The following is a 57,671-nucleotide window of genomic DNA, read 5'->3' on the forward strand; positions in this document are numbered from 1 at the left end:
TCCTGGCTCGCCGGATGCCGACGCCTGCACCGTCGCTACGAGCGCAAGGCCGAACACTTCCTGGCCTTCGTCGGCATCGCCGCAGCCCTCATCAGCTACCGCCGACTCACCAACTGAAACGACGTCTAAGGAAACACCATGATCAGGATAGGCATCATTCTCGGCAGCACCCGTCCCAACCGCAACGGCGAGCAGGTCGCCAAGTGGGTCCACGACGCCGCCATCCAGCGCGGCGACGCCGAGTTCGAGCTCGTCGACCTGCGGGACTACCCGCTGCCGCACCTGGATGAGCCGCTGCCCCCGGCCATGGGCCAGTACCAGAACGAGCACACGAAGGAGTGGGCGGAGAAGATCGCCTCCTTCGACGGGTTCATCATGGTGACGCCCGAGTACAACCACTCCACCTCGGGCGTGCTGAAGAACGCCATCGACTACCTCTCCGCCGAGTGGGCCAACAAGGCGGTCGGCTTCGTCTCGTACGGCGGGGTCGGCGGTGCCCGGGCCGTGGAGCACCTGCGGCTGGTCGTCGGCGAGCTGCAGATGGCCGACGTGCGTCAGCAGGTGGCCCTGTCGCTGATGACGGAGTTCGAGAACTTCAGTGTCCTCAAGCCGGGCGAGTACAACGTTCAGGCGCTCGGCGTCCTGTTCGACCAGGTCATCGCCTGGAGCACCGCTCTCGCACCGCTGCGCGACGCCGCCTGACCCACCAGGCACGCCCAGGCCGGATGTCGGGCCCGACCGCAGAGGGCCCGGCTACGGGTTGCCCAGCCCCGGCAGGAGGCCGCGCAGGGTCGCTCCGATGACGGCGATGCCCTCGTCGATCTCGTGGGCCGGGCCCGCCGCGTAGCCGAGGACCAGGCCCGGAGGGCCGGGCGTGATGCGGTGCCAGGACAGTGGGTGCACCTTGACGCCTCCTGCGAGAGCGGCCGCGGCGAGGTCGGTGTCGCGGAAGCCGCTGTCGCGAGCGCCGCTCCGTGGGTCGCTGAAGGTGACCATCAGGTGCAGGCCGGCTGCCGCCCCGTGGACGCGGGCGCCGGGCAGATGCCTGTCGATCGCTCGCAGCATCACGTCCCGGCGTCTGCGGTGGCGCTGCCGGACATGGCGCAGGTGCCGTTCCAGCTCGCCCGAGTCCATCAGGCGAGCGAGGACGAGCTGGGTGAGGACGCCGTTTCCGAGGTCGGCGTACCGCTTGGCCGTCACCAGGGCGTCGCGTCGGTCCGGCGGTACGAGGAGCCAGCCCACTCGGAGCGCGGGCGCGAGCAGTTTGGAGACGCTGCCCGCGTAGCAGACGCCGTCCGGCAGCAGCGAGCGCAGCGCCGACACCGGCGGCCGGTCGTAGCGGTGCTCGGCGTCGTAGTCGTCCTCGATGACCACGCCGCCCTCGGCCGCCCAGCTCAGCAGCTCGCGACGGCGTTCCCCGTCGAGGACGACTCCGGTGGGGAACTGGTGTGCCGGGGTCAGCAACACCGCCCGGGCACCGCTGGCACGCAGCGCTCCCACGTCGAGGCCGCCCGCGTCCACGGGAACGGGCACGATCTCGTGGCCGCCGTACTCCAGTTGCTGGCGCGCTCCGAGCGAACCGGGATCTTCGACGGCTATGCGGCGGATCCCGTCCGCCCACAGGATCTGCCCGAGCAGGCCGAGAGCCTGCGCCACACCCGCGACGACCACCACCTCCTCCGGGTCGGCCCGAATGCCGCGGTTGCGGGCCAGCCAGCCGACCACGGCCCGGCGAAGTGCGGGAGCACCCCGGGGGTCTCCGTAGCCGAAGTCGGCCGGGCCGACGCCCGCGAGGACGGCGCGTTCGGCGCGCAGCCAGCCGGTGCGGGGGAAGGCGGCGAGGTCGGGGACGCCCGGGGAGAGGTCGATGCGGCAGGGCAGGGCGCGCAGGGCGTCGATGAGGCCGTCGCGGTCGCCCGAGCCGAAGAGCGCGGGTCCGGCCCCCGCCGCAGATCCGGCCCCCGCCCCGGATCCGGCCCCGGTCCCAGGTGGTCCGGCCGCGTCGCGGTCGCGGTCGCGGGGCGCGGCGGGAGCCGCCACGACCACCGTGCCGAGCCGGCCGCGCCCGGCGATCTGGCCGGACTCGGCGAGGCGCCGATAGGCCTCGGTGACCACGCCGCGGGTGACACGCAGCTCTTCGGCGAGAACGCGACTGGTGGGCAGTCGTGCGCCGATGGGCAGCCGGCCGTCGGCGATGGCCGACCGCAGCCGGTCGGCGAGCCAGGCGGTACGCCCGCCGGGCGGCGCCTCGCCGATGTCCAGCTGGAGGAAGTCCGAGCCGACGACCGCGCCGGGGGCCGCCGTGCCGTCCACCGGCGCGTCCGCTGCCGCCGCCGTCGGGCGTGGGCTTTTGGACCCCCGTGCCGATGGGTTTGTGGACCTGTCCATGGCGTCCATTGTCACGGCAGCGTGAGCGGTATGGACACACCTTCCGCTTCGTTCACCAAACTCGTGCCCGGCATGGTCGGGATGACGCTGGTCGGCAGCAGCGTCACCGTCTCGCGCACGCTCGTCGACGCCCCGCTGTTCACCACTCAGGCGGTCCGGTACGCGGCCGCCACCGTGATCCTTCTGCTCATGGCCCGGCTCACCGGTGCTCGACTGCTGTGGCCCCGTGGACGGGAGTGGCTGTGGCTGGTGGGGATCGCGGTCACCGGTCTGGTGCTGTTCAACGTGGCCGTGGTCCGGGGCGTCGGCCATGCGGAGCCCGCGGTGGTCGCCGTAGCGGTCGCGTGCGTACCGGTGGTGCTCGGCGTGGTGGGCCCGGCGCTGGAGCGGCGCAGGCCGAGCCGGCAGGTCCTGTTGGCGGCGCCGGTCGTCATGGCGGGCGCTGTGCTGGTGGAGGGGACGGGTCGCACGGATGCCGTGGGGGTGGGCTGGGCGATGGTGGCCCTGGTGTGCGAGGCCGGGTTCACACTCCTCGCGGTGCCGGTGCTGCGGCGGCACTCGCCGTGGGGGGTGTCCGTGCACGCGATGTGGCTGGCCGGTGTGCTGCTGGCCGTTCTGGGCGTGACCTCGGAAGGTCCGTCGGCGGTCCGGGAGTTGTCCGGCTCGCAGTGGGCTGCCGTCGGTTATCTGGCGCTGATGGTGACGGCGGTCGCCTTCGTGGTGTGGTACTCGACGGTCCGCGCCGTCGGGGCCGGACGTGCCGGGCTGCTCACCGGCATCGCACCGCTCTCCACGGCGGTCGTCGGCGCCGTCTCGGGCAGCGGCGCGCCGGGACCGTCCGTATGGCTGGGCATCGCCGTGCTGATACTCGGCCTGGTCGGTGGCCTGCGCCCACACGGCGGTACCGCCCGGGGCGCCACAGCCAGGGATCAGTCGGCCACGGCGGACTCCGCACCCGCCTCGGCGCGCTCCACGTAGCGGACGCCCGCAGGGGCAGAGTTCCGGCAAGCCCTGCAACGGCGTAGGCGGTGCAGCGTCTGAGCCGAATGCGCTCATCTCCCGCTCAAGGAGGAACACCGTTCAGTGCGCGGGCATACGCGGGGCCGCTCAGTCCCTCGGGTCGACGCGGAGAACGAGGTCGAGCAGCCCGGGGAAGCGCGCGTCGAACTCCTCGCGGCGCAGGCGATTGACCCGCCGGGGCCCCTCGTCGCGCTGTTCCACCAGGCCGGCGCCGCGCAGGACCGAGAAGTGGTGGCTGAGCGCGGCTTTACCGACCGGCACGTCGAAACTGCCGCAGCTGCGTGTCCAGTCGGCGGAGCCCGCCAGCTCGCGGATCAGCTGGATGCGCACCGGGTCGGCGACCGCGGACAGCGCGGTCAGGACGGACACGTCCTCGGGATCCGTGTGCACCGGCGCCGCACGGTGACTACCGCCCGCAGCCTGGTTCGACATGCCCCTCTCCTCACTTCTGCGCCCTGCGGAGCGCGCTCCGCCGCTTGCTGAGTGTTCGATGAATATCTTACAGTGCGAGTGTTCGCTTTCCATTGAACACTTTGCAGAAGGGTGCGTTCCGGTCATGCGCGCAGTGGAGTTCCAGGAGTACGGCGGCCCCGAGGTGCTGGAGGTCGTGCAGGCGCGCATCCCCGAGCCGGGGCCGGGCCAGGTGACCATCGACACCACCTATGTCGGTGTGAACTTCGCGGACCTCAAGGCACGCGCCGAGGGCTACCGGGTGCAGTCGCTGCCCTTCCGCCCCGGCCTGGAGGTCTCCGGACGGATCCGGGCCGTCGGCAACGGCGTCGAGGGACTGCGTCCGGGACAGGAGGTCGTCGCACTCGTCGACGGCGGCGCTTACGCCGAGGTCGTGGTCGCCGAGAGTGCCACGGTCTTCCCGCTTCCGGAGGGCCTGGACATGAGGACCGCGGCCGCCCTGCCCACCGTGCTGCCGACGGCGCATGCTCTGCTCCACGAGGTGGGGCGACTGCGCGCCGGGGAGAGCGTGCTGGTGCACGGCGCGGCAGGCGGCATCGGCACGGTGGCCGGACAGCTGGCACGGGCGGCCGGCGCCGGCGCGGTCTACGGCGTGGTCTCCTCCCCGGACAAGGCCGAGCACGCCGTCAAGCACGGCTACGACGAGGTGTTCACCACTGGCACCTTCGCCGACGACGTCCGCCGCGCCACCGGCGGCAGGGGCGTCGACCTGGTACTCGATCCGGTGGGCGGTGACACGCTGCGCCGTGGTCTCGACGTGCTGGCCGTCTTCGGACGCCTGGTGTCCTTCGGCAACGCGAGCGGGGCGGAGCCGTGGCACGTCGGCCAGCCCGAGCTGTACGCGCAGGGCCGCTCCGTCGCAGGCTTCTCCATCCTGGCGCTCGCGCAGTCGGCGCCCGACGCATTGCGCTCGCTGGCCGGGCGCGCCTTCCGCAAGGTCACCGACGGGACCGTGCACCTGCCCGTCACCGCGGAGTTCGCGCTGTCGGACGCGGCCGAGGCCCATCGGCTGATGGGCGGGCGCACCTCGACGGGCAAGCTGCTGCTGCGGACGGCCGACTGAGCACGCCCCGACGGAGACCGGGGGCGGTCGGTCAGTCGCCGCCTCGGCGGGTGTGCGCTTCGGCGAGGAGGAGGTAGCTGCTGGCCGTCCAGGTGTAGGCACGGTCGCGCAGACCGGTCCCGGTGAGGGCGTCGAAGTTCTCGGCGAAGCCGTGGGTCTCGCACAGGACGCGGAAGCGGGCGCTGATGTCGTCCGCCAGTCGGAGGTGGCCGGCCCTGCGCAGGCCGTCCTCGATGAGGACGGTGGCCGGGGCCCAGATGGGGCCGCGCCAGTAGCCGTCGGCGAGGTAGTGCGGTGAGGTGGTGAGTTCGGTGGCCAGGCCGTACGGCGTCAGGTGGGTCTTGATCCGGTCCGCCAGTGCGCTGCCGACGTGTCCGGGCAGGTGCTCGCCCAGCACGATGGGCATCAGGTCGAGGAGGCTGGTGCTGCTCCAGGTGTCCCCGCTGTCGACGCCGCGGGCGACGAACCTGTCTTGCGTCCAGAGCTGGTCGAGCAGCGCCGACTGGGCGGCATCCGCTGCCCGCGTCCACCGGAGCGTCTCATCAGTCCTCCCCAACTCGGCCGCCAGACCGGCGAGTTCCCGCATCTGGAGGATGAGGAAGGCGGCCAGATCCGCGGTCACGACCACCCGCTCGGGATCGAAGGTGGTGGCGTTGTCCCAGCCGCTGTCGTTTCCGTGCTGGTAGTGGGCCAGTTCGCTGCCGGGGGCTCGCCGTGCGGTGAGCCAGAAGTCCGTCCACCGTTCCAGCCGGTCATAGGTCTGGGCGAGTTCGGTGTGGCTGGGAGGTGTCGGCAGACGGCGGCGCAGGTGACCGTGGGCCCATCCGTGGATGGGCGGTTTGACGAAGTTGTACAGGACCTCGGAGTGGGTGACCGAGTCGGGCAGGGCGCCGCCGGGTTCCTGGTGGTCGAAGGGCAGGGCGAACTGGTCCAGGGCGAGTTCGGGGCATCCGGGGGCCAGGGCGAGCGCGTTGAAGCAGTGGTCCCAGCTCCACACCTTGTCCATCCAGTGCTTGGACATGAGCACGGCAGGCCGGGTGACCAGGCCCGTCGGGCGTACCGTGGCCGACCAGAGGACGTAGGCGGCGAGTTCGGCGGCCGGGGTGGCGGATGAGCGCCAGGGCGCCACCGCCTCGGCGAAGTTCGCGAACGAGCTCCGCGCGGACGCCGCGATCTCGCCGAAGGTCGCCGAGGACGCGTACGGCGGGCGGGACGCGTCGAGTTCCTCGATCGCGATCTCCCAGGTGCCGTTCACTCCGCCGGTCGTGACGAGGCCGCGGTCGCTGCTGCCGAGCGCCTGGCCTCCGGCCGTACGGGCCGCGGTGCCGGAGAGCACGGTGACGCGGTAGCGGCGTCCGGTCTCGTACGACGTGAACACGTGCGCGTCCGCCGCCGGGTCGCGGAAGAAGTACGTGCCGCTGAACGGGGTCAAGGTCTCGGCGGCTGCGGACACCTCGATGTCCAGACCGGTCCCCCACAGGCGTACGGTGTCCGGCGACTCGAAGGCGAGGTCGACGCGCCCGCCCTCTCCGATCCAGCTGAGCAGGCTTGGTGTCGCCTCGACGCGGGTCTCGGCACGGTCGCCGGTCCCCGTGTGCAGGGGGACCAGGCGCAGGACGGCGTGCATGCCGTTCTGGTGGGAGACGAGGTGGAGGTCCTCGGCGTACGTCTTCTCCGCCACCACGGGCGAGATGTCGAACCAGGATCCGTGTGTGCTGAACGGGATGTCGTGGACGGAGAAGGCCGGACCGGGGCGGGCGGCGGTCATAGGGTGAGACTCGTTTCTCGAGCAGGGGAGATCGGCGGTCCGACGGGCGGACGCTGGAGCCGTGACGAGGTGTGAGGCGGTCAGTCCTTGACGGCTCCGGCGGTCACACCGGCGGCGACATAGCGCTGGGCGAGGACGAGGATGACCGCGGCCGGCAGCGAGGCCACGACGGCGGTGGCCATGATGGCGTTCCACTCCTGGTTGTTGTTGCCGATGTAGTGGTAGATGCCGAGGGTGATCGGCTCGTGGGCGCCGCCGCCCGCCAGCGTGCTGGCGAAGACGAAGTCCGACCAGGACCACAGGAAGCCGAACAGCGACACCGTGACGACGGCGTTGCGGCTCATCGGCAGGACGATCGACCAGAAGGTGCGCAACGGCCCGGCACCGTCGGTCTTCGCGGCCTGGAGCAGTTCGCCGGGGATGCCGGACATGAACGCGGTGAAGATGAGGACCGCGAAGGGGACGGCCAGGGTGGAGTCGGCGACGATCAGGCCGGGGACCGTCTGGAGCAGGCCGAGCTGGAGGTAGATGGCGTAGAAGCCCATTGCCATGATGATGCCGGGGATCATCTGCGCGGCCAGCAGGACGAAGCTCAGGATGCCGCCGCCGCGCGGGCGCAGCTTGGCGAGGGCGTAGCCGGCCGGTGCGGAGAGGACGACGGTCAGGACGACGGTGCCCAGGCCGATGACGAGGCTGGTGCCGAGGTAGGGCAACTGCTCGTCGAGGACGGTGCGGTAGCCGGCCAGCGTGCCGTGGACGGGAAGCAGGTCCGGTGGGCTCTTGCGCATGTCCTGGTCGCGGGTCAGGGAGACGTTGATCATCCAGTAGACCGGGAAGAGCATGATCGCGGTCAGCAGCAGACCGACGGCCGTCTTGATCCACGTACGGCTGGTGCTTCGGTTCATGACAGCGCCTGCTTTCGCTGGGCCCGGACGTAGACCAGCCCGAACACCAGGGCGGCGACCACAAGGAGGTTTCCGACGGCCGCGCCCGGGCCGAAGGCGGGCAGGAGATTGCCGAAGCCGAGCCGGTAGGACCACGTGGCGAAGGTGGTGGACGAGTCCGCCGGGCCGCCCTTGGTCATGATCCAGATGATGTCGAAGACCTTGAGCGTGTAGACCAGGCCCAGGAGCAGCGTGATCGCCGAGACCGGACGGAGCAGCGGGAAGGTGATGCTCCAGAACCGGCGCCAGGCACCCGCCCCGTCGAGGGCGGCGGCCTCGTACAGGCCGGCCGGGATCGACTGCAGCCCGCTGTGGAGGATCACCAGGTTGAAGGGGACGCCGATCCAGATGTTGGCGATGATCACCGAAGTCAGCGACCACGACGGCGAGGTCAGCCAGCTCACCGGTCCGATGCCCATGACATGCAGGGCGGCGTTGACGATCCCGGAGTCGCTGTTGAGCATCCACGACCAGGTGGACGCCGACACGATCAGCGGCAGCAGCCAGGGCACCAGGAACAGGGCACGCAGGGTCGCCGACAGCCGGAAGTGCTGGTTGAAGAAGACCGCGAGGGCCAGACCGATGGCGTACTGGAAGGCCAGGCACACGGCGGTGAACACCATGGTGTGCAGCAGGGCCGGGGCGAAGGTCGGGTCGTCGAAGACGGTCCGGTAGTTCTTCAGGCCCGTGAAGGGCGCGTTGCCCTGTACGAAGGAGCGGACCGTGTAGTTGCGGAGGCTGAGATCGATGTTGCGGTAGAGCGGATAGGCGTAGAAGAGAGCGAGATAGAGGGTCACCGGGGTGAGGAAGCCCCAGGCGGCCCATTGCGTCGAGGTGGGCCGACGCCGTGTCCTGGTGCGGGCCGGGGCCGGGGCGGCGGTGACCGCCCCGTTCCGGGCGCGCTCGGACCGGTGGTCCGGCAGCTGTGTCGTGTGGTTCATCCGAGGTCCGGCGGATCGTGGCTACTTGGCGGCGGACTGCGCCGCGGCCAGCGCGTCCTTGGGCGACTTGGACCCGCTGAGGGCCGACTGGACGGCCTTCCACAACTGCTCGGAGATCTTCGGGTACTTGGTGCCGAGGTCGTCGCTGGTGCGTCCCTTGGCCGACTTGACCGCGTCGACCCACGGCTTCAGCTTCGCGTTCGCCGCCACTTGTTTTGCCTGCACGTCGCTGGTGGGCGCCACGTAGGACAGCGTGGTGTCGGTGTCGTACAGGTTCTGGGTGCTGGTCAGGCAGGCCGCCAGCTTCTCGGAGGTGGCGTAGCGGCCGGTGTCGCTCTGGACCGGGATGGTGACGAACTCGCCGCCGGTCGGGGCCGCGGCGGTGCCTCCCGAGGCGGCGGGAATGGGCAGCACCCCGTAGTCGAAGCCGGCCTTCTCGGCGTTCGCGAGCTGCCAGGTGCCGTTCTCCGCGAACGCGTAGTCACCGGTGGCGAACTCCTGCCAGCTGGTCGTCTGCGTGTTGTTGAGCACCGAGTTGGGTGCGTAGCCCTTCCGCAGCCAGTCCTTCCAGAGCGACAGGGCGGAACCGCCCTGGGCGGAGTCGAGTTCGGTCAGCTTGGCGCCCGCGCCCCAGAACCACGGCAGGAACTGGAAGCTGCCCTCCTCCGTGCCGATCGCCGAGAAGGTGACGCCCTTCTTGCCCGCCTTCTTGACCTTCTCCAGTGCCGCCGTCAGCGACGTCCAGTCCTTGACCGAGGCTACGTCGACCCCGGCCTCCTTCAGCACCTTCTTGTTGTAGTAGAGCGCGAGCGTGTTGGCGCCGATCGGTGTGCCGTACGTCTTCCCGCCCGACTGGCCGGCCGCGAGCAGGTTGGGGTCCGCCTTCGAGGTGTCGAGCTTGTTGTCGTCGGTCGTGGTGAGCACGCCCGCCTCGGCCAGGGTCGACACCACCGGGTTGTCCACGATGAGGACGTCCGGTGAGTTGCCCTGCTGTGCCGCCAGCAGCGTCTTGTTCGCCAGGTCACTGGTGTCGAACCCGGTCCGCTTGATCTTCACGCCGGCCTGGGTGCCGCACTTGTCGAGCAGCTTGGTCCACGCCGAGCCGCCCGCGAACTGCGGATACGGATCCCAGACGGTGTACGTGCCGCTGTCCGCGCCCTTGGTGCTGGTGCTGCCCGAGCCGGAGGAACAGGCGGTGCCGACGAGGGCGACGACTGTCGACAGGGCGGCGGCGGCAAGGAGCCGTCGGGAGGAGCTCTGCATGGCGGGTCCTTCGTTTTGGGCACAGGGATGCCGTGGGAGGGGCGACGTGGGGGAAGCGGGCACGCCGAACGGCGGTGGGAGACGGATGCCCGGTGTCGGGAGGAGGGAGGGAGAGAAGGAGGGAAGGAGGGTTGCCGGTGCGGTGGGCGTGAACGTGCGGTCAGGAGTGCGGGGCCCCGGCGGAGGGCGGAGCAGCGACCACGGGCCCGGTGCTGGCCCGCAAGGAGATCGGCGGCGTGAGCAGGTGGTGCCGGGCGGGGGCGTCAGGATGGTCGAGCCGTTCGACGAGCAGGTCGACGGCCAGGCGGCCCATCTCCGCCGCCGGTACGTCGGCCGCGGTGAGCTGCGGGGTCACCGTCTCCGCCCACCGGCCGGCCACGACCCCGGTGACGGAGAAGTCGCGCGGCACATGGCGGCCCGCCTGGGCGAGCCCCCGGTACAGGCCGCCCAGCGCGGCCTCGTTCAGTGTGACCAGGGCCGTGGTGGCCGGCTCGTCGTACAGGATCTGCTCCAGGCATGCCTGGCCCGATGCGGCATCGTCCCCACAGCAGTAGGTCCGCACCGTCAGCCCGCGCTCGGCCGCGGCCTTGGTGAACCCGTCCAGTCCCCGGTGTGCCGACTCGTACCCCGCCCGCAGGAGCTGCTCGGGACGGTTGACGAAGGCGACCCGGCGGTGGCCGAGGTCCGCCAGGTGGTGGACGCACGCTTCCGCCAGCGCGGTGTGGTCCAGGCCCACCCACCAGCCGCCCTGCGGGCGGGCGGTACGGCCGATGGTGACGGAGGGGAAGTCCAGGGCGGCCAGGTGATCGACCCGGTCGTCCTCCAGCCTGATCTCCATCAGGATCGCCCCGTCGACCCGCCGCTCCCCCAGCAGCCGCTGGAACGAGCGGTCACTGTCCACGCCGCTCGGGGACAGCAGCACGTCGTAGTCGTAAGCCGCCGCGGCCTCCACCACACTGCCGATGAAATCCAGCTGCATCCCCGTGTAGTGGTTCCCGGCCGGCGGGAAGACCAGACCGATCGTGCTGGTCCGGCCGTTCGCCAGGGCGCGTGCGCTGGCGTTGGGCCGGTACCCCAGCTCGTCGATCACCTGCTGGATCCTGCGGCGGGTGTCGTCCGACACGGGGCGCTTGCCGCTCAGCGCGTAGGACACGGTGCTCCGCGAGACACCGGCCCGCCGGGCGATCTCACCGATGTTCACGGCGACTCCTTGCTCGAACCGGTTCAACACCCGTCGGAGTGAGTGGCTTCCGGTCGCCAGGGGACGGAATGAGGTACGAGGCGAGGACCGGTAGTCGAACCGGTTCGCGTGAAGTGAAGGTAGGAAGGCGACGCACATCTGTCAACACTTCGGACTCGCACCTTCGCAGCCCCGCACGACTCCCGGAGATCTCCGTCGGAGGGATTGCTGGTCGTCTGTCCCGGTGCTAGCTTCGCCGAACCGGTTCGATGAAGTGATCAACCCGGCAACCGCGAGTCCGCCTGCTCCATGGCCGTGAAGCACGGGCCCGGCGTTCCGGGCTCCCTCACGAAGTTCCCCCGCTCCTTGACGCACGTGACGAACCAGTTCGACAGCCTGCTCGCTCAAGGGATTGAGGACGCGATCGATGTCATCCGCTGACAGACCAGTCCGGCCACGCCGGGCCCCGGCCGCCGTCGCCGTGGCCCGCGGCGCGGGCCTGCTGACCGCGCCGGCCGCCGCCGCACAGGCGGGGGACCCGCCCCAGCCCACTGTCCATTACAGCTTCGACCAGGACGACCTCGCCTCCGGCAAGATCACCGACAGCTCCGGCAACGGGCTCACGGCGAGCCTGGTGAACGGCTCCACCGCCCACTCCGTCACGGGCGCGGACGGTGGCAGCGCTCTGGCCTTGCCCGGCGGCGCGCCCGATTCCCAGGGCGCGTACGTCCGTCTGCCCCGCGAAGTGCTCGGGGACGCGGCCGACCTGACGGTCTCCGCCCGCGTGAAGTGGAGCGGAGACGACTCGTCCTGGCAAAGGATCTTCGACCTGGGCACCGACACCACGAAGTACCTCTTCACCACCCCGTCCCACAACGGCGGCGTCCTGCGCACCGCCGTGACCACCGGGGGCGGTGGCGCGGAGGCCCAGGTGAGCGGCTACGCGGCGCTTCCCGCGGACCAGTGGCGAACCGTCACCGTCACCCTCGACAGCTCCGCCCAGCGCGTCACCACCTACCTCGACGGTGTCGCGGTCTCCTCCGCCGCGACCGGCCTCAAGGCCAAGGATCTACTGGACGGTTCCGCCACGGCCGCCGGTTACATCGGCAAGTCCTTCTACCCCGACCCGCTGTTCAAGGGCGCGATCGACGACTTCACCGTGTGGCACACCGCGCTCACCCCCGAGCAGGTGGCCGGCACGGTCGGGCACGTGCCCACCCTCCAGGAGCTCTCGCAGACGTCGTTCGAAGTCCGTACGACGACGGGGACCGCCCCGTCTCTCCCGGCCGCCGTCCGGTCCTCCTTCTCCGACGGGTACGACCGTGACACGCCGCTCGCCTGGGACGCCATCCCGTCCGAGAAGTACGCCCGGCCGGGGACCTTCACGGTTGCGGGAACGGCGTCCGGGCGCGCGGTGAAGGCAACCGTCACCGTCGTCCGCGAGGGACAGCTGGATGTCGACCTCGGCTCGGACACCGGCGCCTTCCACGGCGGCGCCTCCGGCACCCTCTACGGCGTGTACGGGCCGGACGTCCCCACCCACAACCTCATCGAGGGGATGGGCCTGCGTACGGTCTCCACGAAGGCGCAGGACGGCCCGCAGCATCCCGGCGCCGACGCGTTGGAGGTGGTCGGGCCGCTGGCCGACTCCACCGATGGTGACGTGTACATCTACATGACCGACATCCACCGCGGCTTCCCCTACGAGTGGCCGGGCAACACGCCCGAGGAGAAGCTCAAACTCTACGAGGAGAAGATCGCGAAGCAGGTCGACCAGGTCCTGCGGCTGCCGGCGAAGTACCAGGACAACATCGTCTTCGTGCCGTTCAACGAACCCGAGGGCAACATGTTCGGCACCGGCCAGTGGAGCTACGACAAGGTCAGCTGGCTCAACGACCCGCACGACTACTTCGCCGCCTGGGACGGGGTCTACAGGCTCATCAAGGGGAAGATGCCGAAGGCCCGCGTCGCCGGCCCCAACACCAGCGTTCTCTACGACCAGGTGAAGGGCTTCCTCACCCATACCCTGGCCGCCGGCACCCTCCCCGACGTCATCACCTGGCATGAGCTGAGCCACCCCGAGGCGGTGCGCGCCAATGTCGCCAAGTACCGGGCGTGGGAGAAGGAACTGTTCAAGGGCACCAGTCGTGAGGGCACCCGACTCCCCGTCAACATCAACGAGTACGCCTTCAACTACCACACCTCCGTACCGGGCGAGATGGTGCAGTGGGTCTCCGCGATCGAGGAGTCCAAGGTGGACGCCGACATCGCGTACTGGAACATCGACGGCAACCTCTCCGACTCCGCGGTGCAGTCGGGTCGCGGCAACGGCCAGTGGTGGCTGCTGCACTCGTACGCCTCGATGAGCGGACACACCGTGAAGGTGACACCACCGTTCCCCGGCGAGAACTACACCATGCAGGGCGTCGCCACACTCGACGAGGACAAGCGGCAGGCGCGGCTGCTCTTCGGCGGATCCGCCGGCAACGGCCACATCACCTTCGGCAATGTCCCGAAGACAGTCTTCGGGGACCGCGTGCACGCCTGGGTCCGGGAGATCGAGTGGAGCGGGCAGATCGGCGACTCCTCAGGGCCGAAGCTGCTCACGGAGACGAACCTGAAGGTCGGTGACGACGGCAGGGTCGTCGTCGACTTCGGCGACGGCGCGCTGCCGAAGCTGAAGGAGTCCTCGGCGTACGAGATCGTGCTCAGCCCGGCCGGCGAGGCCAAGGGCACACAGACTCCGCCCGTGCGCTGGCAGGCGTCGTACGAGGCGGAGGACGCCGCCCACACCGGGTCCGGCTACTCCAGGAACGGCCCGGAGGGGTCACCGCGCGACGTGTCGAAGTTCTACACCTCCGGTGGCTACGACGTGGGCGGCCTGCGCACGGGCTCCGACGTCACGCTCGGTTTCACCGTGGACGTGCCCGAGGACGGCACCTACGACCTGAGTGTCTTCGCCAACTCCCTCAACACCTTCGACAAGGTGAAGGAGCAGGGCCCCACCAACGTCTTCCTGCGCGTGGACGGCAAGGCGGACGGCGAGCAGGAGCTGTACCTGCCGCTCGGCTACAAGTGGGTGGTCTGGGACCACACCGACACCAAGATCCACCTCACCGAGGGCAAGCACACCCTCACGCTCGCCGCGAAGAGCCTCGACGGCAAGCGCGCCACCAAGGGCGACGCCATCGTCGACCGCCTCACCCTCTCCCTGCCCGCGCCTTCGGCCGCCACCCAGGTGTACGAGGGCGAACTGGCCTGGCTGGGCGGCGGGGCACGGCCCGTCTACGACCTGTCCGCACACGCCGGAACCCCCGCCACCGGCTCGGGCGCGGCCCGGCTCCCGCGAGGCGCGACGGCCACGTTCTGGGTCTACTCCCCCGCCGACCGGGAAGCGACCCTGGGCGTCGACACTCTCGGCGCCGCGAACGCCCGGCTCTCCGTCAACGGACATGACGTCGCGCACGTGACCCGGGGCCATGGAAGCGTGGCGGTCTCCCTCTCGGGCGGCATCAACAAGGTGACGCTCACCGGCGGTTCGTCCGCCACCCTCGTCGACCGCCTCACGGTCACGCCGACCGAGGGCACCCTCACGGCACGTACCTACGAGGCACAGGACGCGAGGCTCACGGGTTCCGCCACACTCACCCCGCTCTCCCTGGCCACCGGCGGCACGGCGATCACCGGCATCGGAGGCGATCCCGGCAACGGCAACACCGCGACCTTCACCGTCGACGCCGACCGAACCGGCCTCTACGCGCTCCGCATCCGCTACTCCAACCCCGAACAGTCCGAAGCCACCCACTACAACCCCGACCCGCTCGCCCGCCACGCCGACATCACCGTCAATGGCGGCGACATGCGGCGCGTCAGCTTCCCCCACACCTTCCACCAGAACAACTTCTGGGAGCTGACCGTCCCGGTCCACCTCACGAAGGGACGGAACACGATCACCTTCCGCTCCGAGGAACTGCCGAACTTCGACGGCACCACCTACGCCTCGGACACCTTCCCCGGCATCCTGCTCCGCTCCCGCTACGCACCGCTGATCGACCGGATCACCATCGCGCCCTACGCACGGGAGCTCCGATGAGGTGATCACCACCGGCGGGCCGGCGGAGCCGTGCAGGAAGTCACCGCCCCGCTCCGGCCGGCCCGCCGGGCTGGCCACCGAGGCCGTCCGCTTCACGGGCGAGTGGACCGCGCGGAGCCTGCGCAAGGAGCCGGCGGCCGGTCCGGTCGCCGGCCTGCGGGCCTTCCTCGCCCTGTGGCGCAGGATCGTCGTCGACAGCGACTTCCGGGCCGGCTGTCCCGTACTCGCCGTCTCCATCGAGGAACCCTCCAGCGACGAGACGCCGACCGCCCTCGCGGCCGCCACCGACGTCTTCACCAGATGGGAGAGCCTGCTCGCCGACTCGCTGCCGTGAGCCCGGCGCCGAGCATGATCAGGCGGCTCAGCTCGCGACACTCATCGTCGCGGCCGTCGAGGGGACCGTGGCCATGTGCCGCGCCAAGCGCAGCACCCAGCCCCTCGACCACACCGCGGAGCAGCTGCAGGCCCTCGTCCTCGCCACGGTCAAGGACTGAGTCGACCCGCGCAGAGTGCCGGGTCGGCATCCGCCGGCGGCCACCGACGCCCGTCATGTCCCGCTCGCGCTCGACGAAGTGCACCTGGAACCCGGTCCGGGCGGCGGCAGTGTCCACGTCACCGGCGGAGACCGCTGCCTCAGGGACGCCCGGGAACGGGATGCGTACTCGCCAGGGCTTCCACGGCTGCCGCGACCTCATGAGGGCTCGAGATCATGGTCAGGTGGCGGGCTCGGGGAATGAGGGTGGGCGGCGGTGCGCCGATGCGCCGGGCGGTCTCCTGCGGGGTCTGCCTGCTGAACACGTCGTCCTGCGCACCGAACACGACCGACTTGGGGATGCGGAGGGCGGCGAGACGGGCCACCTGGTCGGCAGGGAGGCCGGGCACCCCCTGGCCCAGCATGCTCCAGAGAGCGGCCTCGGCTCCCGGCACCTCCAGCGGCCGACGCCACTGATCCAGTCCGGTGGCATCGAGGGGCGGGCAGGCCGGTCCGCACTGGGCGTCGTACACGGAGCGGATCAGCCGGTCGGCACCGAGACCGATGCGCAGCAGGCTGGTGCGGTAGGGATCGATCAACACGTACTTGAGGGCGGACGGTGCACCGGCGCCGGTGTCCAGGGCGTCACCGTCGAGCAGCATCACACTCCCGATCCGACCTGGGGCCCGCAGCGCCGCCTCCGCGACGACTGCGGCTCCGCTGGAGTGGCCCACCAGCAGGGGACGCTCGCCCGGGCCGCCGAGGTGCATGGCGTCGAGGAAGCCCAGGAGCTGCTGCGTGAAGTGTCCGACGGTGTACGGGCCGCGGCGTTCGCTGTAGCCGTCTCCGGTCAGATCCAGCGCGTAGACCCGGTGATCCCGCGCGAGGAGCGGGGCGAGTCGTGACCAGGTGTCCACCTGCTCGAAGGCACCGTGGACGAGGACGACGGGTGAGCCGGTCGTGCCCCAAGTCTGGTAACGGGTGCGGACATCGGCCGCCTGAACGTATCGCAGCCCCTCAGGAGGCTCAGCACGCCGTGAGGTGCACGCGTTGTAGATGAAGGAGGCCGTGGTGACGACTGCCAGCAGAACGGCGCAGCTGAGCGCTGCGCGTCGCAGCCACCGCCTGGTCCTCGGGCGGCGCCGCTCGGGTAGGTGATGCGCGGCGTCGGCATCCGCCGACGGGGACTCGACTGGTCCGGCCTGGGGGTCGGCATCCACGTCGGTTTCCTTCCTGCCCTGGCCCGCAAGCCCGACGGCTGTCACGGTCACGGATGATGCGGAACGGCTGTCACGGTCACGGATGATGCGGACGCGGCGAGAAACGCGCACGCTTGTCGCCGCTGCCCACATGATCACCCCATGCGGGACCGGGAACATCCACCGAGAGGCGTCAGTACGCGTACTCCCGTGGGCGTAACTCCCCGCTCGGGCTGCGGCGCGTGCCTCAGACGGCGGCCGAGCGGCACCGACGGCGGCACGGGGGCGGTGACCACCTCCGCGACAGACCTGACCGGCACTGCGCAGCGGCGAGATGTTCCGCAAGCGCATGCTGGGCATGCGCGACATCCTCCTCGCCCCGGACGCCGCCCTGGTCGACCAGGTCCGCTGCGTCAGCGCCGTCTTCACGACGCACGCCGGCATGATCGCCCTTGACGATCTCCCGGGTACCGGCGAGGAGAAGCGCAAGGCGGTCCTGGAGGTCGCGACCACCCTGGTCACCGGGGCACACCTGGGCGGGCACACGTCCTGGAGATGCCCTGGCGGCCCTCTCAGGCCGAGCCCCCGCTGTGCATCACGTCCCGCAGCCGGGCGGACGTCGGCGCGGTGAGTTTCGTAACGCGCCCGATTCACCGGTCATCCGATCGATCCCACCGGACCGCCACACGCGCCATCCTCGCAGCATGACTGACACCCCCCGCCCCCATTCCACAGAACGCGAGCCCGGCCCCGAGCCGGCCGACACGCCGATCGGCGCGACCCGCAGGACGGTCATGGCCGCGCTGGGCGGTACGACCCTCGGAGCGGCCGCTCTGGGTCTCACGGCCGTGCAGGCGACGGCAGCCGCAGACCGGAACAGTGCGGCCCAGGCCCAGGCCCAGGCCCCGGCCGGGCCGGCCGCCGACTGTGTCCTCACGCCGGAGCAGACCGAGGGGCCCTACTACCTGGACCTGGAGACGGTCCGCAAGAACATCACCGAGGGCAAGCCCGGCGTGCCGCTCACCCTCCGCGTCAAAGTGATCGACACCACGACCTGCTCCCCGCTGCCCGGCACGGCGGTCGACATCTGGCACTGCGACGCTCTCGGCGTCTACTCCGGATACGTGGCAGGCGGCTCCACCCCGGACACGACCTTCCTGCGCGGGGTGCAACTGACCGACTCCACCGGAGTCGCGGAATTCACCACCATCTACCCCGGCTGGTACGTCGGCCGTGCGCTCCACATCCACGTCAAGACGCATGTCGGCGGCACCGTCACCGGCGGCAGGTACCAGGGAGGCCACGTCTCCCACACCGGCCAGCTCTACTTCCCGGAAACGTACAACAGCAGGGTCGCCACACTGACCCCCTACCGGAACAACACCGCCACCCGCACGCTCAACGCCAGGGACGGCATCTACCGCAACGGCGGATCCTCCACCTTGCTGACGCTCACGCAAACCGGCAGCGACCTCGGCAAGGGAGTGACCGGCACCGTTGTGCTCGGCATCGATCCTGACGCCGTGCCCTGACGCTCCCGCCGGAGCGGTAGCCGGTCCGCTGCGACGATGCCGGCTACCGCCGCTGCGGCGGCCCACCGCCCACGCCCGCCGCTCGGCGTCGCGTGCGGGGGCGGGAATGGGCGGCACGGAATCGGGGATGACCGGAGCATGACATGTGAGGCGTGCGGCGCACCACTGACCGGTCGACCGCTCGGCGGTCGACCGGCTCGCTACTGCTCCGGCGCATGCAGACAACGGGCGTTCAGGCAGCGCTCGGCCCGCCCGGATACCCGCGGGACGCAGACGGGCACGTCAGCGCCCACACGGAGCGCCGCCTCCCCGGCGGCCCAGGGCCGCGGTCTGCCACGGGCCCTCGACTCCTTCGTGGGCCGACGGGCGGAGCTGTCGCGGCTGCGCACCCTGCTGAGGACGTCACGGCTCCTGACCTTGACCGGTACCGGCGGCGTCGGCAAGACGCGGTTGGCTCTCGAGTTCGCCAAGGGCCTGCCCGGCCGCCACGGGCGGGTGGACCTGGTCGAACTCGACGCGCTGCACGACGGCGCCGCGCTCGCACAGTCCGTCGCCGCCGCGCTGGCCGTGGGGGAACGGGCGGGACGGTCCGGTGTCGACGTCCTGGTCCACGCGATCGGCGACGCCCGTCGGTTGTTGATCCTGGACAACTGCGAGCACCTGGCCGATCCGTGCGCCCGGCTGATCGCGACCTTGCTGAGTCACTGCCCCCGGCTGCGGATCCTGGCCACCAGTCGAGAGGCCCTGCGGGTGCCCGGGGAAACCGTGCTCCGGGTCGGTGAGCTGTCGCTGCCGCCGACCGATGCCGAAGACGACCCGGTGGTCCTGCTGCGGGCGGACGCCGTCCGGCTGTTCGTCGAACGGGCCTCCAGTTGCTCACCAGGATTCACGCTCCATCGCGGAAACGGCCGGACGGTTGCCGAGATCTGCCGCAGACTGGACGGCCTGACGCTCGCCGTCGAGTTGGCGGCACGCCGGGCCGGAACTCTTCCGCTGAGTGACATCCTGGCAGGACTGGACGACCAGATGTCCCAGCTGTCCCTCTTGACGGGCGGACACAGGACCGGGCCCGGGCGCCACAGCGAACTGGCCGCGGCGATCGACTGGAGCCACCGACTGCTCGATCCGGCCGAGCAGGCGGTCTTCCGGCGTCTTGCTGTCTTCGTCGGCGGGTTCGACACGGCTGCGGCGCGGGCGGTCTGCGCCGGTGACGGCATCGCTCCGTCGCAGATACTCGGCATCCTGTGTGCCCTCGAGGCCAAGTCCCTGATCGCACGTCACTCGGGAGGAGACGCGCAAACCGCACGATTCAGACAGCTGAGCGCCATCCGCGCCTACGCCCTGGAGCGCCTGCTCGCATCCGGCGAGCTGCACGTCACCAGGCACCGGGTCCTCGAGTGGCTCAACGGACTGGCAGACCGGGCCGGTGACGAGGTGTTCCCCGACCAGGCCGGCAGCCCGCTGGCCGTGGAGCGGGACAATCTCGCGGCGGCCTTGGCCGACATCACCGTCCGCGACGGTACCTCACGCCCACGACTGGAACTCGAACTGGCGCGTGTGCGCTACGAGCAGGAACAGCCGTCAGCCGCACGCGCGCTGCTGACGGGTCTGCTGCGGGAAACCGGCGGCCGAGCGCTGGGCGGGGCGGTGGCGGCGCTTGCCGCGCGCGTGGCCTGTCAGCGGGCCGACCTGGCACAGGCGCTGCGCCTCGGCGAGCAGGCGGTGGCCATGGAGCGCACGCGCAATCACCCCGCCGGACTCGCCAACGCCTTGGACGCGCGGGCCGCGGCGCGGCTGTGCCGAGGGGAATTCGCCGCGGCCGTCGCGGATCTGCGTGAGGGCCTTGATGTCGTCGCCACGCTGGGCAGACCCCAGGACACCGCCTGGTGCACCCATCACCTGGCGTGGGCGCTGCTCCAAGCGGGCGGGGCACTGGAGGCCGACAAGCTCATGTCCCGTTGTCTGCCCGTGCTCAGGGAGCACGCCCCCTGGACGCGGGTCGCGGCCGCTCTGCACACAGCGGGCGCCGTGCGGCTGGCTCTGGGGCATCTGGAAAGTGCCGAGGCGCTGTTCGCCGAAGTGCTGCGGATCGTCCCCGAAGCAGGTTTTCACGCGCTCTACCCGGTGGAGGGCCTGGCTCTCGTGGCCGCCGAATGCGGTGACATGCGGCGAGCCCTCCTGCTGTACGAGGCGAGCGCGCAGGCACGCCGCCGACTCGACACCGTGTCCGAGGCTCCGTGGCGACGCCAGGTGGAGGGAACGGTGGCTCGTGCCAGGACAGAGCTGCCGGCAGCTGCTCGGGAGGCAGCCGTCAGTGGCGGCCGCCGACTGCGCGGGGATCGGCTTGTCGCGTACGCGCTGCGGACAAGGAGCGAGGAGCGCCGAGCGACGACCGGCGCCGTAGCGGTCGTCGACGACCGGTCCAAGCTCACCGGGAGGGAGTTCATGGTGGCCGAGCTCGTCGCCGACGGGCTGACCAACCGGCAGATCGCGGAACGGCTCGGTCTTTCGACGCATACGGTTGCCACGCACCTGGACAAGGTGCGCGACAAGCTGGGCATGCGGTCGCGCACGCAGATCGCCCTGTGGGTGGCCGCGCGAACCAGGGCCGAGGACACGTCCGGATGACGCGTCACCACACTCAGCGGGCGTCGCGGCACAGGACCGGTTGAACAGCCGCCTCGCCGGTGTCCGAAAGATCCTTCTCGACCCCGCTCGTCGATCCGCCGCCGTCGGCCGATCTCCGCCGGGGGAACCGCATCGACCCCGAAACGTGACCACCAAGATACTCACAGGAATACCAACCAGTCGGTACGGTGCGTGACCTGGAGTGCTTCTCCCGTTCACCCTCACGGATCAGAGCCGCAGCGAAAGGCCAGGCGATGAGATACGCCGACGAGAACCAGTACCCGCCACCAGGACCGCCCGGATGGCAGCCGCCCCGCACCGAGTCCCAGTCGTACGGGCCCGACATCTCCCGAAACGACTGGTACGGGCGCGCCGCTTGGGACGAGCCGTATGCGCACCAGGCGCCTGCGCGCCACGCCGACCTCACCGCACTCCGGTCGGCATACCGCCTGCTCCGCCGGATCTCCACGCTGACCGCGCTCGGCTCCTTCGTGGTGTACGTCCTGCTGTCCTGCTGTGCGCCGGACCTGATGGGGTGCAAGATCGCCGGGGAGCTGAGTCTGGGAATGGCCCTGGGGGTCCTCCAACTCGTCGTCACCTTCGCGGCGGTCTTCTGGTACGGACGCAGCGCACAACGCTCGGTGGATCCGCTGGCCCGCGCCGTCAGGGAGCGGACGGTCCCCGCCGGCCGGAACGCGGGAGTGGCGAGATGAACCACTTCAGCTCCGGGACGCAGGCGTCCGTTCTCCTTCTCTTCACCGCCCTGGTCACCTTGACCTTGCTGATGTGCGTGATGGCGGGACCGGACCGCGACGACCTGGCGAACTTTTACACGGGCTACCTCTCGCTCACCCCGCTCAAGAACGGCTTGGCCATCGCGGGTGACTACATTTCCGCGGCCACGGTGCTGAGTACCACCGGCATCGTCGCGCTCGCCGGATACGACGGCTATGTCCTCGCGGTCAGCACGGCCTTGTCTCTGGTACTGCTGATGTTCCTGCTGGCCGAGCCCCTCCGCAACGCCGGCAGTTTCACCATGGGCGACGTCCTTGCCCGCAACATGCCCGGGCGGGCCGTGCGTGTCGCCGCCTGCCTGGTGACGCTTTCGGCGACCATGCCCTTCCTGGTCGTCCAGCTCTCCGGAGCCGGGTCACTGCTCACCTTCATCCTGAACATCCCGCACGTGGCGGGCGCCAGAACGGCGTGCATCGTCATCGTCGGCAGCCTGATGATCGTTTACGCGGCGATCGGCGGTATGAGAGGGACCGCGCTGATCCAGATGATCAAGATCGTGATCCTGATCGGTACCAGCGCCGTCGTCGCCGTCCTGATCCTCAACCGCTTCCACTGGAACCCGGACGAACTCCTCAGGGCCGCCCAGCAGGGCAGCGGTGCGGGCCCCGCCTTCCTCCAGCAGGGCCTTCAGCTGGGCACCTCGGCCGGTGAGCGGCTGGACTTCATCGGTCTTCAGATCACTGTGGTCCTCGGCGTGGCCTGCCTGCCCCACATCACGATGCGTCTGTACTCCGCGCAGGACGTGCCGGCCGTGCGGCGCTCCATGTCGTGGGCGGTCGGCACGGTCACCACGTTCTGCCTGATCGTGATCATCATGGGTACGGGCGCGGCGGCACTGGTGGGATCGCGGTACATCACCGCGGCCGACCCTCAGGGCAGGACGTCCGTGCTGATGCTGTCGCAGACGCTCGGCGGGGCACCCGGCTCCGCGGGCGCGACGATTCTGTACTCGGCCGTGGCGGGCATGGTCTTCATCACCCTGCTGTCGTCGGTGGCGGGGATGACCCTGGCCACGGCCTCCTCGCTCGCCCACGACCTGTTCGCCCATGCGGCGCGGAGGGGGCAGGCGGAGCCGCGTACGGAGATGACGGTGGCGGTATGGTCGAGCGTGGCCGTGGGAACCATTGCCATCGGGCTCGCCACCGTGGTCCAGAACTGGGACGTCGGCGTGCTCACCACCGCGGCGATCTGCGTAGGGGCGTCGGCGGTGGCGCCGGCGCTCACCTACTCCCTGTTCTGGCGAGGATTCACCCGCACCGGCCTGCTTGCCACCCTCTACGGCGGTGCGGCCTGCGCGCTGCTGCTGATGGTCTTCTCCAGGGCCGTTTCGGGCACGCCGTCCGCCGTCTTCCCGAACGCCGACTTCGACCTGTTCCCCATGCAGTCCAGCGGACTGGTCTCCGTCCCGTTCGGCTATCTGGCCGGCTGGCTGGGCAGCCGCCTGGACCACCGGCGCCGCGCCGCGGACAGCCGAGAGACCCGGTGGCTGTACGAGGAGAGCGAGGCGCGGCTGCTCGCCGCAGCCGACTAGCCACAGCGGCGGGGCGGGCTGCACGAGCGGTTCTGGTGCCGCCGTTGCAGTCCGCCCCGTCAGGTCAGGCTCGACGGGACGATCCCGTAACGGCGCATCTTGCGGTACATCGTGGCCCGGGAGATACCGGGGTCCTGTGCGGTGCGCTGCACGTTGGAGTTGTGCTCCATCAACCCGCGCAGGATGGCGTCGCGTTCGAGCGCCTCGATGGTGGTCAGGACCTTGTGCGAGGACACCCGGCATTCCGGCGGGAGGTCCTCCGCATGGATCATCGGGCCGGAAGGCCGCCGCGCCAGTGCGCGCATCACCGACTCGAGCTGCCGGACGCTCTCCGGCCAGGGGCATCGCTGCAGCATGGTCAGGGCCTCCGGGGAGAACCTGCTCTCACCGCCCGGCCGGTACTTGCGCAGGAAGAACCGCGCCAGGTACTCGATGTCCCCGTGGCGATGGCGCAGGGGCAGCACCTCCACCAGAACGCCGCAGAGCGGGTCGAGCTGGTCGTCGGTGCCGACCATCGACGGCTGGCCGGTCAGGACCAGTTGCCCGGTGGCGGTGCCGTCCAGGTGCGTCAACAGGTTCTTCAGGCGCTTGCGCAGCTGGTCGCCCAACAGGTGGACGTCACGCAGGACGAGCACGTTGGACGGCACGGCGAGCAGCTCTCCGATGTCGCGCGCTGACCTGCTGATGCAATGTAAGCCCAGTGAACCCGGTGGGGCAGCGGCGGTCCCGCCCACCGTGTGGCGCGGCGTGGCCCGGGTCCGGTCCGTAGACCGCTTCACCGCTGCTGCTCGCCATGTCCGCCGGCTCCCACAGGCACGTGGTGTGGTCCACGACGAGGCTCGGGTTTCGCCCTACGGTCGCCTCGGCGATGAACAAACAGGTCCCGTATCGCGCTCAGCGCCCGGCGGAAGGCGCGGAGCCCGTCGCCCGCCATGGCACCGCCGCCCGGGAGGTGGCCGAAGCCGTCCGCTTCCTGCTCCCCGGCCGCGCCTCCTACATCACCGGGCAGAGCCTGATGGTGGACGGAGGGTTGAGCACCGTCTGAGCATGCCACGTCTGTCGGTTCCGCGAGGCTGGGGCGGTCCCCAGGGGTCAGGGCATCGACCGGGGACCGCCCCCGCCGTCTCACTTCGTCAGTGGGCCGAACTCCTTGCGGGTGTCCACCGGCTCGCCGAACAGCTGCCACCGCTCGCCCTTGAACCGCATCAGCTGCATGGTCTCGAGCGGGAAGGCGTCGCCGCGGCCCGTGGACATGGTGACCCCGGGCAGCAGCAGGCCCACCTTCACGTCCTTCAGATGGCGCACCGCGTCCCGCAGCCCTTCCCTGGTCGGGCACTTCATCGCGTCCAGGGCCTTGTGCAGGCCGGCGGCGACGGCCCAGCCGTAGGCGTTGAACTGGTTGGCCGGGTCGGCGTCCGGGGCGTACTTGTGCAGGGCGTTCCGGTAGGTCGTCACGTCGGGGTCGTTCGCCCACTGCGGGTCGGCGGGGTCCTTGAAGTAGGTCGCCGAGACCACGCCCTGCACGTTCTTGAACCCGACGGGCTTGAGCACGGCGGCGGACGAGGCCACGTTGTTCACGATGTGCAGCGGGTTCCACTTGGTGTTCCTGGCGTCGGCGGCGAGGGCCTGGCTGCCGAACTTGGGGGTGGTGACGTCCAGCAGCACGTCCGCCTTGGAGCGGGCGAGGCTTGCCATCTGTGCCGACACGGACGGGTCGGTGACCTCGTAGCTCTCCTCGGCGACCACCTTGACGCCGCTGCCGGCAACGGCCTTCTTGAACCCGCCGAGCAGGTCCTTGCCGAAGTCGTCGTTCTGGTAGAGGACCGCCACCTTGGCCTTGGGCCGCTCGTCCTTGAGGTACTTGGCGTAGACCCGGGCCTCGGCCACGTAGTTGGGCTGCCACCCGATGGTCCAGGGATGCTTGTCGTCCGTGCCCCATACGGAGGCGCCCGTGGCGACGAAGGGCTGCGGCACCTTCTGCTTGTTGAGGTAGTCCCACACGGCCGCCGTGGAAGGAGTGCCCAGGGTCTGGAACACGGCGAAGACCTTCTCCTGCTCGACGAGTCTGCGGGCCTCCTCGACCGCCTTGGGCGGCTGGTAGCCGTCGTCGCGGACGATGAACTGCACCTTGCGGCCGTCCATGCCGCCCTTGTCGTTGACGTACTCGAAGTAGGCGGCGACGCCCTTGCTGATCGTCCCGTACGCGGAGGCGGGTCCCGACAGCGGGTAGATCCCGCCCAGCTTGATGGTCTTGTCGGTGATGCCGGTGGTCTGCTGGCCCTTGCAGGCACCGCCGGCGGCGGTGTCCTGGTCCTCCTGCCCTCGCCGGCTGCTGCAGGCGGTCATGGTGAGCAGGACGGCGGCAGCGGCTGCGGCCGCCCGCAGTGCGGTGGTCTTGCGCATGTGGCTCATTCCTTTTCCGTGCGGGGCGGTGCGCCCACGGGTTCGGCGTCGACAACTGCGGGGTCCCCAGGGGTGGGGGGCGTCGGGGGTCCGGTTGCGCTCCGGGGCTCCGGCTCCGCGTCGGGGGCGCACTCGGCCTCCGGGGTCCGCTCGAGGGTGGCTGTGGTGCGGGTCGGGCGACGGGCGGCAGCGTTCCGAACACGGCTCGGCAGACCGGCCAGCCCGGTCGGGGCCACGAACATCACCGTGATGATCAGCAGACCGAACACCACTCCCGGTGCCGCCTCGCTGAGATCCTGCGAAACGCTCGGCACGTACATCACGAACGCCGCGCCCAGCAGGGGCCCGTACAGCGAGGCGAGCCCCCCGACCACCAGGCCGGCCAGCAGAGAGACGGACAGAACGAAGCTGAAGGAGTCGGGCGAGACGAAGCCGATCACCCAGGTGTACAAACACCCGGCCACACCCGCGAACATCGCGCTCCACGCGAAGGCGAGGGCCTTGTGCAGCGACAGCCGCACGCCCATCACCTCGGCGGCGCTCTCGTTGTCCCGCACCGCGCGCAGTGCCCGGCCGACCCGGGACCGCAGCAGGTTGCGGACGAGCAGCAGGGCCACCGCGGTGACGGCGAGGACGACGAAGTACATCCACTGGTCCTCGGCCAGCCCGCTCCACGCGGGTGGTTGCAGCTTGTCCACGGTCAGGCCCATGGAGCCGCCGGTGACCGCTTCCAGCCGCTTGAGCAAGGGCGGCAGGAACACCGCGAACGAGAGGGTGACGAGGGCCAGGTACAACCCGCGCAGCCGCAGGGCGGGCACTCCGAACCCGAGGCCCAGCAGGAAGCATCCGGCGGCCGCGACCGGCAGTGTGGCCAGGTGTCCGGTGTCGTACCGGTCGAGCATGACCGCCGCCGTGTAGGCCCCCGCCGCGAAGAACGCGCCGTGTCCGAGCGAGATCTGCCCGCCGAAGCCGACCAGCAGGTTCAGGCCGGCCAGCGCCACGGCGTACAGGAGCACCATGGTCAGCTGGAAGACCTGGAAGGGGGCGAAGTAGAAGGGTGCGCCGACGGCGGCCGCCGCCGCGAGCAGCAGGGTGAGCGCGGCCCGCAGCCGCCGGGCCCGGTCGGTGCCGAGTGCCGCTGTGATCGTGCTCATGCGCGCTCCACCGCCGCCCGTCCGAACAGCCCCTGGGGCCGCACCAGCAGCACCACCAGAATGATCACGAGGGGTACGCCCACCTTCAGATCGGCACCGATCACGTCCACGTACGCCCCGGTCAGTGTCTCGGCGACGCCCACGAACAGGCCGCCGACGACCGCACCGAGCGGGCTGTCGAAGCCCCCGAGGGTGGCCGCGGCGAACGCGTAGACCAGCACCCCGCCCATCATGTTGGGCTCCAGGAACAGCACCGGGGCGACGAGCACGCCCGACACCGCGCCGACCGTCGCGGCCAGCCCCCAGCCGAGCATCAGTACCCGGCCCACGCGGATGCCCGACAGCCGGGCGGAGGAGGGGTTGCAGGCGACCGCCCGCATCACCAGGCCGATGGAGGTGTGCTGGAAGAGCAGATACAGCAGGCCCATCACGACGGCCACCACACCGAGGATCCCGAGCGTCGACCAGTCCACCCGCACCCCGGCCAGGTCGGTCCCGCCGTCGGGGAACGGCTGGGGGAAGTCCTTGACGGTGAACGACCAGATCAGGCCGGCCAGTGCGTTGACGAAGATGAACAGGCCGACCGTGACGATGACGACCGTCAGCTCGGGCGCGCCCTGCACGGGGCGGATGACGATCCGCTCGACCAGCATGCCGCCGGCGAAGGACACCGCGAGGGTGACAGGCAGTGCCAGCCAGAACGGCATCCCGGACGCCACCAGCTGCCAGGCGACGTACGTCGAGAGCATGGCCAGCTCGCCCTGCGCGAAGTTGACGATCCCTGTGAATCGGTGGATCAGCACCAGGGCGAGCGCCAGGCCGGCGTACACCGCGCCGGAGCCCAGTCCTTCCACCACTTGCTGGAGAAGATCGGTCACGGCACTCACCCGGCCTTGCGAGAGAGGACGGAGACGCCCAGGTACACCTCGGCGACCTGGCCGTCCTCGCGGATCCGTGCGGCCGGTCCGGACAGCACCAGACGGCCGGCCTCCAGTACGTGCGCCCGGTGGGCGATGTCCAGCGCCAGCTGGGCGTTCTGCTCGACGACGACCACGGTGGTGCGTTCCTCCTCGTTCACGGCACGGACGATCTCGAACAGCTCACGGGTGACCAGCGGCGCGAGCCCGAGGGACGGCTCGTCCAGGAGCAGCAGCGCGGGCCGCAGCATCAGGGCCCTGCCGATGGCGAGCATCTGCTGCTCCCCACCGCTGAGGCTGCCGGCGGCCTGCCGCGACCGCTCGCGCAGCCTGGGGAAGTGGCCGTAGATCCGTTCCAGGTCGGCCGCCACGGCCGCACGCTCGCCGCGGCCCCGCCGCCGAGGGCGAGTGCGCAGGTGGGCGCCGATGCGCAGGTTCTCCTCGACGGTCAGGTCGTTGAAGGTGCCCCGGCCCTCGGGGACGTGCGCCACGCCGAGCCTGGCGGCCTGCTCGGGCGAGCGGCCCAGCAGCTCGGTGCCGTTCAGGGTGACCGAGCCGCGGCCGCGGACCATGCCGCTCAGCGCCCGCAGCGTCGTGGTCTTGCCCGCGCCGTTCGGTCCGAGGATCGCGCACACCTCGCCACGGGCGACGGAGAAGTCGAGGCCCTGCAGCACGCGGGCCTGGCCGTATCCGGCGTGCAGGCCGGCAACTTTCAGGAAGTCCGGCTCCGCACTCGCCGGGGCCTCGGTGCGGTCGGTGGTGGGCTCGTTCATGCCGCCGCCCCCAGGTACGCCTCGATGACCGCAGGGTCGCGCTGGATCTCCTCCGGCGCGCCCTCGGCGATCTTGCGGCCGAAGTCGAGACAGACCACCTTGTCGCACAGGCCCATCACGAACCCCATGTGGTGTTCGACCACCACGAGGGTGAGGTCGAAGTCCTGGTGCACCGACCGGACCAGATCCGCGAATTCGCCGACCTCGCCGTGGCTGAGCCCGTTGACGGGTTCGTCGAGCAGCAGCAGCCGCGGCCGTACCGCGAGCGCCCGGGCGAGTTCGACGCGCTTGAGCGTGCCGAACGGCAGGCCGGAGGCGGGGTGGTCGGCGACGCCCGCCAGGCCGAGCCGCCGTAGCAAGTCGTCCGCCTGGTCACGTAGTTCCCTCTCCTCCCGCCGGACGCGGGGCAGCCGGAGCGCCGCGGCGAGGTGTCCGGTGCGGCCCCGGTTGTGGGCGCCGACCATGACGTTCTCCCGGACCGTGAGCCGCGGGAACAGGCCCAGGTTCTGGAAGGTGCGGGCGATGCCGCGCTCGGCCACTGCGTGCGGAGGGAGGGCCAGCAGGTCCTCGTCCTCGAACCGCACCTCTCCCCTGTCGGGAGTGCAGCGCCTGGTGAGGCAGTTGAACAAGGTGGTCTTGCCGGCTCCGTTCGGCCCGATGAGTCCCACGGCGGTGCCCGGCCCGACGGTGAAAGCGACACCGTCCAGTGCCGTGATCCCGCCGAATCGCACGGTGATACCGTCGACCGTGAGCATGAGTGACGCCCCTTCCGACGTGCTGGGGGGTGGGCGAGCGTCACAGTAGGTGGGGGCGTTCCAGCCGCACATTGGGTGTGAGCACCCAACTTGCCGGTCACCGAACTGTGCGCCGCGCACAGGTGCCGGGAGATGTCTCGGGCCGAGCCTGTTGACGGAGCACGAGACGGACGGCGACGATCGGCCTCATGCCTCGCGGTCCTGCCCTGGGCGCCCCCGAACTCTCCGAACCCCTCCTGCGGGAGCGGCGACGGATCCTGCATGCCGTCCACGACCGGGTCGAGGAGGTGGCGGAGACCGCCGTCGAGGTGATGCGCGCGGAGATCCCGTCGTACGCGCTGCAGGACGAACGGTTCTTCGATGACGTACGGGAGCAGGTGCTCGAGCACTACCGGATGCAGCTGGCGGCCTTGGCCGGCGACCGCGACATCGCTGCCGAAGACCTGGTCTTCAGCCGGGCGGCAGCCATGCGCCGAGCCCGCGCCGGATTCGCCCTTCAAGACTGGATCAGTGCCTTCCGGGTCGGCCGGCAGGTGATGTGGGACGCGATGCTGGACTGCGCGGGCACGTCCGTCGAGGCCCAGCAGGCCGCACTGTCCCTCGTCACCCCGCTGATGCGGTACGTCGACTACGCCAGCACCCATGCCGCGCAGGCCTACGTCGAGTACCAGCAGCACGTGGTGGCGGACGCGGACCGGGAGCGGCGGGACCTCCTCGACCAGCTCCTGGCAGGCGTGGCACCGACGCGCGGTCCGCTGTTCGCCGCGGCGCAGGCGTACGGCATCGGACCCCGCTCGCCGATGATGGCGGTCGTGGCGGTCTGCGTCGGTGACACGCGCTCGGGTGACCACGCCTCGGCCGAGCACGGGTATGCCACCAGCGCGTCGATCAGCGTCGCCGGTCCCTGGGCCGGCCGGACGCTGGTCGTCGTGCGCCACGGCGAGGTGGTCGCCGTGCCCGTGCTCCGGGCGGGCATGGACGCAGACGACATCTGCGCCCACTTCGAGGCCGTGCAGGAGCGGCTCGCGGGGAAGGGCACCCTGCTCTGCATGGGCATCAGCACGGTCGCCCGGGGCGCGTCCGAACTGCCGCGCGCGTACGCGGAGGCGCGGGCGGCTCTCGACCTGGTGCCGAGCGGGGGCGGGGTGGCGGCGCTGCCGCGGCTGTCCCCTTTCGACTACCTGGCGCTGCGTGCCGACGACCTCGCCCGCCAGCTGGTCGATCCCCGGGTGCGTGTGTTGCTGGAGGAGGACCGCAGACGTGGCGACACACTTGCGGCCACCATACGGGCCTTCGCGGAGGCGGACCTCAATCTGCGGCTGGCCGCCGACCGGCTGCGGGTGCACCACAATACGGCGCACTACCGGTTGCGCCGGATCGAGGAACGCACCGGCCGCAATCCGCGCCGGATCGCCGACCTCCTGGAACTACTGGTCGCCCTCGCCATCCGCGACGGCGCCGGGGAAGGTGAGCATTGCCAGTGAGCGGCATCGTGGAGTCCGCCGGGACCGAGGCGGCACGTCATCTGCAGGGCGGGCAGGGGGGCACGGGCCTGCCGGAGGGGCACGCCGGGCAGGACGGAACGGTCCGGCGTGCCCTGCTGGACGCCGCGCTGGAGGTGTTCACCGAGCGCGGCTACACCGACGCCGGTCTCACCGAGATCGCGGCGCGCTCCGGTATCCCGGTGGGCAGCCTCTTCCAGCACTACGGCGGCAAGCGAGGGCTTTACCTCGCCCTCTGGGAGGAGTTCCGCGAGGAGCAGGAGCGCCGGACCGCGGCCACGCTGGCCTCCGAGCGCAGCCGTGGTGTGGACGACCCCATCGTCCTCTTCGTGGCAGGGGCCAGGGCGTACCTGGAGGGTGCCTGGGACAACCGGAGGCTCGGCAGACTCCTCGCGGACGACGACGGCCCGGCGGGCTTCGACGCGCTGCGCCGCCAGTGGGACCGCGCCTGGGTACGGCGCAACGCCCGGCTGCTGAAGGTGGACGAGCGGCGACGCGCCGGCCGGGTGCGGGTGAGCGTGCTGACCACCGTCATCGGAGGGGCGGCGCGCGAGCTGGGCGACTGCGGGGATGAGACGGAGGCCCGGGAGATCGTGGACGAGGTGTGCGGCATCCTGATCCACCTGTCGGCTCCGCCCGGCTGAAGCGCCCGGTGCGTCACTCGGCAGGGCGCCTCACCTTCTGGGCGCCCCTGACCCCGCACGCGTCGGCCTGGTGACGGGGACGGTCACGTGCGCCGGGCCCACAGGCCGCTGTGGGGAAGCGATGTGCGTGCCGAAGAAGTCCCGGCCCACGGCGAGTGGCGCAGGACCCGCCCATGCCGGGTCGGCGGCGACGTCGCCCGACTCCGTCACGGAAGGGCCTGTTGCCGGTGCCGGGAGCATGGCAGTTGCACGCTTCGGCCCGGTCCGACAGCGCGCACGCGCATCCGCCCCGTCAGGTTCAACAGTTGTTGCCCACGTCGCCGCGCAGAGAAAGCCGCCCGCCACCAGGGGTCGGAAACGCCCCTGCGCCGGGCGCGACGGCCAGGCAGATCAGTGATGACCGGGGAACCGCAGGGCGTTTGCCCAGAGCCGGGTGACCGTGGACACGAGCTCCTCGAAGTCCACTGGCGTACCGTCTTCCGGCCCTTCGCAGAGCACGAAGGCGTTGTAGGCCATGACGCTGACCATGCCCGACAAGGCACGGGAGGCCATCATCGGATCGACCTCACGGTCGGCGACACCCCGCGCCTGCAGCTCGGCGATGCCGCGGGCGTTGCGACGGATGAAGGCGTCGGCGCGCCGGCTCCGGAACTCACGGAACTCCGGCTCCACTTGTGCGACCTGCTCGAGCAGTGCCATCAGTTTGGCATTCCGTTTGTATGCCTCGAGATACGCCCGATTGCTCGCCTCGAGCACCGCATAGGGATCGTCGGTGCCCTGCACCCGGCCCATGCCGGGGTGCAGCATGTCCTCCTGCGCCTCCAGGAGGACGGCGGCGAGGACCTCTTCCTTGTTGGCGAAGTACGTGTAGAAGGATCCCGCCGCGCACTGAGCCTCTTTGGTGATGTCGGTCAGGCGGGTGTCGAGGTAGCCGTCCCGTTCGAACACCTTCCGCGCGGCCTTCACCAAAGCGGCCCGGGTCCTCGCTCCGCGCTGCGTCGTCGGCGGCTCGCGAAGGTGCGAGAGGGGCGCCACGGGCGGTGCCTTCTCGCTGTCGATCTCCTCGGGGGCAGGGGTGTCCATCCAGGAAACCTTACTTGAGTCCGACGCCATGGTCAGGAAGCGGCCGGCCAAGCAGCAGGCGGCGGCGCGGGGTTCCGCTTCGCCGATCGGCCGACTCGGCCCGGCCTCGGCATCGGTTCCTCGGAGGTCGTGGCCATGGGTGCGCCGACCGGTCAGGCGGTGATGCCGAAGCGTTCGGCGAGCTGGCGGCGGGTGTCGGCGGCGCAGGTGTGCAGCACGCCTGCGATTCCGATCCGCGCCGCTCCGTCGAGGTTCTGCTGCAGATCGTCGATCATGACTGCGTCCTCGGGGTCGATGCCGAGGCGTTCACATGCGATCGTGTAGATGCGTCGGGAAGGCTTGCGGATCCCGACCTCGGCGGAGATGACGACCACATCGGCGACAGCGGCGAGGTCGACGCCGTCGTAGGTTCCGGTTCCGAAGGAATTCGACACCAGGGCAACGGGACGACCCGCGGCTCGAAGATCACCGAGCAGCGCGAGCATGTCCTGGTCGATCGACACTCCCGCTTGCATCCGGGCCGTGAGCCCCTCGGCCGGTACGTCGACACCGTGGACGCGGAGCCGTTCGGCGAATCCTCGCTCGAAGGCTTCGGCGTCGATACGGCCGCACTCGTGGTCGGCCAGGAGGGCGCGTGACGGCTCGTCCCGGCCCAGGAGGTCCAGCGGCAGGCGCGGGTCGCCGCCGAGCGAGGCGCCGAACTCGGTGAAGGCCCGCAACACACTGGAGGTGATGACTCCGCCGAAGTCCACCAGGACTGCGGTGCGGGCCTTTTCCACCACGTTGGACACGGTAGTGACGCCTCTCTCTCGATCGGCCTGCCGCCCTCCCCTGTGGCGACAGCCATGTTTCGTCGGCTGCGGGGACAGGAACCTCAGGCGACCTCGAACAGACCGGCTGCGCCCATTCCGCCGCCGACGCACATCGAAATGACCACGTACCGGACCCCTCGCCGCTTGCCCTCGATGAGGGCATGGCCCACCAGGCGGGCACCGGTCATTCCGTACGGATGGCCGATCGAGATCGCGCCGCCATTGACGTTGAACCGCTCCGGGTCGATGTGCAGCTCGTCACGGCAGTACAGCGCCTGGGAGGCGAACGCCTCGTTGAGTTCCCACAGGCCGATGTCGTCGATGGTGAGATTGTGCTGCTTCAGCAGTTTCGGAATGGCGAACACCGGGCCGATGCCCATCTCGTCCGGCCCGCAACCGGCGACGGCCATACCCCGGTAGACGCCCAGCGGCTCGAGTCCGCGGCGCTCGGCCTCCCTCGACTCCATCAACACCGACGCCGAAGCCCCGTCCGACAGTTGCGAGGAGTTGCCCGCCGTCACGCTGGAATGCGCACTCACCTGACCGTCGGGCAGCACCGGCGCCAGCCCGGCCAGGCCTTCGAGCGTCGTCGAGGGGCGGTTGCCCTCGTCCCGGGTCAGGACGACCTCCTCGTCCCGCACCTCCCCGGACTGCTTGTCGAGCACCTTCTTGACGCTCTTGAGCGCGACGATCTCCCGATCGAACCGGCCGGCCTCCTGCGCCGCCGCGGTGCGCTGCTGTGACATCAGCGCGAACTCGTCCTGCCGTTCCCGGCTCACGCCGTAGCGTTCGGCGACGATCTCCGCCGTCTGCAACATCGGCATGTAGATACTCGGCCTGTGCTCGACGAGCCAGGGATCCGCCGCGCGGTGGGTGTTCATGTGGTCGTTCTGCACCAGGGAGATCGACTCGACCCCGCCGCCGACGGCGACCTGCATCCCGTCCGCGACGATCTGCTTCGCGGCCGTCGCGATGGCCATGAGGCCGGAGGAGCACTGCCGGTCGATCGTCATCCCCGACACGGTGTCCGGGAGTCCGGCCCGGAGTACGGCCTGACGCGCGACGTTGAAACCGGCGGAGCCCTGCTGTGCGGCGCAGCCGAAGACGACGTCCTCGACCTCACCTCCCTCGAGTCCGGCGCGTCGCACCGCGTGAGAAAGGGCATGGGCGGCGAGTTCCTGCGCCTGGGTGTCGTTGAACGCGCCGCGGTAGGCCTTTCCGATCGGCGTCCGTGCCGTCGAAACGATGACTGCTTCTCTCATGTCGCCTCACTGCTTGCTGTTGGTCCGGTTCTGCCGGGAGCTTCGGGGCCGGAAATCCGAGCTCCGTGACCGGGCTCGATGCCGGTGGGTGGGGCCGATCGCCAACTGGGGCGTGGTGAGCAGTCGTTGACCGTCTCCTGCGTTGGCCGATGACCTCAGCCATGGCCGCAGGGTGACTGGAGCCGGCCTCCCGAACCCGTTATAGTTGAAATCGACGTCAGGTTCAACCAAGCTCTCCGGTGCCCTCGGTGTTGACACCCGCCACTGGAGCCGAGACCTACCGACCAGTCGGTATGAAGGGTGGATCGTGACCGAGCTGAGGATCTCCACCGGTGCGGGCGTCTTCGACGCGATCGTGGCGGGTCCGCCCGAGGGCCGTCCGGTGCTGCTGCTGCACGGCTTCCCGCAGACGGGGCTGGTGTGGCAACGGCAGATCACGGCGTTGGCCGCGCACGGCCATCGGGTGGTGGCGCCGGACCAACGGGGGTACTCCCCCGGCGCCCGCCCCCAGCGGCCCGAGGACTATCGCATCAGCCTTCTCGTCGACGACGTGATCGCGATCACCGAGGAGCTGGGCTGGGCGGTGTTCGACCTGGTCGGCCACGACTGGGGAGGCGCGGTGGCCTGGTGGACCGCACATGCCCACCCCGGCCGGGTACGCACCCTGACGGTTGTCTCGACCCCGCACCCCGGTGCCCTGGCCACCGCCCTGCGCACAGACAAGGACCAGCGGCAACGCTCGCACTACATGATCGACTGGCGTGAAACACCCGCGACCGAGGAGCGCATGCTCGCCCACGACGCCCAAGAGCTTCGCGCCCTCTACGCCGGAAAGGTCCCGCAGGACAGTGCTGAGGCCTACGTACAGCACCTGTCCCAGCCCGGCGCTCTCACCGCGGCGCTGAACTGGTACCGGGCCGGCCGCCCAGACGACGCGATCGGCGTCATCGACGTGCCCACGCTGTACGTCTGGAGCACGGAGGACCGCGCGTTCGGCCCGGCGGCCGCACAGGAGACCGGACGATGGGTCAACGGGCCGTACCGCTTCGAGACCCTGCAGGGCGTCAGCCACTGGATCCCCGAGGAGGCCCCCGACACGCTGAACCGCCTGCTGCTCGACCATCTGCGAGCGCACGGCGCGTCCTGAGCCGCAGCGCACACCCCGATCGCCCACCCTTCTGAAGAGGTGTCCCCGTTGAAGACAGCGCGCGCGGCCTGGCGCCGCCTCGAACCCGTACACGGCATGATCTACTTCGTCCCCGAGGGAAGGCGACGGTACGCGGACCTCGGACTCAGCGGTCGAGCCGGGTACTTCGCCTCCCGGAGCGCCGCCTTCGGCCGGGCGTCCGCCGAGCTGGTCATCTCGACCTTCTACAACTTCAACCCCGATTTCGTGCGGCGGGCGCTCCACGGAGCCTGGGACGCAGCCACGCCGCAGCAGGTGCTGGACGCGCGGTACGCCGCAGCGGAGGAGGCCCTGCGGAGGGCGGGGATCCACGAGCTGCCCGCCCTGGACGAGGTCCTGGCGCTGACCCGCCGGGCCGCCGAGGCCGCCTGCGAACACCCGCAGGGCCGCCCGCTGTTCGCCGCGCATGCCGCACTGCCGTGGCCGGAGGAGCCGGTACTGCAGCTGTGGCACGCCCAGACGCTGCTCCGGGAGTTCCGCGGAGACGGCCATGTCGCGTGCCTGCTGAGCGAGGGCGTCGGGGGCCTGGAGGCCCTGATTCTGCACGCCGCCAGCGGTGAGATTCCGGCCGACGTCCTCAAGTCGACTCGCGCATGGCCCGAGGAGGAGTGGGCCGACGCAGCGGAGCGCCTGCGTGGGAGAGGTCTCCTCGATGGCAGCTCCCTCAGCGACGACGGCGTACTCCTGCGTCGGCACATCGAGGACCGCACCGACCGTCTGGCCCTTCTCGCCTACGCCGCCCTGGGTGACGCCGGCTGTGAACGTCTCGCCGAACTCGCAGACTCCTTCGGCCGCACCGTGGTCGAAGCCGGCCTTCTCACATTCGGCTGACCAGGCCTCTTTCTTCCTCCACCTCGTGCGCGATCCGGTGGAACTGGGGCCATGTCCTGCGAGAAGAGCGGGCGGCCGGTCCGGGCACCCGGGCCCGTGCCGTGTGTCTCGCCTGTTTACTGACCGCTGTGTGGCTGGTCCCACCAGTATCTCCGTGCGGGCGCCCTGCGGCGCCTCTCCTCCGCCCCGCTCCGCCGGACCGCCGCGGTGGAAGCGTTCGACCATCGCTCGGGACCGCAGGGCCGTGCTCCGCCGGGAGAGCACGCAGTCGGCGCGTGCGTCGCGGATCACGGGGACATGACCGTACATGCCCGGGCGCAGTAGGCCGCCTGTGGTGAGGAGGAGCAGCAAGGCGTTCCAGTGGATCTGGCGAGCCGTCACAGCTCTTCGGAACCCTTCCGAGTGATCGTCTCACGGGTGTACGAGGTGGCCCGGAACCTGCTCCAGGTCCGGGCGGCAGCGCTGCGTCGGGAAACGGCCGGCCAACGACGCCGAACTGCCGGTGCTGCGCCACGGAACACGGGGTGCGGGCAGGCGGCCGGCACCACGGCACGTCGTCGCGGAGGCGAAAGGGGTCCCGACTGTCTCTTACCCGCAGAAGGTGGGCCCACGACTGGGATTTCATCAACTCGTGGTGTAGATAGGTCAGTTGTTGCGACTCCTGGACCGCAACAGGCGGTGATCGCGGCGATGTGAGTCCCTCTTCACGCGATCGCCGACCCCCCTCATGCACAGCGAAAGGCACATGTATGGCGAACAACCGCAGGATGCGCTACGGCGGACGGATACTGGCGCTCTCAGCGGCTGCCCTCGGCATGGTCGCGGCGATAGCCGTTCCGGCATCGGCCGACGACCAGCCTACCCGGGCACAGCTCATCGCCGACTGCGACTCGGGGCAAGGGAAGTGCACCTTCAACGACCCGCAGTTGGGCCGGGCGTATCTCGGAGACTTCCACCGGGTCTCCGACTCGCTCTACAACTGCAGCACCTCGCCTGCCACCCAGTCGATGACCTGGTCCGACACGGTCGGTTCCACGGACTCGGCGGGAGTATCCGTGACCGCCGGCGGCAAGATAGCGGGAATCATCGACCTCAGCGTGACAGCGACTTACAGCCACACCTGGTCGAGCACCCACTCGGAGACCAGCTCCGTCAACATGACGGTGAAGCCAGGTGAAGTCGGCTGGATCTCCCGTGCGCAGGTGATGCAGACCGTCTCCGGCACTTGGCAGACCCATTACGACGACCGGAAGTGGAGCCACTACTTCTGGTTCGTCCCCGACGTCATCACCGGGCCCGCCCCGAACGGGACGGACGGCCAGAGCAACGCGGTGGTCGTCAAGTCCAGGAAAATGACCGCTGAGGAGAAGCGGTCCTGCTCCAGCCGCTCCAGTAAGGCCAAGACGTTCGTCGTCCAAGGCTGATCCAGCGATCGCGCGCCTCCTGCCTCGCGGTCCGTACCCCGCGAGGCAGCCAGGGCAGCTCAGCAGGGCCGTCAGGACGAGGAGCCGCGGTCCCACGACGGGTCCCACGACGGGGTTCGCAGGACGGCAGAGGGCCGCGTGCCGGACGGGTGCCCCGCGGTGGCCACCTCGCTCGAGGCCAGCCCATCACCACCCGGCCACGACCCGCCTCGGCAGCACCCATGTGCCCAGTTCCACGGCGTGCCAGAGTTGTACCGCCGGCAGACGAAGAACCTGCTGGGTGCTCCATTCGACTGGCGGAGCATGACCGCTCGCCACACGACAGGCGACGACCGATCTGCGGTCGGCGCAATTCGGATGGCGCCCTTCGCGATCTTGTGGAGGCCATCGTCCAAGGCCCTGACAGCGCCTTCATGTTGGTCGCACGCACTCCCACGCCCAGAACTATGGTGTCCCAGCACATACGCCTCTGACCTGCCCGTTCCTACGGTGTGGCGACACACGAACGTCCCCACCGCACACGAGGAAGTGGCGCACATGGCCTCCGCAGCATCCGCTCCACCCACGCCCGCCAAGCTCCCCAGGATCGTCGCCGCCAGCCTCATCGGCACCACCATCGAGTGGTACGACTTCTTCCTCTACGGGTCCGCCGCCGCGCTCGTCTTCAACAAGCTCTTCTTCCCCGACTCCGACCCTCTGGTCGGCACGCTCCTGTCGTTCCTGACCTACGCGGTCGGGTTCGCCGCCCGTCCGCTCGGGGCCCTGGTGTTCGGGCACTACGGCGACCGGCTCGGGCGCAAGAAGCTGCTGGTGCTGAGTCTGCTGCTGATGGGCGGGGCGACCTTCGCCATCGGGCTGCTGCCCACGCACGCCACCGTCGGCAGCGCCGCACCCGTGCTGCTCACCACGCTGCGTCTGGTGCAGGGCTTCGCGCTCGGCGGCGAGTGGGGCGGCGCCGTTCTGCTCGTGTCGGAGCACGGCGACGCCCGGCGGCGGGGCTTCTGGGCCTCGTGGCCGCAGACCGGCGCGCCGGCCGGGCAGTTGCTCGCCACAGGTGTGCTGTCGTTGCTGACCGCTGTGCTCTCCGACGACGCGTTCGGCTCCTGGGGCTGGCGCATTCCGTTCCTCCTGTCCGGGGTACTGGTGATCGTCGGTTTGTGGATTCGTCTCTCCGTCGATGAATCGCCCGTGTTCCAGCAGGCGTTGGCTCAGGCTGAGGCCCGTAAGGCGGCCTCTGACGGCGGTGCGGAGAAGTTGCCGCTGGTGTCCGTGCTGCGCCACCACTGGCGGGACATACTGGTCGCGATGGGCGCCCGCATGGCGGAGAACATCAGCTACTACGTGATCACCGCCTTCATCCTCGTCTACGCCACCACGTCGGCCGGCGTCTCCAAGCAGACGGCGCTCAACGCCGTCCTCATCGGCTCCGCCGTCCACTTCGCCGTCATCCCGGCCTGGGGAGCGCTGTCGGACCGGATCGGCCGCCGGCCCGTGTATCTGCTGGGCGCGGCCGGAGTCGGCCTGTGGATGTTCCCGTTCTTCTCGCTCATCGACACCGGCGGCTTCGGGAACCTGATCATTGCCGTGACCGTCGGTCTCGTGCTGCACGGGGCGATGTACGCGCCGCAGGCGGCCTTCTTCTCCGAGATGTTCGCGACCCGCGTGCGCTACTCGGGTGCGTCCATCGGTGCCCAGTTCGCGTCGGTGGCGGCCGGCGCTCCGGCCCCGCTCATCGCGACCGCGCTGCTGTCCGACTACGGCAGTTCCACGCCGATCGCCCTGTACGTGATCGCCGCTGCCGTCCTGACCCTGATCGCGGTCGGTGCCGCCAAGGAGACACGCGATCGCGACCTCGCCCGGGTCGAGTCCGCGGACACCGAGCCCTCGGCGGCCCGAGCCGCTGACGCGCGGACCGTCTGAGTCCGGCTCTTCCCGTCCGGCCCCGTGCGTTCACGCGTGCGGGGCTGGTGCGCGTCTCCCAGCGGCGTACCGAGTGAGCCGCTCAGCGTCAGGGCCGGTACGACAACCGGTGCAGTCGAAGCGCCAGTTGTATCTCCAGGGCGCGGGCGGGGCTCTGCCAGTCGTCGCCGAGGAGCCGGCCCACCCGCTCCAGGCGCTGCGCCACCGTGTTCACATGGACGTGGAGTTCGTCCTTGGTGCGGGCCGGGCTCATCCCGCAGGCGAAGTACGCGTCGAGCGTGCGGACGAGGTCGGTGCCGCGCCGTTCGTCGTAGGCGACGACCTCACCGATCGTGCGTCCGACATAGGCGGCGATGTCCCGGTCCCCGGCGAGCAGCAGGCCCAGGAAGCCGAAGTCCTCGGCGGCGGCCCCGTCCCCGGCGCGGCCCAGCAGGCGAAGGGCGTCGAGGCAGCGCTGTCCCTCCGCGTAGGCTGCGGCCACGGCGTCGGGGTCACCGGTGAGGTCCTCGACGGGGGCGGAGGCGCCGACGGTGACCGGTTCGTGGACCGCGGTGCCGAGGTGCCGGGCGGTGCGGCGGGCCAGGTCCGTCGCCGTGTCACCCGCTTCCAGCGGCAGCAGCAACACCGTGCCGCCGTCGCGGGCGGCGGCGAGTCCGTGCCGTGTGGCCGCGAGGTGGGACGCGGCGGACCACAGACGGCGGCGGGCGGCCGCCTCCTGGTCTGCGTCGGCGGCGGCGCCGTCCAGGCGGGCGGCGAGCACCACGTGGGTGGCGTCGAGGTCCGCGTGCAGCCGGGCGGCGCGTTCGCGCAGCACGCGCGGATCGCGGTCGCGGCCGTCGAGCAGGTCGTCCAGCAGCTCGCCCCGGACGCGCTGTTCGGCCTCGACGGCCGAGCGGCGGGCGAGCAGCAGCAGGGAGGTGACCATGGCCGCGCGCTCCAGGGTGCGCTGGTCGACGGGGTCGAGCCCCGGATGGCCGCGCAGCACCAGCGCGCCGAGCAGTTCGCCGCCGGCGGTCACGGCGGCGATCCAGTCGTCCCCGTGCCGTACGGCGTGGCCCTCTGCTCGGGAGGCCTCCAGGGGCGCGGCGGGCGCGGCGTCCACCTCGGTGAACTCGACCGTGCCGTCCAGGACCTGGGACACCGCCGCCGCCACGTCGTGGACGCCGCCGCCGCGCAGGACGAGTTCGGCGAGCCGGTCGTGGACGTCCGAGGCGCGCTCGATGACCGCGCTGCGGTCGCGGATGATCTCGTTGGCACGGGCGAGCCGGTCCAGGGCCGAACGTGTCTCGGTGAGGAGGTTGGCGGTGTCGATGGCGGCGGCGGCCAGCGCCGCGAACGAACCGAGGAGCGCGATCTCCTCACGCTCGAAGACCCGGGCCCGCCGGTCGGCGGCGAACAGCACTCCGATGACCTGGGCGCCGATCATCAGCGGCACGCCGAGGATCGCCACGAGCCCCTCGTCTCGCACGCCCGTGTCGATCGTCCGGGTGTGCTGGAAGCGGTCGTCCTCGAAGTAGTCGGGGGTCACATAGGGGCGGGCGGTCTGGGCGACGAGCCCGCCGAGCCCCTCCCCCATGCCGAGCCTGAGCTGCTGGAAGCGGGCGGCGACCGACCCCTCGGTGACCCTCATATAGGTGTCGCCCGCGGCCTCGTCGTGCAGGGTGAGATAGGCGACGTCGGTGCTCAGCAGGGAGCGGGCGCGCTGGACGATCGCCTGCAGGACGGCGTCGAGATCGCGCAGCCCGGCCAGGTCGTGGGCGGTCTCGAAGAGCGCGGACAGCTCCGCCTCGCGGCGGCGTCTGCCTTCCATCTCGGCGCGCACGTGCAGCGCGAGCCGCTTGGCCTGCTCGAGCGCGCGGATACGCTCGGGCGGCAGGCCCTCGGCGCGGGCGAGCAGCACCGGCTGCTCGTAGGCGTCGGCCGACGCGCCCCGGGCCAGGAGCTCCAGGAAGGGCGCCTCGGCGCCGGTGCCGGGGCGCTGCGCGGACTGTACGTGATCGCGGGACATGCCCCCAGAATGGCCCACGACCGGCCCGGACCCATCGGGCCTGTGGACAACTTCCGACATGTTCCTGTTCAGTGGGCGGTCCAGCCGCCGTCCAGGACCAGCGACGTACCGGTGATGAAGGACGCCTGCGGGCTGCACAGATAGGCCACCGCCTCGGCGACCTCCTCCGGTTCGATCAGCCGTTTGACGGCGCTGTCCTGGAGCAGGACCTCGGACAGCACGCGTTCCTCGGGGATTCCGTGCGCCCGTGCCTGGTCGGCGAGCTGCTTCTCCACGAGGGGGGTACGCACGTACGCCGGGTTCACACAGTTCGACGTGACGCCGTGCGGGGCGCCTTCCAGGGCGGCGGTCTTCGAGAGTCCTTCCAGCCCGTGCTTGGCGGAGACGTACGCCGCCTTGTACGCAGAGGCGCGCAGCCCGTGGACCGACGAGATGTTGACGATACGGCCCCAGCCCTGCCCGTACATATGGGGCAGCGCTCCGCGGATGAGCCGGAACGGGGCTTCCAGCATCACCGTCAGGACGGTGTGGAACACGTCGGGCGGGAACTCCTCGAGCGGCCGGACCAGTTGGATCCCGGCGTTGTTGACGAGGATGTCGGTGCCGGCGGCGGCGTGTTCGGCGGCGTCCAGGTCGGTGAGGTCCAGAACGTGTGGTTCGACGGTGCCCGCGAGGTCGCGGGCCGTGCCGGCGAGGGCGTCGAGGCCGGCGGCGTCCCGGTCGACCGCTCTCACCTTGGCCCCGGCGGCGGCCAGCCGCAGCGCGCAGGCGCGGCCGATGCCGCCGGCGGCGCCGGTGACGAGGGCGGTTCGTCCGCCGAGATCGACTGAGGTGGTGTGGGGGTGGGGCGCGGTCATGTGCCGACCCTAAGCAGTGCTGGTGCCCCACCCCATATGGTCATCACCCATACTTCACAGTGGATTCGTGGGGTCGAACCATGTGGGTGCATCCGACAGGGCCTGCTTGATCCGCGCCAGGCCGTGCTCGTTCAGCTCCGGCAGAGAGTCCACCGGGAACCAGCCGACCTCCAGGGACTCGTCGTCGTTCACGCGCGCTTCGCCCCCGACGGCCCGGCAGCGGAATGTGATGTCCATGAACTGGCAGGTGTCGCCGTTGCCGTAGGTCACCGGAGTCAGGGCCTGCACGAGGACCACGCGTTCGGCCACGCACCGCACGGCCGTCTCCTCGTAGACCTCGCGCACGGCGCAGGCCGCGGGCTGCTCCCCCGGCTCCGGGATGCCGCCGATCGCCGACCACCGGCCGGTGTCGCTCCGGCGTCCCAGCAGCACCCTGCCGTCGTCGTCGAAGACGATGGCGGTGACGCCGGGGAGCCAGAGCAGCTGGTGACCGGCGGAGGCCCGGATGGTCCGGATGAAGTCGGGAGTAGCCATGGGCCGACCCTAGCGGGTCGGTTCCGCCACTCCCGCGTCTTCCGGACGGACGACCTGGACGTGGCGGTCGCGGCGGCCGCGTGCCGCCGACGCCGCCGCCCACCCGAGGCCGCCGGCCGCCACAAGCACCAGGAGCATCTCGGGGAGGGTGCCGAGCCGGGTGGCGGGGGTCGTGTACGAGCGCAGTGGCACCTTCTGGACGAGCGAGTCGGCGACGAACATGCCCGTGCGCTGGGTGATCCTCCCGTCGGGCATGATGATGGCGCTGACGCCGCTGGTCACCGGGACGGTGACGGTACGGCTGTGCTCCACCGCCCGCACACGGGACATGGCGAGCTGCTGGTAGGTCATCTCGCTGCGGTCGAAGGTCGCGTTGTTGCTGGGCACCGAGATCAGCTGGGCGCCGTCGGTGACGGTCGAGCGCACCGTCCAGTCGAAGGCCGCCTCGTAGCAGGTGACCAGCCCCACCTTGGCGCCCGCCATGGTGAACACCCCGGGCTTGTGTCCCCGGCTGAAGTCCTGGCGGACCATCGCCGTCCAGTCGGGGTTGATGGCGTTCAGCAACGAGCGCAGCGGAAGGTACTCGCCGAACGGCTGCACCTGCCGCTTGTCGTAGGTGTCGACCGGGCCCTTGGCCGGGTCCCACAGGATCTGCTCGTTGTAGAGCCTGCCGCCCCGCTCGACGACGCCGCCGACCGAGATGGGCACGCCGATCGCCTTGGCGGCGTGGTCGATCACGGCGGCGGCGTCGGGGTTGGCGAAGGGGTCGACGTCGGAGGAGTTCTCGGGCCACAGCACGAAGTCGGGCCGCGCGACCTTGCCCGCCTTGACCTCGGCGGCCAGACGCTCGGTCTCCCGCGCGTGGTAGTCGAGGACGGCGCGTCGCTGGGCGTTGAACTCGAGTCCGGAGCGCGGCACGTTGCCCTGGATGACGGCCACGGTCGCGGTCCCGTCCTCCGCCTTGTCGCTGACCAGGGAGCGCGCGGCGACAGCGCCCGCCACGGGAGCGGCGACGCTGATCAGCGCCGCGACGGCCGCCCCGCGCCGCAGCGCGTTTCCGGTGCGCCGCCACTCCACGACGAGCCGCGCTGTCTCGTAGAGCCCGAAGCCGCACAGGACGACCGCGAAGCCGAGCACCGGGGTGCCGCCGACCGCGGCGAGCGGCAGGAAGACACCGTCCGCCTGACCGAAGGCGATCTTCCCCCAGGGGAAGCCGCCGAACGGCACGCGCGCGCGTGCCGCCTCTCCGGCGATCCACACGCCCGCCGCCCACACCGGCCAGGCGGGCAGCCGGGAGACCAGCGCGATGCCCGCACCGACCAGCGCGATGAAGATCGCCTCCACCGCGACGAGCGCGAGCCATGGTCCGGAGCCGACCTCGACGCCGGTCCACACGAGCAGCGGCAGCAGAAAGCCGAGGCCGAACAGATAGCCGAGGCCGAGCCCCGACTTCCAGGTACGGCCGCGCAGGGCCCAGCCGAAGACGGCGAACGCAAAAAGGGCCAGCCACCACAGGGTCCGGGGCGGAAAACTGACGTAGAGCAGCACGCCGGACAGCGACGCGGCGGCGGCCGGAACGACACGCCGCACCCGGCGGACGCCGTGGGCGGGTGCTGGTGCGGCCGCGGGTTCGAGCTGTTCCGGCTCGCCCACGGATGTTGCGGTGACGGTCACCCGGGGAGTCTACGGCGCGCGACCAGGGCGCGGACAGCGCGGCCCGTGCCTGCACCATGGACGGTCCGCCCCTTGTGCCCGGACATGGGCCGCCCCCTGCTGCATCGTTTCTGCACAACCCGTCCACAAACCGGCGCATCACCCGATACGGTGTGCCGGAGCTCTGCACCACGGCCGGACGGGGCGGCCGGGACGGTCGGGTCCGTCACAGGGGGGCGGCGGTGGGATCCACGGGGACGGAGTCCGAGGCCAGGGCCGCGGACACGGAGGACGAGAGACGCAACGCCTCGGACACGGCGGGCGTCCTGGTGCTGGGCGGGTGCGCGGTGTGGTCGCTGATCACGGCCGCCGCACACGGCGGCAGGCCCGAGGGCGTCCTGCTCGCTGTGCTCGCGGTCGCCGCGGGATACGCGGCCGGACGTATCTTCGGGGCGCTGCTCCCGGTCGCTGCACCCGTCGCGGGCGCCCTGGCCGGTGTCGGACTCGCCGTGGCCGCCCCGCACGTCGCGGTGGGCCCGCAGTTCGCCGTGCCGCTCGGGCGCACCGGCGGGACCGCCGCGCTGCTGACGCTCTCCTCCGGGGCGGCGTGCTGCGCCGCGTGGGCCGCCAGGGGCCCCGCGGCACGGCTGGCGCTGCGTCTGTCGGCCGCCGGCATCGCGGTGGTCGCGGCGGCGATCGGTTCCACGACCGGGCTCGTGGCCTGCACCGGTGTGCTGCTGTGCTCGCTCGCCGCCGACCGGACCCGGCACCGCGCCCCGGCACTCGCCGCTCTCGGGCTCGTGGCGGCCCTGGTGACCGGTCTGACCTGGGGGATCACGGAAGGCCTCCTCCCCGAAGGACTGAGGTCGTTCCTGACCGACCAGCTCAGCCGGCACCGGGTTCTGCTCTGGCACGACGCGCTGGCGCTGGCTCACCGGGACCCCGCGCTGGGCGTGGGGCCCGGCCGCTTCGGCGATCTGAGCGTCACGGCCGCGCAGTCCCTCCTGCCCGACGGCAAACCGCACTCCGCGCCCTTTCAGCAGGCCGCCGAGGAGGGGCTGCTCGGCGCGGCCCTGCTCGCGGCGGTCTTCTGCTGGGTGCTGTACGCGCTGTGGCGCACCCGGCGCCCCACCCCGCTCGCCCTCACGGCGGGCGCCGCGCTGACGGCGCTGGCGGTGATCGCGTCGCTCGGCAACGCGCTGAGCTTCACGACGGTGACGGCGGGAGCGGGGCTCCTGGCCGGGATCGCGACCGCGCGTCCGCTGGTGGACGAGGAGCCGCCGAACGAATGAGGAGGAAGCCGGCCCCTGATACCCCGGCCTCCAGAGAGGTGGCCGAGCCAGTGATACGAGTAAAGCCAGTGATACGAGTAATACGAGTGATCGAGTAATAGAGGAGAAGGAAGAGAGCAGTCAGTGGGTGGCGCCGGGAAGCGTCGGATGCAGCCGGGCGCGGATGACCCGTACCGCCGTCTCGGCGTTGTCCACGGTGATCGTGAAGGTGTGGCCGTCCCACAGGCGCAGGACGAGACCCTCACCACGCCGTACGACGACGGCGGTGCCCTTCTCGGGCCTCCAGCGGTAGCCCCAGCCGCCCCAATGGCGTGGTGTGACGCGGGGCACGAATTCGGCGCCGGCCACGTGGGCGAGGGGGATGCGGCGGCGCGGCACACCTATGTGGCCGCAGCGCACCTCAAGGCATTCCTTGTCGACCTTCACGGCGACGTGCACGAACGCAAGCGTGCCGAAGAGGACCAGCAGGCCGGCCGCGATACAGCCCACGACCGACATGACGAGCGGGGCGATGCCGGACGACCAGGCGGAGTCGACGGCCAGTTCGATGCCGAGCGCCATGCAGGCCGCACCGACGAGCGCCGCCAGCCACTGCGCCCGATTCGTCGCCCGCCCTGTCCAGATGTCGGGGTGCGGGGCTTCGTCGCCGTGGGGGTGGTCCCTCATGCCACGAGAGTACCCATGTTCCGTAACGGGGGCACCGCATCGTGCGGCATCACCGGTTCGGGCCAAGAGCCGGTTCTGCCGCCGCGTCGCTCACCGCGCCGGGCTGACCGCCTGCAGGAACCTGCCCTCGGGGTACGTCAGCGCCTCGGCCGGCAGTACGCCCTCCCGACCGCTGAGCAGGACCGTCAGACCGCCCTCGGCGGGAACCTCCGGCGCCGGGTCCTCACCGATGCGGCGCAGCGCCTGCGCGGCCACCGCCCCGGCGCTTCCGTGCAGGATGAGCGGCGCCGCGCCGGGCTTCTGCACGGCTTCGCGGATGCGGTCGGCGACCAGTTCGTAGTTGGTGCAGCCGAGCACGACAGTCGTGACATCGTCCGGGGTGAGCGCCGCAGCGGCGGCGATCGCGGCCTCCGTCGCGGATTCGTCCGCATGGTGCACGGCGTCCGCGAGTCCGGGGCACGGCACCTCGGTCACCGTCACGCCGTCGGCGAACTCCTGGATGAGCCCCCGCTGGTAGGGGCTGCCCGTGGTTGCGGGCGTGGCCCAGATCGCGACGGGTCCACCCCCTGCGGCGGCCGGCTTGATCGCCGGGACGGTGCCGATGATCGGCAGGTCCGGTTCGAAACGGGCACGCATCTCCGGCAGCGAGTGCACGGACGCGGTGTTGCAGGCGACGATCAGGACATCGGGACCATGGGCGGCGGCGGCCTCCGCGACGGCCAGCGCCCGCTCCGTGATGTCCTCCGGTGTGCGCGGCCCCCACGGCATCCCGTCGGGGTCCCAGGAGAGGACAAGGTCCGCGTCTGGCCGCAGACGGCGTACCGCGGCGGCGGCCGGCAGCAGTCCGATTCCGGAGTCCATGAGCGCGATCTTCACCCGGCAACCATAGACGATGCGCCCAACGGACCCCGTGGTGGGGCAGACTGCCACGGGTGAGTGCCGTTGTGTGGATCGCCGTCGCGTCACTGGCAGCCTGGATGTGGCTGCTGCTCGGCCAGGGCTTCTTCTGGCGTACGGATGTGCGGTTGCCGCCGCGCCGGGACCCCGAGGAGTGGCCGTCCGTCTGTGTGGTCGTACCGGCGCGGGACGAGGCCGCCGTACTCCCGCACAGTCTCCCCTCGTTGCTCGCGCAGGACTATCCCGGGCGCGCCGAGGTCTTCCTGATCGATGACGGCAGTTCCGACGGCACCGGGGAGCTGGCCCGCGAGCTGGCGGAGCGACACGGTGGGCTGCCGCTCACCGTGGGCTCCCCCGGCGAGCCTCCTCGGGGCTGGACGGGCAAGTTGTGGGCCGTACGCCACGGAATCGCACTGGCACGCGCGCGTGCGCCCGAGTATCTGCTTCTGACGGACGCCGACATCGCCCACGCGCCCGACAGCCTGCGGGAGTTGGTGGCGGCCGCGCGCACCGGCGGCTTCGACCTCGTCTCCCAGATGGCGCGGCTGCGGGTGAAGAGCGTGTGGGAGAGGCTCGTCGTGCCCGCTTTCGTGTACTTCTTCTCGCAGCTGTATCCCTTCCGGTGGATCGCGGTCAAGGGGTCGCGGACGGCGGCCGCGGCGGGCGGCTGCGTGCTGCTACGGGCCGACGCGGCCGAACGGGCGCGGATTCCGGACGCTGTCCGGCAGGCCGTCATCGACGATGTGGCGCTCGCTCGCGCGGTCAAGAGGAGCGGCGGCCACATCTGGCTGGGGCTTGCCGACCGGGTCGACAGCGTGCGCCCGTACCCGCGGCTGCACGACCTGTGGCGGATGGTCTCGCGCAGTGCCTACGCCCAGCTCAGGCACAATCCGCTGCTGCTCGTCGGTACGGTGCTCGGACTCACCCTGGTCTACCTGGTGCCGTCCGTCGCGCTGGTCGCCGGGATCGTCACCAAAGACGTGGCTGCCGTGGTGGTGGGCGGGCTCGCGAAGGCGGTGATGACGGCGACGTACGTGCCCATGCTGCGCTACTACCGTCAGCCGCTGTGGCTCGCTCCGCTGCTGTCGGTCACCGCTTTCCTGTACCTGCTGATGACGGTCGATTCGGCGGTGCAGCACTACCGGGGGCGTGGCGCGGCATGGAAGGGCCGCACGTACACGCGCCCGGACGCGGTGCTGGACGAGCGGTGAGCGGTCCGGAGGCGATGGCGATGGCGATGGCGCACGATCCGGTCACTTCCTGCCCGGTGTCCAGTTCATGCCCCATCCGTAGGCCCGGTCGACGGTGCGCTGCGGGCTGACCCCGCGCTCCGGGACGAGATAGCGGGCCTCGCGCTGGACGACCAGGTCGCCGCCGGTGTTCGTGATGAGGGCGAGCGCGCACACGGTGGAGGGAACCGTGCACTCGTCCAGGAAGAACTCGACGGGGGCGCCGTGCTGCGGCTGGAGCGTGACCGTCGCGTGCAGGTCGGCGAAGGACCGGGCGCCTTCGTAGATGGTCACGAAGACGAGGACGCGCCGGAAGCGGTCCTTGTGGTCGAGATTGACGGTGAGGTTCTCGCCGGTGTCCAGGGCTCCGGTGCGGTCGTCGCCGTCGAGGTGGATGTACGGCGGCCGGTGCAGCGAGCCGAAGGCGTTGCCGAGCGCCTGGACGACGCCCTTGCTGCCGTCGGACAGCTCGTACAGGGCGCACAGGTCCAGGTCGAGGTCCGCGTGGCGGGGCAACGCCCGGCCCTGTTCGCGGCCCCCTCCGGAGTACTGCCCGCGCACCTGCCAGTTGAGGTTGACGCGCATCGCCCCGGAGGTGCCGCCCTGTTTGGCCAGCGAGACGGTGGGGGCCTGCTTGGTGAGCGTGACCTTGGTGAGGCGTACCGGGGCGGGGGATGCCGCCGGCGCGGCGGGGGGCGGAGGCGGGGGCGCGGCGTGCTGCGGCTCGTCCACCGTGATCCCGTAGTCCGTGGCCAGGCCCTCGAGTCCGCTGCTGTAGCCCTGGCCGACGGCGCGGAACTTCCAGGCACCCTGGCGGCGGTAGAACTCCCCCAGCACGAACGCCGTCTCGACGGTGGCGGCGGGGTCGAAGCGCGCGACCTCCGTGCCCTGCCGGGCGTCGAGCACCCGGATGTACAGGCCGGGCACCTGGCCGAACGTGCCGCCGTCGGCCGAGGCGGCGAGCACCACCGTCTCGACCTCGGGCTCCATGCGCGTGAGGTCGACGAGGAGGGTGTCCGTGACCTGGCCGCCCAGGTCCTGCTTGCCCTCGTGGCGCACCGCGCCGGAGGGATGCGCGGGCTGGTTGTAGAAGACGAGGTCTGCGTCCGTACGGACCCTGCCGGAGACCAGCAGCAGCGCCGAGGCGTCCGCGTCGGGCACGCCCGGTCCGGAACGCCGGCCCAGTTCGACGCGCAGCGCCGTGGTCGGCACCTGAAGGTTGGACCCCTTCGCCATCGACATGTCCGCCCCCATCCACCTTTCGCCACGCCGGGACCGGGCCCGGGCAGCGCCTCGCATCCTTGGGGCCCAAACCTATTCCTCCCGGGGCCCGCACTCCCACGACCCGCCCCGCAAGACCGCTGCTCAACCGCCGGTAACCCACCCGGAACTCGGCCTTTACAGGATCCGGGCCCCGTTTGCCGCCCTTTTTTGCCAAGTTCGCTCGCATTGAGGATCCCGCGTCACCCACGGCACGGAAAACAACCCTCTTATCGGTCTCCCCAACCAGCACATCGTGGGCTTAACTTATGTCCCATGACCTCCCCCCGCTCCACCTATGGCGGCGGTTACTACTCCGCGTCGCCCTTCCCGGACACTCCGATCTACGACAAGCTCGTCGCCGAGCGGGGCACCCCGCAGATCGCTCCGATCCGGGTCCCCTCCGCGTACGAGACGCCGGGCAGTAGCCTGCCCGCACTGCCGTCGGCGCTGCCCGCGCTGCCGTCCGGGCCCTCCCATCAGGCCCCGGCGTACGGCTACCCCCACCCCCAGACACCACAGCCCGCACCGCTGCAGCAGGCCCCGACCGCGTACATCCCGCAGCAGGCGGGGCCGCGCGGCTACCCGGCCCCGCAGCAGATGCAGCAGATGCAGCAGCCGCGCCCAATGGCCTCGGGCTACGAGTCGATGCGCCCCGCGGCGCAGCGGCCGGCCCCGACGCCCTACCAGGACCCGTACAACAACGGGCAGCAGTACCGCGGATACTGATCCGCGAACCGCGTGAGGCCGTCGATGCCGGTGGCACGATGGCCTCATGCCGAATTCAGCGCTGCACTCGATTCACGTCCACCCGGTCAAGGCACTGCGGGGCCAGGCGCCCCACGAGGCCGTGGTGGAGCCATGGGGGCTGGCCGGGGACCGGCGCTGGGCACTGCTCGACGGCACCGGCAAGGTCGTCACCCAGCGCGAGCACCCGACTCTGGCGTTGGCGGCCGCCGAGCCGCTGCCCGGCGGTGGTGTCCGGGTGTCCGCGGAAGCTCTTGAGCCGCTGACCGTCCCCGTGCCCGATCCCGTCGGTACGACGGCCGCGAAGTGGGCGGGAGAGAAGATCGAGACGGTTCCCGCAGGCCCCGAGGCGAGCGAGTGGTTCAGCGCCTTCCTCGGTGAGCATGTGACCCTCGTCCACCTCGACGATCCGGCCACCCGCCGCCCGATCGACGACCCGCCGTACGGGCGCCCGGGCGAGACCGTGAGCCTGGCGGACGCCTACCCGCTGCTGCTCACCTCGGTCGCCTCCCTGGATGCCCTCAACTCCCTGATCGCACAGGGTGATCACGTCGACGAGGGCCCGCTGCCCATGAACCGGTTCCGGCCGAACCTCGTCGTCACCGGAACCGAGCCCTGGGCCGAGGACGGCTGGAAGCGGATCTCCATCGGCGAGGTCACGTTCCGGGTCGCCAAGATGTGCGGGCGCTGTGTCGTGACCACCACGGACCAGAGCACCGCCGAGCGCGGCAAGGAGCCGCTGCGCACGCTCGCCCGCCACCGGCGCTTCGGCGGCCGACTCGCCTTCGGGCAGAACCTCGTACCGGAGACGACCGGCCTGGTCCGCGTCGGCGACCCGGTCGCGATCCTCGAATAGGTCCCGGCCGGCCGCGCCGGCCGTTTCCCCCCGACCGGGCCGAGCCGTTTCCGGCTGCCCACGCCACAGTGCGGAACAGGATGCTCCCAATCCGGAGCGAGTAAGGCCTCGATGCCACGCACGGGCGGGAACCGGGACGAGGGCCGCGGTCGTTGAGTCCGCATGAGAAGTTCGTGAGAGGCGTGCGGGGCGGGAGAGAGGTGATTTCCCTCTCTCTTACCCGCCCTCGCGAGTGAACGGCCGGGTGCGGGGGTTATCACGGACGCGGAAGGGGGTGCGGGACGTGCGAGCAATCAACGGCCTGTGGCGCTGGCGGCACAATCCGCTGCGCCGTACGACCGACCTGATCGAGGCATGGGTGGCGCTGGTCGCCCTGCTGCTGATCCTCGTCGCCGCGCCCCTCGCCGGGTCGCTGATCGGCTCGGTCGCCCAGGACTCCCTGCAGCGCTCCGTACGGGCCCAGCAGCACAGCCGTCACCAGGTGGCGGCCACCGTCGTCAAACAGCTCAACCGTGGCCCGCTGGACCCCGATCCGGACTCCTCGACGACCCGGGACGCGCACAGCCGCGTTCTCGCCGACTGGACCGCCCCTGACGGCACGGCACAGCACGGCGAGGTTCTGGCCACCCTGTCGTCCCCGCACCCGGGCGACCGCTTCCCGCTCTGGACCGACGGCCACGGCCGAATGACCGCCCGCCCGCTGGACAGCGCCACCGCCACGACGCACGCCGTGCTGGCCGGTCTCGGCGCGGCCGCGACGACCGCGGGACTCATCGAGGGCTGCCGCCGGCTGATCGTCTGGCGCCTGGTCCTGCGCCGCTACGCCCGCTGGGACCAGGCGTGGGACAAGGCGGGCCCGGACTGGGGCCGTACCGGCGCGGGCAGTTGACGGCGTTCGGCCTCCGGTCAACCGGCCTCGTCCCCGCACGCTACGGTGGACCCGCCGGGCCGTCCGGCATCTTCGCGAGAACCCGCGTGAACAACGAGGTGGGGGCACAGCAGCGCCATGGCACAGGGCACGGTCCAGGTGACGCACACCGGCACATCGCGGTGGCGGCGCCGCACGGGTGAATACGCGTCACTCGCCGCCGCCCTGGAGGCCGCGGGCGACGGGGACGTCCTGACCGTCGCGCCCGGCACCTACCGGGAGAACCTCGTCGTCCAGCGTGCGGTCACGCTGCGCGGACCCGAGGGCTCGCCCGGCTCCGTGCGCATCGCGCCGGTGGACGGCGTGCCGCTGACCGTACGGGCCTCCGCCGTGGTCCAGGACCTGCACGTCGAGGGGCAGGACGCGGCGGCGCCCGCGCTCCTCGTCGAGGAAGGCACGCCCGAGCTGGTCGACGTGCGGATCATGACACGGTCCGCGGCCGGCATCGAGGTCCGCGGCAACGCTCGCCCCACGGTGCGGCGCTGCACGGTCGACAACCCGGCCGGCATCGGCATCGCCGTCCTGGACGGCGGTGGCGGGGTGTTCGAGGAGTGCGAGGTGGTGGCGGCGGCCCAGTCCGGCGTCGCCGTGCGCGGCGGAGCGCACCCGCGCCTCGAGCGCTGCCGGGTGCACCACACCTCGGGCGCGGGCCTCTCGGCGACCGGGGAGAACTCCTCGCTGGAGGCGGTCGGCTGCGAGGTCTACGAGGTGAGGGGCTCCGGTGTGCAGATCACCGGGCGGGCCACGGCGCACCTGACGGACTGCGATGTGCACCGCACCACCGCGGACGGCGTCACGATGGACACGGACGCGGTGCTCACCCTGGCCGACTGCCGCATCCACGACATCCCGGAGAACGCGGTCGACCTCAGGTCCCGTTCGGTGCTCACGCTGACCCGCACGACGGTGCGGCAGTTCGGCCGCAACGGCCTGTCGGTGTGGGACCCGGGCACCCGTGTGGACGCCAACCAGTGCGAGATCTTCGACAGCACCGGGGACTACCCGGCGGTCTGGGTCAGCGACGGCGCGACCGCGGTGCTCGAATCCTGCCGGGTGCACGACGTGCCGGACGCCCTGTTCGTCCTCGACCGGGGTTCGCGCGTGGACGTCGTGGACAGCGACCTCTCCCAGGTGCGCAACACCGCCGTGTCGGTGAGTGACGGCGCCACCGCTCAGCTGGACGACTGCCGCGTCCGGGAGGCGGCGACGGGCGCCTGGTTCCGGGACCACGGCAGCGGCGGCACGCTGTCCGGCTGCACCATCGACGGCACCCAGACCGGCGTGATCGTCACCAAGGGCGCCGATCCGACCATCGAGCGCTGCACGGTGACCTCGCCCGCGGAGGCGGGCTTCTACGTCTCGGCAGAGGGCCGGGGCAGCTTCCTGAACTGCCGGGTGACGGGCAGCGGCGGCTACGGCTTCCATGTGATCGACGGCTGCCGCGCCACGCTGCGGAAGTGCCGTACGGAGCGGTGTGCGCGCGGTGGTTACGAGTTCGCGGACGGCGGCCCGGGCGCGCCCGGCGGGGGCGGTGCGCTCGTCGAGGACTGCACCAGCGACGAGAGCGCCGGACTGCGGCCCTCGGTGCCCCAGGAGACGGCCGTGCAGACGACGAGCCCGTCGCCCGGTCTGCTGGGCATTCCGAGCCAGCGCACCACCGAGCAGGAGCCGCTCGTCACGCCGGTCCCCGAGCAGCCGAGCCCCGCACGCACCTCGCAGGATGTGCTCGGCGAACTCGACGCGCTGGTGGGTCTGGAGAGCGTCAAGCGTGAGGTGCGGGCCCTCACCGACATGATCGAGGTGGGGCGCCGCCGTCAGCAGGCGGGCCTGAAGGCGGCCTCCGTGCGGCGGCATCTGGTGTTCACGGGCTCACCCGGCACCGGCAAGACGACGGTCGCCCGTCTCTACGGCGAGATCCTGGCCTCACTCGGCGTCCTGGAGAAGGGCCACCTCGTGGAGGTGTCCCGGGTCGACCTGGTCGGCGAGCACATCGGCTCCACCGCCATCCGCACCCAGGAGGCATTCGACCGGGCGCGCGGCGGAGTGCTGTTCATCGACGAGGCGTACGCGCTGTCGCCGGAGGACTCGGGGCGGGACTTCGGGCGTGAGGCGATCGACACGCTGGTGAAGCTGATGGAGGATCACCGCGACGCGGTGGTCGTGATCGTCGCGGGCTACACGACGGAGATGGAACGCTTTCTGTCCGTCAACCCCGGTGTCGCCTCGCGCTTCTCGCGAAAGATCACTTTCGGCGACTACGGTGCGGAGGAACTGCTGCGGATCGTCGAGCAGCAGGCCGAGGAGCACGAGTACCGGCTCGGACCCGGGACCGCCGAGGCGCTGCTGAAGTACTTCACGGCGATCCCGAAGGGGCCGACGTTCGGCAACGGCCGCACCGCGCGCCAGACCTTCGAGGCGATGGTGGAACGGCACGCGGGCCGGGTCGCCCAACTCGCGGACGCCAGCACCGACGATCTGTCCCTGCTCTACCCCGAGGACCTGCCGGAGCTGCCCTGAACGCCCCCGCCGGACACCCCGCCCGGCGCCCGGGACGTGTTCGCCTCCCGCGGCGCCGGCAACCCGGGTCTGAGGCGCGCAGGCAGTCGCTCGCGCTCCTCGGCGAACGCGGGGTCCGCCTGGTAGTCCCCGTGCCCGAGGATCGGCGCGGGCAGCGGGTGCTCGGCGGTCCGGCCGTAGGCGAGCGGGTCCTTGAGCGGTGGGTGGTCCACCTGCGGGCCGCAGTCGCCGGGCAGCCGGATCGGGCCGCCGATCGGGTCGGTGAGGCGGTACAGATTGCGCCAGCAGTCCACCTCGCGATGCAGGGAGCTGAGCGCGGCCGGGCCGAAGTACGCCGGGAACCAGCGTCCGTAGAGCCGCTCCAGGGGCGAGCCGTACGTCAGCAGGGCCACCCGCCTGCGTACGGAGGGCCCCAGCTGCCGGGCCGCGGCCGCCGCCAGCACGCTGCCCTGGGAGTGCCCGGACAGGACCAGGCGCCCTCCGGTGGAGCCCGTCCAGGTGGCCATGCGCCAGGTCAGGTCGGGCACGGCGCGCTCGGCGTAGCAGGGCGGGGCGAAGGGGTGGGCGGCGCGCGGCCAGAACGTGCCGACGTCCCAGAGGATGCCGATGGTGCGGCGCGCGGAGGCGTCCTTGTAGGCGCGGCGACCCCAGGCGACGAAGAGCAGGAAGCCGATGCCGATCAGCCAGGAGCCGAGGGCCTGGCAGGTCTCGGCGGCGGCCCGGACGAAGGGTGGGCTGCCGCGTGCGGCTCCTCCCGGAGTGTCGCCGGTGGCGAAGGCCCCCGCCAGGGCGGCGGCGCCCAGGATCAGGGTCATGGCGGAGGTGACGGCGACGACGAGCGGTGCCCGGTCGGTGAGGGCGGCCATCGCGCGCGTGTGCGCGATCCGCAGCGTGCGGGCCGTGTCCCTGGACTCCCCCGGGTACTCCGCCTCGACCGCGACGGTCTCGGCACGTCGTAGCAGCCAGGTACGCCAGGCCAGCCGGACGGCGAGGAGGAGCAGGACGAGCAGCAGCGGCGGGATCGTGGACGCCTGCCAGGTCAGCAGCTCGGGCGGGCCGGCCAGGGCATGCCCGGGGCCGTCCAGCCAGTCGGTGACCCGCTGGGCCACGCCGCCGGACATCACGCCGCCGAGTGCGCAGGCCAGCAGCGCGACGGCGGGGCCGGCCAGTCCGCGCATCGCGGTGCGTGTGTCGGGGTGGGTGCGGTACAGGACGTGCGCGACGGCACCGAGCGCGATGACGAGGAGACCCTGTGCCAAGGTCAGCGCGCCGAACGCCGCCTCACCGGGCATCCGGCCCGACGAGCGCCAGCCGGGACGGGGCCAGGCGGCGTAGACCATGGTCAGGACGAGCAGGGCGAGGGCGCCGGCGGGCAGCCATCGCACCAGTGCCGGGTCGAGATCCTTGTCGAGCCGGTTCTCCGAGCGCCCCCGGCGGCACACCACCCACAGCACGACACCAGCGCCCCCCAGGAACACCAGGTGCAGCAGCCAGCCGAGCACTTCCAGCTGGACCGAGCCGTGGCGGCGGTCGTAGCGGGCGGCGCTGCCGCCGAGCGCCGCCGTGACCGTGAGGAAGCCGGCGGCGGTGTGCGCGGCGCGCAGCCGGGCCACCAGCCGGCGCCCGTACCAGAACCCGGGGCGGCCTAGCGGGAGCCGGTGGGACTCGTCGTCGGTCCCGGGATCACGTGAGATCGGCTGCTGGGACTCGTAGGCGCTCCAGGTGCGGTGCGACAGGTACCACAGCAGGCAGGTGAGGGCCGTCGGCATCAGCGACGCCAGGGCGAGGCGACTGCCGGGCCGGCTCCACCAGCCGCGGCCGGAGACGGCGGGCGAGAGGAAGCCGAGCCAGGTGTGGCGCCCGGCGCACGCGCGCGTGCCCGCGCACTGCCAGGCCACCAGGTCCAGGGCGACCTCGCAGGCGGCGGCGACCAGCAGCACGGTCAGGGAGAGCCCGACGAGCCGGACGATCACTCCGTACAGGCGGACGGTCCGCCGCCGGCCGATGGTCGTGGGGCGCATCCAGTGGGCGAGATTGGCGACCATGAACGGCAGCAGCAGCAGCCACAGGGCGCGGGCGGCGTTCCCCGAGGTCAGGTTGCACCAGACGTACGCCTCGGGCACCGGCTGATCGCGGTGTGCGCCGGGCCGCCGTTCCGCGTCGGCGTCGTCGGCGCGCCGGTACACCGCGGCCGTCTCGTCACCGGTGATCCTCACCGTGCGCGGATCGCCGAGCATCTCCTCGGGCGTGGTGCCGCCGACTCCGTGGACCAG

Annotated in this window: 47 protein-coding genes and 2 pseudogenes (1 of these 49 running past the window's edge); 24 read left to right on the plus strand and 25 right to left on the minus strand. The window is 71.1% G+C overall.

From position 1 onward, the window contains the following. A pseudogene (locus SY2F82_RS17650) lies at positions 1-117 on the plus strand (IS5/IS1182 family transposase); the annotation flags it as partial. 21 nt (positions 118-138) lie between these two features. Further along, a complete protein-coding gene (locus tag SY2F82_RS17655; protein ID WP_200420059.1) occupies positions 139-702 on the plus strand; it encodes an NADPH-dependent FMN reductase in 564 nt (187 codons plus the stop codon). A gap of 51 nt (positions 703-753) precedes the next feature. On the opposite strand, the gene SY2F82_RS17660 is transcribed toward SY2F82_RS17655, so the two are convergent. Continuing rightward, entirely contained in the window at positions 754-2,397 is a 1,644-nt protein-coding gene (locus SY2F82_RS17660) for a PLP-dependent aminotransferase family protein (protein ID WP_200420060.1), read from the minus strand. 21 nt (positions 2,398-2,418) lie between these two features. Between SY2F82_RS17660 and SY2F82_RS17665 the strand changes: the two genes are divergently transcribed. Then, a complete protein-coding gene (locus SY2F82_RS17665) occupies positions 2,419-3,366 on the plus strand; it encodes a DMT family transporter (protein WP_200420061.1) in 948 nt (315 codons plus the stop codon). A gap of 129 nt (positions 3,367-3,495) precedes the next feature. Here the strand turns inward: SY2F82_RS17665 and SY2F82_RS17670 are convergent, their stop codons facing one another. Next, positions 3,496-3,840: a helix-turn-helix transcriptional regulator gene (locus tag SY2F82_RS17670; protein ID WP_200420062.1), complete on the minus strand. Its 345-nt coding sequence runs from the start codon at positions 3,838-3,840 to the stop codon at positions 3,496-3,498. A gap of 124 nt (positions 3,841-3,964) precedes the next feature. Between SY2F82_RS17670 and SY2F82_RS17675 the strand changes: the two genes are divergently transcribed. Continuing rightward, positions 3,965-4,942: a zinc-binding dehydrogenase gene (locus tag SY2F82_RS17675; RefSeq protein ID WP_200420063.1), complete on the plus strand. Its 978-nt coding sequence runs from the start codon at positions 3,965-3,967 to the stop codon at positions 4,940-4,942. 31 nt (positions 4,943-4,973) lie between these two features. On the opposite strand, the gene SY2F82_RS17680 is transcribed toward SY2F82_RS17675, so the two are convergent. From SY2F82_RS17680 to SY2F82_RS17700, 5 genes are all read right to left on the minus strand, one after another. Beyond that, entirely contained in the window at positions 4,974-6,710 is a 1,737-nt protein-coding gene (locus SY2F82_RS17680) for an amylo-alpha-1,6-glucosidase (protein WP_200420064.1), read from the minus strand. A gap of 80 nt (positions 6,711-6,790) precedes the next feature. Then, entirely contained in the window at positions 6,791-7,615 is an 825-nt protein-coding gene (locus tag SY2F82_RS17685) for a carbohydrate ABC transporter permease (protein ID WP_200420065.1), read from the minus strand. Further along, positions 7,612-8,595 carry a carbohydrate ABC transporter permease gene (locus SY2F82_RS17690; RefSeq protein WP_200420066.1) on the minus strand — a complete coding sequence of 328 codons (984 nt, stop codon included), beginning with the start codon at positions 8,593-8,595 and terminating at the stop codon, positions 7,612-7,614. Before SY2F82_RS17690 ends, SY2F82_RS17685 begins: the two co-directional genes overlap by 4 nt. A 21-nt stretch (positions 8,596-8,616) precedes the next feature. Further along, positions 8,617-9,858: an extracellular solute-binding protein gene (locus SY2F82_RS17695; protein ID WP_200420067.1), complete on the minus strand. Its 1,242-nt coding sequence runs from the start codon at positions 9,856-9,858 to the stop codon at positions 8,617-8,619. A 160-nt stretch (positions 9,859-10,018) separates the two neighbouring features. Next, complete coding sequence (locus tag SY2F82_RS17700) at positions 10,019-11,059, minus strand: LacI family DNA-binding transcriptional regulator (protein WP_200420068.1); 1,041 nt, start codon at positions 11,057-11,059, stop codon at positions 10,019-10,021. A 406-nt stretch (positions 11,060-11,465) separates the two neighbouring features. On the opposite strand from SY2F82_RS17700, the gene SY2F82_RS17705 reads away from it, so the two are divergent. Further along, entirely contained in the window at positions 11,466-15,131 is a 3,666-nt protein-coding gene (locus tag SY2F82_RS17705) for a LamG-like jellyroll fold domain-containing protein (RefSeq protein ID WP_200420069.1), read from the plus strand. A gap of 1 nt (position 15,132) precedes the next feature. Beyond that, on the plus strand, positions 15,133-15,465 hold the full coding sequence (locus tag SY2F82_RS39910) for a TetR family transcriptional regulator C-terminal domain-containing protein (RefSeq protein WP_374707172.1): 333 nt from the start codon (positions 15,133-15,135) through the stop codon (positions 15,463-15,465). Positions 15,466-15,764: 299 nt separating this feature from the next. On the opposite strand, the gene SY2F82_RS17715 is transcribed toward SY2F82_RS39910, so the two are convergent. Continuing rightward, positions 15,765-16,823 (minus strand): alpha/beta fold hydrolase, encoded by a 1,059-nt coding sequence (locus SY2F82_RS17715; protein WP_200420070.1) that lies wholly within the window; start codon positions 16,821-16,823, stop codon positions 15,765-15,767. Between the two features lie 298 nt (positions 16,824-17,121). On the opposite strand from SY2F82_RS17715, the pseudogene SY2F82_RS17720 reads away from it, so the two are divergent. From SY2F82_RS17720 to SY2F82_RS17740, 5 genes and pseudogenes are all read left to right on the plus strand, one after another. Continuing rightward, positions 17,122-17,433 (plus strand): annotated as a pseudogene (locus tag SY2F82_RS17720) (hypothetical protein); the annotation flags it as partial. A gap of 73 nt (positions 17,434-17,506) precedes the next feature. Further along, positions 17,507-18,334 (plus strand): intradiol ring-cleavage dioxygenase, encoded by an 828-nt coding sequence (locus SY2F82_RS17725; RefSeq protein WP_200420071.1) that lies wholly within the window; start codon positions 17,507-17,509, stop codon positions 18,332-18,334. Between the two features lie 354 nt (positions 18,335-18,688). After that, positions 18,689-20,962 (plus strand): LuxR C-terminal-related transcriptional regulator, encoded by a 2,274-nt coding sequence (locus tag SY2F82_RS17730; protein ID WP_236041591.1) that lies wholly within the window; start codon positions 18,689-18,691, stop codon positions 20,960-20,962. A 254-nt stretch (positions 20,963-21,216) separates the two neighbouring features. After that, the gene (locus tag SY2F82_RS17735; protein WP_200420073.1) at positions 21,217-21,675 is read left to right on the plus strand and encodes a DUF485 domain-containing protein; all 459 of its coding nucleotides are present in this window, start codon (positions 21,217-21,219) and stop codon (positions 21,673-21,675) included. Beyond that, positions 21,672-23,288 carry a cation acetate symporter gene (locus tag SY2F82_RS17740; protein ID WP_200420074.1) on the plus strand — a complete coding sequence of 539 codons (1,617 nt, stop codon included), beginning with the start codon at positions 21,672-21,674 and terminating at the stop codon, positions 23,286-23,288. Before SY2F82_RS17735 ends, SY2F82_RS17740 begins: the two co-directional genes overlap by 4 nt. Positions 23,289-23,347: 59 nt before the next feature. Here SY2F82_RS17740 and SY2F82_RS17745 read toward each other — a convergent pair whose 3' ends face one another. Beyond that, positions 23,348-23,935 carry a helix-turn-helix domain-containing protein gene (locus SY2F82_RS17745; protein ID WP_236041592.1) on the minus strand — a complete coding sequence of 196 codons (588 nt, stop codon included), beginning with the start codon at positions 23,933-23,935 and terminating at the stop codon, positions 23,348-23,350. A 221-nt stretch (positions 23,936-24,156) separates the two neighbouring features. Here SY2F82_RS17745 and SY2F82_RS38975 point away from each other — a divergent pair, with 221 nt between their 5' ends. After that, positions 24,157-24,333, plus strand: coding sequence for an SDR family oxidoreductase (locus tag SY2F82_RS38975; RefSeq protein WP_374707173.1), 177 nt, complete (start codon positions 24,157-24,159; stop codon positions 24,331-24,333). Between the two features lie 80 nt (positions 24,334-24,413). On the opposite strand, the gene SY2F82_RS17755 is transcribed toward SY2F82_RS38975, so the two are convergent. The 5 genes from SY2F82_RS17755 to SY2F82_RS17775 are packed head-to-tail and all read right to left on the minus strand — an operon-like array spanning position 24,414 to position 29,290. Then, positions 24,414-25,691, minus strand: a complete 1,278-nt coding sequence (locus SY2F82_RS17755) for an ABC transporter substrate-binding protein (RefSeq protein ID WP_200420076.1) — start codon at positions 25,689-25,691, stop codon at positions 24,414-24,416. Positions 25,692-25,696: 5 nt separating this feature from the next. Further along, complete coding sequence (locus SY2F82_RS17760) at positions 25,697-26,845, minus strand: branched-chain amino acid ABC transporter permease (RefSeq protein WP_200420077.1); 1,149 nt, start codon at positions 26,843-26,845, stop codon at positions 25,697-25,699. After that, positions 26,842-27,723: a branched-chain amino acid ABC transporter permease gene (locus SY2F82_RS17765; protein ID WP_200420078.1), complete on the minus strand. Its 882-nt coding sequence runs from the start codon at positions 27,721-27,723 to the stop codon at positions 26,842-26,844. Before SY2F82_RS17765 ends, SY2F82_RS17760 begins: the two co-directional genes overlap by 4 nt. A 5-nt stretch (positions 27,724-27,728) precedes the next feature. Next, positions 27,729-28,535: an ABC transporter ATP-binding protein gene (locus SY2F82_RS17770; RefSeq protein ID WP_200420079.1), complete on the minus strand. Its 807-nt coding sequence runs from the start codon at positions 28,533-28,535 to the stop codon at positions 27,729-27,731. After that, a complete protein-coding gene (locus SY2F82_RS17775; RefSeq protein ID WP_236041593.1) occupies positions 28,532-29,290 on the minus strand; it encodes an ABC transporter ATP-binding protein in 759 nt (252 codons plus the stop codon). The genes SY2F82_RS17770 and SY2F82_RS17775 overlap by 4 nt, the downstream gene beginning before the upstream one ends. A 188-nt stretch (positions 29,291-29,478) precedes the next feature. On the opposite strand from SY2F82_RS17775, the gene SY2F82_RS17780 reads away from it, so the two are divergent. After that, a complete protein-coding gene (locus SY2F82_RS17780; RefSeq protein WP_200420081.1) occupies positions 29,479-30,774 on the plus strand; it encodes a CdaR family transcriptional regulator in 1,296 nt (431 codons plus the stop codon). Then, on the plus strand, positions 30,771-31,436 hold the full coding sequence (locus SY2F82_RS17785) for a TetR/AcrR family transcriptional regulator (protein WP_200420082.1): 666 nt from the start codon (positions 30,771-30,773) through the stop codon (positions 31,434-31,436). The genes SY2F82_RS17780 and SY2F82_RS17785 overlap by 4 nt, the downstream gene beginning before the upstream one ends. A gap of 390 nt (positions 31,437-31,826) precedes the next feature. Here the strand turns inward: SY2F82_RS17785 and SY2F82_RS17790 are convergent, their stop codons facing one another. The 3 genes from SY2F82_RS17790 to SY2F82_RS17800 all read right to left on the minus strand — a co-directional run bounded on the left by SY2F82_RS17790 (position 31,827) and on the right by SY2F82_RS17800 (position 34,593). Next, the gene (locus tag SY2F82_RS17790; RefSeq protein WP_236041594.1) at positions 31,827-32,570 is read right to left on the minus strand and encodes a TetR/AcrR family transcriptional regulator; all 744 of its coding nucleotides are present in this window, start codon (positions 32,568-32,570) and stop codon (positions 31,827-31,829) included. Positions 32,571-32,671: 101 nt separating this feature from the next. Then, entirely contained in the window at positions 32,672-33,301 is a 630-nt protein-coding gene (locus tag SY2F82_RS17795) for an HAD family phosphatase (protein WP_236041595.1), read from the minus strand. 92 nt (positions 33,302-33,393) lie between these two features. Next, the gene (locus SY2F82_RS17800; RefSeq protein ID WP_200420084.1) at positions 33,394-34,593 is read right to left on the minus strand and encodes an acetyl-CoA C-acyltransferase; all 1,200 of its coding nucleotides are present in this window, start codon (positions 34,591-34,593) and stop codon (positions 33,394-33,396) included. 304 nt (positions 34,594-34,897) lie between these two features. Between SY2F82_RS17800 and SY2F82_RS17805 the strand changes: the two genes are divergently transcribed. From SY2F82_RS17805 to SY2F82_RS17820, 4 genes are all read left to right on the plus strand, one after another. Beyond that, positions 34,898-35,740, plus strand: coding sequence for an alpha/beta hydrolase (locus tag SY2F82_RS17805; protein ID WP_236041657.1), 843 nt, complete (start codon positions 34,898-34,900; stop codon positions 35,738-35,740). 39 nt (positions 35,741-35,779) lie between these two features. After that, positions 35,780-36,610 carry a hypothetical protein gene (locus SY2F82_RS17810; protein ID WP_236041596.1) on the plus strand — a complete coding sequence of 277 codons (831 nt, stop codon included), beginning with the start codon at positions 35,780-35,782 and terminating at the stop codon, positions 36,608-36,610. A 749-nt stretch (positions 36,611-37,359) separates the two neighbouring features. Next, positions 37,360-38,034, plus strand: a complete 675-nt coding sequence (locus SY2F82_RS17815) for a hypothetical protein (RefSeq protein ID WP_200420086.1) — start codon at positions 37,360-37,362, stop codon at positions 38,032-38,034. 537 nt (positions 38,035-38,571) lie between these two features. Continuing rightward, positions 38,572-39,954: an MFS transporter gene (locus SY2F82_RS17820; protein ID WP_200420087.1), complete on the plus strand. Its 1,383-nt coding sequence runs from the start codon at positions 38,572-38,574 to the stop codon at positions 39,952-39,954. 88 nt (positions 39,955-40,042) lie between these two features. Here the strand turns inward: SY2F82_RS17820 and SY2F82_RS17825 are convergent, their stop codons facing one another. The 4 genes from SY2F82_RS17825 to lnt all read right to left on the minus strand — a co-directional run bounded on the left by SY2F82_RS17825 (position 40,043) and on the right by lnt (position 45,027). Beyond that, the gene (locus tag SY2F82_RS17825) at positions 40,043-41,962 is read right to left on the minus strand and encodes a GAF domain-containing protein (RefSeq protein ID WP_200420088.1); all 1,920 of its coding nucleotides are present in this window, start codon (positions 41,960-41,962) and stop codon (positions 40,043-40,045) included. Positions 41,963-42,030: 68 nt separating this feature from the next. Further along, positions 42,031-42,819: a 3-hydroxybutyrate dehydrogenase gene (locus SY2F82_RS17830; protein ID WP_200420089.1), complete on the minus strand. Its 789-nt coding sequence runs from the start codon at positions 42,817-42,819 to the stop codon at positions 42,031-42,033. A 54-nt stretch (positions 42,820-42,873) separates the two neighbouring features. Continuing rightward, positions 42,874-43,353, minus strand: a complete 480-nt coding sequence (locus SY2F82_RS17835) for an NUDIX domain-containing protein (protein WP_200420090.1) — start codon at positions 43,351-43,353, stop codon at positions 42,874-42,876. A gap of 9 nt (positions 43,354-43,362) precedes the next feature. Next, on the minus strand, positions 43,363-45,027 hold the full coding sequence (gene lnt / locus SY2F82_RS17840) for an apolipoprotein N-acyltransferase (RefSeq protein WP_200420091.1): 1,665 nt from the start codon (positions 45,025-45,027) through the stop codon (positions 43,363-43,365). Positions 45,028-45,248: 221 nt separating this feature from the next. Here lnt and SY2F82_RS17845 point away from each other — a divergent pair, with 221 nt between their 5' ends. Further along, positions 45,249-46,298 (plus strand): O-antigen ligase family protein, encoded by a 1,050-nt coding sequence (locus tag SY2F82_RS17845; RefSeq protein ID WP_236041597.1) that lies wholly within the window; start codon positions 45,249-45,251, stop codon positions 46,296-46,298. 120 nt (positions 46,299-46,418) lie between these two features. Here the strand turns inward: SY2F82_RS17845 and SY2F82_RS17850 are convergent, their stop codons facing one another. Then, entirely contained in the window at positions 46,419-46,964 is a 546-nt protein-coding gene (locus SY2F82_RS17850; RefSeq protein ID WP_200420093.1) for a hypothetical protein, read from the minus strand. 90 nt (positions 46,965-47,054) lie between these two features. After that, positions 47,055-47,840, minus strand: coding sequence for a glutamate racemase (locus SY2F82_RS17855; RefSeq protein WP_200420094.1), 786 nt, complete (start codon positions 47,838-47,840; stop codon positions 47,055-47,057). Between the two features lie 56 nt (positions 47,841-47,896). Between SY2F82_RS17855 and SY2F82_RS17860 the strand changes: the two genes are divergently transcribed. Beyond that, positions 47,897-49,072, plus strand: coding sequence for a glycosyltransferase (locus SY2F82_RS17860; protein ID WP_200420095.1), 1,176 nt, complete (start codon positions 47,897-47,899; stop codon positions 49,070-49,072). Positions 49,073-49,114: 42 nt separating this feature from the next. Here SY2F82_RS17860 and SY2F82_RS17865 read toward each other — a convergent pair whose 3' ends face one another. After that, complete coding sequence (locus SY2F82_RS17865; protein ID WP_200420096.1) at positions 49,115-50,332, minus strand: TerD family protein; 1,218 nt, start codon at positions 50,330-50,332, stop codon at positions 49,115-49,117. Between the two features lie 294 nt (positions 50,333-50,626). Between SY2F82_RS17865 and SY2F82_RS17870 the strand changes: the two genes are divergently transcribed. The 4 genes from SY2F82_RS17870 to SY2F82_RS17885 all read left to right on the plus strand — a co-directional run bounded on the left by SY2F82_RS17870 (position 50,627) and on the right by SY2F82_RS17885 (position 55,398). Next, entirely contained in the window at positions 50,627-51,079 is a 453-nt protein-coding gene (locus tag SY2F82_RS17870) for a DUF6643 family protein (protein ID WP_200420097.1), read from the plus strand. A 46-nt stretch (positions 51,080-51,125) separates the two neighbouring features. Next, the gene (locus tag SY2F82_RS17875) at positions 51,126-51,953 is read left to right on the plus strand and encodes an MOSC domain-containing protein (protein ID WP_200420098.1); all 828 of its coding nucleotides are present in this window, start codon (positions 51,126-51,128) and stop codon (positions 51,951-51,953) included. Positions 51,954-52,236: 283 nt separating this feature from the next. Further along, positions 52,237-52,842 carry a hypothetical protein gene (locus SY2F82_RS17880; protein WP_200420099.1) on the plus strand — a complete coding sequence of 202 codons (606 nt, stop codon included), beginning with the start codon at positions 52,237-52,239 and terminating at the stop codon, positions 52,840-52,842. 117 nt (positions 52,843-52,959) lie between these two features. Further along, positions 52,960-55,398, plus strand: a complete 2,439-nt coding sequence (locus SY2F82_RS17885) for a right-handed parallel beta-helix repeat-containing protein (protein WP_200420100.1) — start codon at positions 52,960-52,962, stop codon at positions 55,396-55,398. Here SY2F82_RS17885 and SY2F82_RS17890 read toward each other — a convergent pair. Continuing rightward, positions 55,368-57,671: the 3' portion of a hypothetical protein gene (locus SY2F82_RS17890; protein WP_200420101.1), read on the minus strand. It continues 72 nt past the right edge of the window; 2,304 of the gene's 2,376 nt are visible here — the last part of the coding sequence; its start codon lies beyond the right edge, outside the window; the stop codon is at positions 55,368-55,370. The genes SY2F82_RS17885 and SY2F82_RS17890 overlap by 31 nt on opposite strands.

The sequence above is a fragment of the Streptomyces sp. Y2F8-2 genome, from assembly GCF_014905555.1.
In the GTDB taxonomy this organism is placed as follows: Bacteria; Actinomycetota; Actinomycetes; order Streptomycetales; family Streptomycetaceae; genus Streptomyces; species Streptomyces cynarae.

What these genes read in the sequence shown, in the direction of transcription:
- SY2F82_RS17770 (WP_200420079.1), bottom strand. Translation starts at nt 28,535, where the DNA reads ATGAACGAGCCCACCACCGACCGCACCGAGGCCCCGGCGAGTGCGGAG.
- SY2F82_RS17875 (WP_200420098.1), top strand. Translation starts at nt 51,126, where the DNA reads ATGCCGAATTCAGCGCTGCACTCGATTCACGTCCACCCGGTCAAGGCA.
- SY2F82_RS17815 (WP_200420086.1), top strand. Translation starts at nt 37,360, where the DNA reads ATGGCGAACAACCGCAGGATGCGCTACGGCGGACGGATACTGGCGCTC.
- SY2F82_RS17825 (WP_200420088.1), bottom strand. Translation starts at nt 41,962, where the DNA reads ATGTCCCGCGATCACGTACAGTCCGCGCAGCGCCCCGGCACCGGCGCC.
- SY2F82_RS17725 (WP_200420071.1), top strand. Translation starts at nt 17,507, where the DNA reads ATGACTGACACCCCCCGCCCCCATTCCACAGAACGCGAGCCCGGCCCC.
- SY2F82_RS17670 (WP_200420062.1), bottom strand. Translation starts at nt 3,840, where the DNA reads ATGTCGAACCAGGCTGCGGGCGGTAGTCACCGTGCGGCGCCGGTGCAC.
- SY2F82_RS17775 (WP_236041593.1), bottom strand. Translation starts at nt 29,290, where the DNA reads ATGCTCACGGTCGACGGTATCACCGTGCGATTCGGCGGGATCACGGCA.
- SY2F82_RS17885 (WP_200420100.1), top strand. Translation starts at nt 52,960, where the DNA reads ATGGCACAGGGCACGGTCCAGGTGACGCACACCGGCACATCGCGGTGG.
- SY2F82_RS17780 (WP_200420081.1), top strand. Translation starts at nt 29,479, where the DNA reads ATGCCTCGCGGTCCTGCCCTGGGCGCCCCCGAACTCTCCGAACCCCTC.
- SY2F82_RS17680 (WP_200420064.1), bottom strand. Translation starts at nt 6,710, where the DNA reads ATGACCGCCGCCCGCCCCGGTCCGGCCTTCTCCGTCCACGACATCCCG.
- SY2F82_RS17660 (WP_200420060.1), bottom strand. Translation starts at nt 2,397, where the DNA reads ATGGACGCCATGGACAGGTCCACAAACCCATCGGCACGGGGGTCCAAA.
- SY2F82_RS17675 (WP_200420063.1), top strand. Translation starts at nt 3,965, where the DNA reads ATGCGCGCAGTGGAGTTCCAGGAGTACGGCGGCCCCGAGGTGCTGGAG.
- SY2F82_RS17695 (WP_200420067.1), bottom strand. Translation starts at nt 9,858, where the DNA reads ATGCAGAGCTCCTCCCGACGGCTCCTTGCCGCCGCCGCCCTGTCGACA.
- SY2F82_RS17665 (WP_200420061.1), top strand. Translation starts at nt 2,419, where the DNA reads ATGGACACACCTTCCGCTTCGTTCACCAAACTCGTGCCCGGCATGGTC.
- SY2F82_RS17865 (WP_200420096.1), bottom strand. Translation starts at nt 50,332, where the DNA reads ATGTCGATGGCGAAGGGGTCCAACCTTCAGGTGCCGACCACGGCGCTG.
- SY2F82_RS17760 (WP_200420077.1), bottom strand. Translation starts at nt 26,845, where the DNA reads ATGAGCACGATCACAGCGGCACTCGGCACCGACCGGGCCCGGCGGCTG.
- SY2F82_RS17735 (WP_200420073.1), top strand. Translation starts at nt 21,217, where the DNA reads ATGAGATACGCCGACGAGAACCAGTACCCGCCACCAGGACCGCCCGGA.
- SY2F82_RS17800 (WP_200420084.1), bottom strand. Translation starts at nt 34,593, where the DNA reads ATGAGAGAAGCAGTCATCGTTTCGACGGCACGGACGCCGATCGGAAAG.
- SY2F82_RS17755 (WP_200420076.1), bottom strand. Translation starts at nt 25,691, where the DNA reads ATGCGCAAGACCACCGCACTGCGGGCGGCCGCAGCCGCTGCCGCCGTC.
- SY2F82_RS38975 (WP_374707173.1), top strand. Translation starts at nt 24,157, where the DNA reads ATGAACAAACAGGTCCCGTATCGCGCTCAGCGCCCGGCGGAAGGCGCG.
- SY2F82_RS17820 (WP_200420087.1), top strand. Translation starts at nt 38,572, where the DNA reads ATGGCCTCCGCAGCATCCGCTCCACCCACGCCCGCCAAGCTCCCCAGG.
- SY2F82_RS17705 (WP_200420069.1), top strand. Translation starts at nt 11,466, where the DNA reads ATGTCATCCGCTGACAGACCAGTCCGGCCACGCCGGGCCCCGGCCGCC.
- SY2F82_RS17690 (WP_200420066.1), bottom strand. Translation starts at nt 8,595, where the DNA reads ATGAACCACACGACACAGCTGCCGGACCACCGGTCCGAGCGCGCCCGG.
- SY2F82_RS17835 (WP_200420090.1), bottom strand. Translation starts at nt 43,353, where the DNA reads ATGGCTACTCCCGACTTCATCCGGACCATCCGGGCCTCCGCCGGTCAC.
- SY2F82_RS17830 (WP_200420089.1), bottom strand. Translation starts at nt 42,819, where the DNA reads ATGACCGCGCCCCACCCCCACACCACCTCAGTCGATCTCGGCGGACGA.
- SY2F82_RS17740 (WP_200420074.1), top strand. Translation starts at nt 21,672, where the DNA reads ATGAACCACTTCAGCTCCGGGACGCAGGCGTCCGTTCTCCTTCTCTTC.
- SY2F82_RS17870 (WP_200420097.1), top strand. Translation starts at nt 50,627, where the DNA reads ATGACCTCCCCCCGCTCCACCTATGGCGGCGGTTACTACTCCGCGTCG.
- SY2F82_RS17685 (WP_200420065.1), bottom strand. Translation starts at nt 7,615, where the DNA reads ATGAACCGAAGCACCAGCCGTACGTGGATCAAGACGGCCGTCGGTCTG.
- SY2F82_RS17655 (WP_200420059.1), top strand. Translation starts at nt 139, where the DNA reads ATGATCAGGATAGGCATCATTCTCGGCAGCACCCGTCCCAACCGCAAC.
- SY2F82_RS17850 (WP_200420093.1), bottom strand. Translation starts at nt 46,964, where the DNA reads ATGAGGGACCACCCCCACGGCGACGAAGCCCCGCACCCCGACATCTGG.